This window comes from Lentisalinibacter sediminis, assembly GCF_040706615.1.
GTDB lineage: Bacteria > Pseudomonadota > Gammaproteobacteria > Steroidobacterales > Woeseiaceae > Lentisalinibacter > Lentisalinibacter sediminis.
The window spans coordinates 226,717-283,026 of sequence record NZ_JAPDRF010000003.1; the positions used below are offsets into that span (position 1 = coordinate 226,717).

56 protein-coding genes and 1 tRNA gene (2 of these 57 cut by a window edge) are annotated in these 56,310 nt (G+C 68.7%); 34 read left to right on the forward strand and 23 right to left on the reverse strand.

Going from position 1 to position 56,310, the window contains the following annotated elements; genetic code table 11:
- The 4 genes in view from panB to pcnB are tightly spaced (at most 57 nt apart) and all read right to left on the reverse strand, a layout consistent with a single transcriptional unit that may run on beyond the window.
- Positions 1–338 carry the 5' portion of a 3-methyl-2-oxobutanoate hydroxymethyltransferase gene (panB, locus tag ACJMKX_RS05925; protein ID WP_405222417.1) on the reverse strand. The gene continues 493 nt to the left of window position 1, outside the view, so only the first 338 of its 831 coding nucleotides appear in the window; the start codon lies at positions 336–338; the stop codon falls past the left edge of the window.
- A gap of 57 nt (positions 339–395) precedes the next feature.
- The gene (locus ACJMKX_RS05930) at positions 396–1,100 is read right to left on the reverse strand and encodes a deoxynucleoside kinase (RefSeq protein WP_405222420.1); all 705 of its coding nucleotides are present in this window, start codon (positions 1,098–1,100) and stop codon (positions 396–398) included.
- On the reverse strand, positions 1,097–1,642 hold the full coding sequence (gene folK, locus ACJMKX_RS05935; protein WP_405222421.1) for a 2-amino-4-hydroxy-6-hydroxymethyldihydropteridine diphosphokinase: 546 nt from the start codon (positions 1,640–1,642) through the stop codon (positions 1,097–1,099). Before folK ends, ACJMKX_RS05930 begins: the two co-directional genes overlap by 4 nt.
- Positions 1,639–3,054, reverse strand: a complete 1,416-nt coding sequence (gene pcnB, locus ACJMKX_RS05940) for a polynucleotide adenylyltransferase PcnB (RefSeq protein WP_405222424.1) — start codon at positions 3,052–3,054, stop codon at positions 1,639–1,641. The genes folK and pcnB overlap by 4 nt, the downstream gene beginning before the upstream one ends.
- A 78-nt stretch (positions 3,055–3,132) precedes the next feature.
- On the opposite strand from pcnB, the gene ACJMKX_RS05945 reads away from it, so the two are divergent.
- From ACJMKX_RS05945 to ACJMKX_RS05960, 4 genes are all read left to right on the forward strand, one after another.
- A tRNA-Glu gene (locus ACJMKX_RS05945) sits at positions 3,133–3,208 on the forward strand.
- A gap of 120 nt (positions 3,209–3,328) precedes the next feature.
- Positions 3,329–4,669: an NTP/NDP exchange transporter gene (locus ACJMKX_RS05950; RefSeq protein WP_405222427.1), complete on the forward strand. Its 1,341-nt coding sequence runs from the start codon at positions 3,329–3,331 to the stop codon at positions 4,667–4,669.
- Positions 4,666–5,589 (forward strand): aldo/keto reductase, encoded by a 924-nt coding sequence (locus tag ACJMKX_RS05955; RefSeq protein WP_405222430.1) that lies wholly within the window; start codon positions 4,666–4,668, stop codon positions 5,587–5,589. Before ACJMKX_RS05950 ends, ACJMKX_RS05955 begins: the two co-directional genes overlap by 4 nt.
- A complete protein-coding gene (locus tag ACJMKX_RS05960) occupies positions 5,586–6,026 on the forward strand; it encodes an RDD family protein (RefSeq protein WP_405222433.1) in 441 nt (146 codons plus the stop codon). The genes ACJMKX_RS05955 and ACJMKX_RS05960 overlap by 4 nt, the downstream gene beginning before the upstream one ends.
- Before the next feature lie 3 nt (positions 6,027–6,029).
- Here the strand turns inward: ACJMKX_RS05960 and lptG are convergent, their stop codons facing one another.
- On the reverse strand, positions 6,030–7,097 hold the full coding sequence (gene lptG, locus ACJMKX_RS05965; protein WP_405222436.1) for an LPS export ABC transporter permease LptG: 1,068 nt from the start codon (positions 7,095–7,097) through the stop codon (positions 6,030–6,032).
- The gene (lptF, locus tag ACJMKX_RS05970; protein WP_405222439.1) at positions 7,094–8,182 is read right to left on the reverse strand and encodes an LPS export ABC transporter permease LptF; all 1,089 of its coding nucleotides are present in this window, start codon (positions 8,180–8,182) and stop codon (positions 7,094–7,096) included. Before lptF ends, lptG begins: the two co-directional genes overlap by 4 nt.
- A 223-nt stretch (positions 8,183–8,405) precedes the next feature.
- On the opposite strand from lptF, the gene ACJMKX_RS05975 reads away from it, so the two are divergent.
- The 7 genes from ACJMKX_RS05975 (at position 8,406) to ACJMKX_RS06005 (ending at position 17,578) form a co-directional block, all read left to right on the forward strand.
- On the forward strand, positions 8,406–9,905 hold the full coding sequence (locus ACJMKX_RS05975) for a leucyl aminopeptidase (RefSeq protein WP_405222442.1): 1,500 nt from the start codon (positions 8,406–8,408) through the stop codon (positions 9,903–9,905).
- 8 nt (positions 9,906–9,913) lie between these two features.
- Positions 9,914–10,342: a DNA polymerase III subunit chi gene (locus ACJMKX_RS05980; RefSeq protein WP_405222445.1), complete on the forward strand. Its 429-nt coding sequence runs from the start codon at positions 9,914–9,916 to the stop codon at positions 10,340–10,342.
- A 70-nt stretch (positions 10,343–10,412) separates the two neighbouring features.
- Entirely contained in the window at positions 10,413–10,655 is a 243-nt protein-coding gene (locus ACJMKX_RS05985) for a hypothetical protein (protein ID WP_405222447.1), read from the forward strand.
- A 73-nt stretch (positions 10,656–10,728) separates the two neighbouring features.
- Positions 10,729–13,497: a valine--tRNA ligase gene (locus ACJMKX_RS05990; RefSeq protein WP_405223778.1), complete on the forward strand. Its 2,769-nt coding sequence runs from the start codon at positions 10,729–10,731 to the stop codon at positions 13,495–13,497.
- Positions 13,498–13,598: 101 nt separating this feature from the next.
- Positions 13,599–14,564, forward strand: coding sequence for an AAA family ATPase (locus ACJMKX_RS05995; protein WP_405222450.1), 966 nt, complete (start codon positions 13,599–13,601; stop codon positions 14,562–14,564).
- The gene (locus ACJMKX_RS06000) at positions 14,536–15,567 is read left to right on the forward strand and encodes a DUF58 domain-containing protein (RefSeq protein ID WP_405222453.1); all 1,032 of its coding nucleotides are present in this window, start codon (positions 14,536–14,538) and stop codon (positions 15,565–15,567) included. Before ACJMKX_RS05995 ends, ACJMKX_RS06000 begins: the two co-directional genes overlap by 29 nt.
- Positions 15,557–17,578 (forward strand): transglutaminase TgpA family protein, encoded by a 2,022-nt coding sequence (locus tag ACJMKX_RS06005; RefSeq protein WP_405222456.1) that lies wholly within the window; start codon positions 15,557–15,559, stop codon positions 17,576–17,578. The genes ACJMKX_RS06000 and ACJMKX_RS06005 overlap by 11 nt, the downstream gene beginning before the upstream one ends.
- Here the strand turns inward: ACJMKX_RS06005 and ACJMKX_RS06010 are convergent.
- From ACJMKX_RS06010 to ACJMKX_RS06035, 6 genes are all read right to left on the reverse strand, one after another.
- Entirely contained in the window at positions 17,505–18,950 is a 1,446-nt protein-coding gene (locus ACJMKX_RS06010; protein WP_405223780.1) for an MFS transporter, read from the reverse strand. The two genes, ACJMKX_RS06005 and ACJMKX_RS06010, sit on opposite strands and share 74 nt — an antisense overlap.
- Positions 18,911–20,491 carry a peptide chain release factor 3 gene (locus ACJMKX_RS06015; RefSeq protein WP_405222459.1) on the reverse strand — a complete coding sequence of 527 codons (1,581 nt, stop codon included), beginning with the start codon at positions 20,489–20,491 and terminating at the stop codon, positions 18,911–18,913. Before ACJMKX_RS06015 ends, ACJMKX_RS06010 begins: the two co-directional genes overlap by 40 nt.
- A gap of 78 nt (positions 20,492–20,569) precedes the next feature.
- Positions 20,570–21,046, reverse strand: coding sequence for a ribosomal protein S18-alanine N-acetyltransferase (gene rimI / locus ACJMKX_RS06020; RefSeq protein ID WP_405222462.1), 477 nt, complete (start codon positions 21,044–21,046; stop codon positions 20,570–20,572).
- Positions 21,043–21,765, reverse strand: a complete 723-nt coding sequence (locus ACJMKX_RS06025; RefSeq protein ID WP_405222464.1) for a uracil-DNA glycosylase — start codon at positions 21,763–21,765, stop codon at positions 21,043–21,045. The genes rimI and ACJMKX_RS06025 overlap by 4 nt, the downstream gene beginning before the upstream one ends.
- Positions 21,762–22,526, reverse strand: coding sequence for a CDP-diacylglycerol--serine O-phosphatidyltransferase (gene pssA, locus ACJMKX_RS06030; protein ID WP_405222466.1), 765 nt, complete (start codon positions 22,524–22,526; stop codon positions 21,762–21,764). Before pssA ends, ACJMKX_RS06025 begins: the two co-directional genes overlap by 4 nt.
- Before the next feature lie 34 nt (positions 22,527–22,560).
- Positions 22,561–23,199 (reverse strand): phosphatidylserine decarboxylase, encoded by a 639-nt coding sequence (locus ACJMKX_RS06035; RefSeq protein WP_405222469.1) that lies wholly within the window; start codon positions 23,197–23,199, stop codon positions 22,561–22,563.
- A gap of 152 nt (positions 23,200–23,351) precedes the next feature.
- Here ACJMKX_RS06035 and ACJMKX_RS06040 point away from each other — a divergent pair, with 152 nt between their 5' ends.
- Complete coding sequence (locus ACJMKX_RS06040) at positions 23,352–25,058, forward strand: proline--tRNA ligase (protein WP_405222472.1); 1,707 nt, start codon at positions 23,352–23,354, stop codon at positions 25,056–25,058.
- Between the two features lie 6 nt (positions 25,059–25,064).
- Entirely contained in the window at positions 25,065–25,670 is a 606-nt protein-coding gene (locus ACJMKX_RS06045) for a transglycosylase SLT domain-containing protein (RefSeq protein WP_405222475.1), read from the forward strand.
- An 11-nt stretch (positions 25,671–25,681) separates the two neighbouring features.
- Here ACJMKX_RS06045 and ACJMKX_RS06050 read toward each other — a convergent pair whose 3' ends face one another.
- Both ACJMKX_RS06050 and ACJMKX_RS06055 read right to left on the reverse strand, forming a co-directional pair.
- On the reverse strand, positions 25,682–25,969 hold the full coding sequence (locus ACJMKX_RS06050) for an acylphosphatase (protein ID WP_405222478.1): 288 nt from the start codon (positions 25,967–25,969) through the stop codon (positions 25,682–25,684).
- Positions 25,970–26,008: 39 nt separating this feature from the next.
- The gene (locus tag ACJMKX_RS06055; RefSeq protein ID WP_405222481.1) at positions 26,009–26,338 is read right to left on the reverse strand and encodes a DUF4398 domain-containing protein; all 330 of its coding nucleotides are present in this window, start codon (positions 26,336–26,338) and stop codon (positions 26,009–26,011) included.
- A 144-nt stretch (positions 26,339–26,482) separates the two neighbouring features.
- Here ACJMKX_RS06055 and ACJMKX_RS06060 point away from each other — a divergent pair, with 144 nt between their 5' ends.
- From ACJMKX_RS06060 to ACJMKX_RS06070, 3 genes are read left to right on the forward strand one after another with little or no spacing between them, the layout of a single operon-like run.
- Positions 26,483–26,737: a thioredoxin domain-containing protein gene (locus ACJMKX_RS06060; protein WP_405222484.1), complete on the forward strand. Its 255-nt coding sequence runs from the start codon at positions 26,483–26,485 to the stop codon at positions 26,735–26,737.
- The gene (gene wrbA, locus ACJMKX_RS06065) at positions 26,734–27,327 is read left to right on the forward strand and encodes an NAD(P)H:quinone oxidoreductase (RefSeq protein ID WP_405222487.1); all 594 of its coding nucleotides are present in this window, start codon (positions 26,734–26,736) and stop codon (positions 27,325–27,327) included. The genes ACJMKX_RS06060 and wrbA overlap by 4 nt, the downstream gene beginning before the upstream one ends.
- The gene (locus ACJMKX_RS06070) at positions 27,324–27,674 is read left to right on the forward strand and encodes a hypothetical protein (RefSeq protein ID WP_405222490.1); all 351 of its coding nucleotides are present in this window, start codon (positions 27,324–27,326) and stop codon (positions 27,672–27,674) included. Before wrbA ends, ACJMKX_RS06070 begins: the two co-directional genes overlap by 4 nt.
- Here the strand turns inward: ACJMKX_RS06070 and hda are convergent.
- Genes hda through ACJMKX_RS06090 form a run of 4 tightly spaced genes read right to left on the reverse strand, consistent with a single transcriptional unit; the run spans position 27,671 to position 31,212 of the window.
- Positions 27,671–28,354, reverse strand: coding sequence for a DnaA regulatory inactivator Hda (hda, locus tag ACJMKX_RS06075; protein ID WP_405222493.1), 684 nt, complete (start codon positions 28,352–28,354; stop codon positions 27,671–27,673). The genes ACJMKX_RS06070 and hda overlap by 4 nt on opposite strands.
- On the reverse strand, positions 28,347–29,417 hold the full coding sequence (locus tag ACJMKX_RS06080) for an AI-2E family transporter (RefSeq protein WP_405222496.1): 1,071 nt from the start codon (positions 29,415–29,417) through the stop codon (positions 28,347–28,349). Before ACJMKX_RS06080 ends, hda begins: the two co-directional genes overlap by 8 nt.
- A gap of 6 nt (positions 29,418–29,423) precedes the next feature.
- Positions 29,424–30,002 (reverse strand): CDP-alcohol phosphatidyltransferase family protein, encoded by a 579-nt coding sequence (locus ACJMKX_RS06085; RefSeq protein WP_405222498.1) that lies wholly within the window; start codon positions 30,000–30,002, stop codon positions 29,424–29,426.
- A gap of 16 nt (positions 30,003–30,018) precedes the next feature.
- Positions 30,019–31,212, reverse strand: a complete 1,194-nt coding sequence (locus ACJMKX_RS06090; RefSeq protein ID WP_405222501.1) for a DUF2066 domain-containing protein — start codon at positions 31,210–31,212, stop codon at positions 30,019–30,021.
- A gap of 85 nt (positions 31,213–31,297) precedes the next feature.
- On the opposite strand from ACJMKX_RS06090, the gene purM reads away from it, so the two are divergent.
- Genes purM through ACJMKX_RS06105 form a run of 3 tightly spaced genes read left to right on the forward strand, consistent with a single transcriptional unit; the run spans position 31,298 to position 33,888 of the window.
- The gene (gene purM, locus ACJMKX_RS06095) at positions 31,298–32,338 is read left to right on the forward strand and encodes a phosphoribosylformylglycinamidine cyclo-ligase (RefSeq protein ID WP_405222503.1); all 1,041 of its coding nucleotides are present in this window, start codon (positions 31,298–31,300) and stop codon (positions 32,336–32,338) included.
- A complete protein-coding gene (gene purN, locus ACJMKX_RS06100; protein ID WP_405222505.1) occupies positions 32,335–32,994 on the forward strand; it encodes a phosphoribosylglycinamide formyltransferase in 660 nt (219 codons plus the stop codon). Before purM ends, purN begins: the two co-directional genes overlap by 4 nt.
- A 54-nt stretch (positions 32,995–33,048) precedes the next feature.
- Positions 33,049–33,888 carry a DUF3108 domain-containing protein gene (locus ACJMKX_RS06105; RefSeq protein ID WP_405222508.1) on the forward strand — a complete coding sequence of 280 codons (840 nt, stop codon included), beginning with the start codon at positions 33,049–33,051 and terminating at the stop codon, positions 33,886–33,888.
- Here ACJMKX_RS06105 and dcd read toward each other — a convergent pair.
- Both dcd and apbC read right to left on the reverse strand, forming a co-directional pair.
- On the reverse strand, positions 33,852–34,418 hold the full coding sequence (dcd, locus tag ACJMKX_RS06110) for a dCTP deaminase (protein ID WP_405222511.1): 567 nt from the start codon (positions 34,416–34,418) through the stop codon (positions 33,852–33,854). The two genes, ACJMKX_RS06105 and dcd, sit on opposite strands and share 37 nt — an antisense overlap.
- A 3-nt stretch (positions 34,419–34,421) precedes the next feature.
- The gene (gene apbC, locus ACJMKX_RS06115) at positions 34,422–35,516 is read right to left on the reverse strand and encodes an iron-sulfur cluster carrier protein ApbC (RefSeq protein WP_405222514.1); all 1,095 of its coding nucleotides are present in this window, start codon (positions 35,514–35,516) and stop codon (positions 34,422–34,424) included.
- A 337-nt stretch (positions 35,517–35,853) separates the two neighbouring features.
- Here apbC and ACJMKX_RS06120 point away from each other — a divergent pair, with 337 nt between their 5' ends.
- From ACJMKX_RS06120 to ACJMKX_RS06190, 15 genes are all read left to right on the forward strand, one after another.
- Complete coding sequence (locus ACJMKX_RS06120; RefSeq protein WP_405222517.1) at positions 35,854–38,241, forward strand: HEAT repeat domain-containing protein; 2,388 nt, start codon at positions 35,854–35,856, stop codon at positions 38,239–38,241.
- Between the two features lie 90 nt (positions 38,242–38,331).
- Positions 38,332–39,426 (forward strand): type IV pilus twitching motility protein PilT, encoded by a 1,095-nt coding sequence (locus ACJMKX_RS06125; protein WP_405222520.1) that lies wholly within the window; start codon positions 38,332–38,334, stop codon positions 39,424–39,426.
- 7 nt (positions 39,427–39,433) lie between these two features.
- Positions 39,434–40,516, forward strand: a complete 1,083-nt coding sequence (locus tag ACJMKX_RS06130; protein WP_405222523.1) for a type IV pilus twitching motility protein PilT — start codon at positions 39,434–39,436, stop codon at positions 40,514–40,516.
- A gap of 69 nt (positions 40,517–40,585) precedes the next feature.
- Positions 40,586–42,628 (forward strand): methionine--tRNA ligase, encoded by a 2,043-nt coding sequence (gene metG / locus ACJMKX_RS06135; RefSeq protein ID WP_405222526.1) that lies wholly within the window; start codon positions 40,586–40,588, stop codon positions 42,626–42,628.
- Between the two features lie 63 nt (positions 42,629–42,691).
- Positions 42,692–43,273 carry an electron transport complex subunit RsxA gene (gene rsxA / locus ACJMKX_RS06140; RefSeq protein WP_405222529.1) on the forward strand — a complete coding sequence of 194 codons (582 nt, stop codon included), beginning with the start codon at positions 42,692–42,694 and terminating at the stop codon, positions 43,271–43,273.
- Between the two features lie 3 nt (positions 43,274–43,276).
- Complete coding sequence (rsxB, locus tag ACJMKX_RS06145; protein ID WP_405222532.1) at positions 43,277–43,792, forward strand: electron transport complex subunit RsxB; 516 nt, start codon at positions 43,277–43,279, stop codon at positions 43,790–43,792.
- Positions 43,789–45,306: an electron transport complex subunit RsxC gene (gene rsxC, locus ACJMKX_RS06150; protein WP_405222534.1), complete on the forward strand. Its 1,518-nt coding sequence runs from the start codon at positions 43,789–43,791 to the stop codon at positions 45,304–45,306. Before rsxB ends, rsxC begins: the two co-directional genes overlap by 4 nt.
- 2 nt (positions 45,307–45,308) lie before the next feature.
- Entirely contained in the window at positions 45,309–46,352 is a 1,044-nt protein-coding gene (locus ACJMKX_RS06155) for an RnfABCDGE type electron transport complex subunit D (RefSeq protein ID WP_405222537.1), read from the forward strand.
- On the forward strand, positions 46,349–46,990 hold the full coding sequence (locus ACJMKX_RS06160; RefSeq protein ID WP_405222540.1) for an RnfABCDGE type electron transport complex subunit G: 642 nt from the start codon (positions 46,349–46,351) through the stop codon (positions 46,988–46,990). The genes ACJMKX_RS06155 and ACJMKX_RS06160 overlap by 4 nt, the downstream gene beginning before the upstream one ends.
- The gene (gene rsxE, locus ACJMKX_RS06165) at positions 46,987–47,727 is read left to right on the forward strand and encodes an electron transport complex subunit RsxE (protein WP_405222543.1); all 741 of its coding nucleotides are present in this window, start codon (positions 46,987–46,989) and stop codon (positions 47,725–47,727) included. Before ACJMKX_RS06160 ends, rsxE begins: the two co-directional genes overlap by 4 nt.
- On the forward strand, positions 47,724–48,371 hold the full coding sequence (nth, locus tag ACJMKX_RS06170) for an endonuclease III (RefSeq protein WP_405222546.1): 648 nt from the start codon (positions 47,724–47,726) through the stop codon (positions 48,369–48,371). The genes rsxE and nth overlap by 4 nt, the downstream gene beginning before the upstream one ends.
- Positions 48,371–48,793 carry a DUF1841 family protein gene (locus tag ACJMKX_RS06175; RefSeq protein WP_405222549.1) on the forward strand — a complete coding sequence of 141 codons (423 nt, stop codon included), beginning with the start codon at positions 48,371–48,373 and terminating at the stop codon, positions 48,791–48,793. The genes nth and ACJMKX_RS06175 overlap by 1 nt, the downstream gene beginning before the upstream one ends.
- Positions 48,794–48,914: 121 nt before the next feature.
- Positions 48,915–49,817, forward strand: coding sequence for an HvfB family MNIO-type RiPP peptide maturase (locus ACJMKX_RS06180; RefSeq protein ID WP_405222551.1), 903 nt, complete (start codon positions 48,915–48,917; stop codon positions 49,815–49,817).
- A complete protein-coding gene (locus ACJMKX_RS06185) occupies positions 49,810–50,577 on the forward strand; it encodes an HvfC family RiPP maturation protein (RefSeq protein WP_405222554.1) in 768 nt (255 codons plus the stop codon). The genes ACJMKX_RS06180 and ACJMKX_RS06185 overlap by 8 nt, the downstream gene beginning before the upstream one ends.
- Positions 50,578–50,602: 25 nt before the next feature.
- Positions 50,603–51,220 carry an HvfX family Cu-binding RiPP maturation protein gene (locus ACJMKX_RS06190; protein ID WP_405222557.1) on the forward strand — a complete coding sequence of 206 codons (618 nt, stop codon included), beginning with the start codon at positions 50,603–50,605 and terminating at the stop codon, positions 51,218–51,220.
- Here ACJMKX_RS06190 and lpdA read toward each other — a convergent pair.
- The 3 genes in view from lpdA to aceE are tightly spaced (at most 55 nt apart) and all read right to left on the reverse strand, a layout consistent with a single transcriptional unit that may run on beyond the window.
- Positions 51,217–53,058, reverse strand: a complete 1,842-nt coding sequence (gene lpdA, locus ACJMKX_RS06195) for a dihydrolipoyl dehydrogenase (protein ID WP_405222560.1) — start codon at positions 53,056–53,058, stop codon at positions 51,217–51,219. The two genes, ACJMKX_RS06190 and lpdA, sit on opposite strands and share 4 nt — an antisense overlap.
- Before the next feature lie 55 nt (positions 53,059–53,113).
- Positions 53,114–54,973 (reverse strand): dihydrolipoyllysine-residue acetyltransferase, encoded by a 1,860-nt coding sequence (gene aceF / locus ACJMKX_RS06200; protein ID WP_405222563.1) that lies wholly within the window; start codon positions 54,971–54,973, stop codon positions 53,114–53,116.
- 10 nt (positions 54,974–54,983) lie between these two features.
- Positions 54,984–56,310, reverse strand: partial view of a pyruvate dehydrogenase (acetyl-transferring), homodimeric type gene (gene aceE, locus ACJMKX_RS06205; protein ID WP_405222566.1) — the 3' portion only. It continues 1,340 nt past the right edge of the window; only the last 1,327 of its 2,667 coding nucleotides appear in the window; its start codon lies off the right edge, out of view; the stop codon is at positions 54,984–54,986.

The window sequence follows — 56,310 nt, forward strand, 5'->3', positions numbered from 1 at the left end:
CGCACCGCGTTGTCCAGCGCCTGGGCCGGATCCGTATAGCTCATGAACGGCATGTCCGCCATCAGGAAGGCCCGCTGCAGCCCGCGGGCGACGTTGCGGGTGTGGTAGATGATGTCGTCCACCGTCACGGGCACCGTGGTGTCATGGCCCTGGATGACCATGCCGAGGGAATCGCCGACGAGCACCACGTCGGTTGCCGCGGCATCCACCAGCAGGGCATAACTCGCGTCGTACGCCGTCAGGCAGGCGATGGGCTCGTCCTCGGATTTCATCCGCATGAGGGTGCCCACGTTGACCGGCGGCTCGGCCATGTCGCGTTGCTGAAGCTGTGTGTACATCTCTCTTCTTGGTGGCTGGGGATGACGGCCGCCGTGCGACGCGCCCGGCTCGGGGCGTCAGGCGAATGCGACCGGATTGGGGTTGAAGAAATGGCGCCCGCTGCTGGTGCGACGAATCTGGTCGCACAGCAGGCGGAAATCGTCGTCATTATGGACCGGATCGATACCGGCCGCATTCACGATCAGCAGCGGCGCCTCGGCGTAGTCGTGGAAGAACCGCGCATACGCCTCGGCAAGCCGTTCCAGATAACCGGGGTCCATGTCGCGCTCGTACTCGAGGCCCCTGCGCGCGATGCGCTCCATGAGCACCTCCACCGGCGCCTGCAGGTACACCACCAGATCCGGCGTGGGAGCGTCGATATCGAGGCGATCGTAGATCTGTTCGTACAGGGAGAGCTCCTCCCGGTCCAGATTCAGCTCGGCGAACAGCCGGTCCTTCTCCAGCAGGAAATCCGCCACCAGCATCGGCCGGAACAGATCGTCCTGGCGCAGGCCCTCGAGCTGGCGGGCGCGCTGGAACAGGAAGTGTAGCTGGGTCGGTAGTGCCGCGGCCCTGCCCGTGCGGTAGAAGCGCTCGAGGAACGGATTCTCCTGAGTCTCCTCCAGCAGCAGTTCGCTGCCGAACGCCCGGGCCAGGCGCTTCGCGAGGCTGGTCTTGCCCACGCCGATGGGCCCTTCCACCACCAGGTAGCGGGGCGGCGACGGGTCCTTGCCGGCCTGGCGCCGCAGCGGCGTGACAGTGCTGTGGTCGGACGGGCTCATGCTCGGTCTTCGCCTCCTCGCTCCTCCATCCGCTGCTCCAGACGCTCAATACCCGTCCCGGCGATCCGCCGCGCCAGCGTCGCGACCCGACCGAGGCCCGGGATGACGAGATCCGGGGCCACCGAGGCCAGCGGCAACAATACAAAATTTCGCTCGCCGATGCCCGGGTGCGGCAGGGTCAGGCCCGGCTCGTCGCAGACCGTCTCGCCGTGGACGAGGAGGTCCAGGTCGAGGGTGCGCGGACCCCAGCGCCCGGACTCGCTGCGCCGACGCCCGTGAGCCTGCTCGATACGGTGCAGCGCCTGCAGCAGTTCGGGCGGGCCGAGTCGGGTCACCAGGCCCGCAACGGCATTGACGAAATCGGGCTGGTCGGTCGGACCCATGGGACGGGATCGATACAGCGGCGAGCGGGCCACCAGACGCACGTCCGGTAGACGGCCGATCTCGTCGAAGGCGCGGCGGACCTGCTCACGCGGTGCTTCCAGGTTGCTGCCGAGTGCGACCCAGGCGGGCCGCCACACGGGCCGCCCGGCCGGGTTCAATCGCCCGCTTCCCGGCGCTTGCGCCGGCGGGGACGCCGGCGGCGGCCGCCCTTCCTGCCCTCGCCCGTGCCACTCTCCTGGTCGCCGGCCCGGCCGCTGCCCTTGCCACCGCCCTGGCTACCGTCCTTGCCCCCGCCTGAGGAACCGCGCACCTCGAAGGCACCGGCCCGCTCCTCGCCGCTCATCTCCTGCACCTCGGTCCAGAACGCAGCTACGTCCGGATCGACCTCGCCGATACGCGAGCGCAGCAACATGAAGTCGTAGGCGGCCCGGAAACGCCGATGCTCGAGGAAGCTCATGGCCCGCTTGCCGCGGCGCCGCTCGAAGCGCGGCTGCAGCGCGAGCATCTCGCGCATGGGGATCGCGAAGCGCTTCGGTATGGAGATCAGGGACTGCTGTCTCGCCACTACCTCTCCCGCAGCGATGCCGAGCGCCTGGGGCTCGCCCATCTTTCGCTCCGCCAGCATCTCCGCCGCCCGCGCCCGTACCGGCGCCCACAGGAACACGCCCAGGAGGAACATCGGCGTCACCGCCTTGCCCTCCGCGACCCTCTGGTCCGTGTTGGCCAGCGCCAGCGCGATGAACTCGCGGAATTTCGCCGCGACCGGGCCGTCCAGCTCGCGCCGGGTCTCCGGGAACAGCCGGCCGAACAGACCGTGGTCGAGCAGCAGCTCGAAGGTGCGCCGGGCATGGCCCGCCTGGAACATCTTCACGAACTCGTCGAACAGCCGCGCCGCGGGCACGTGCCCCAGCAGCGCGCTGAGCTCGGGCATCAGTTCGGCCACCTCGTCGTGGATGGTGAAATCCAGCTTGGCCGCGAAACGCACCGCACGGAGCATGCGCACCGGGTCTTCGCGCAGCCGCTGCTCCGGGTCGCCGATCAGGCGCAGCACCCGCTCATCGATATCCCGGGCGCCGCCCACGTAGTCCCAGATGCTGAAGTCGGCGATGTTGTAGTAGAGCGCGTTGGCCGTGAAATCCCGCCGCCAGACGTCCTCGTCGATGCTGCCGTAGACGTTGTCCCGCAGGATGCGGCCGTGCTGGTCCAGCTCCACATCCGCGCGCTCGTCGGCCTCATCGGCGCTGGCGCGGAACGTGGCCACCTCGATGATGTCCCGGCCGAAGCGCACGTGGGCCAGGCGGAATCGCCGTCCGATCAGTCGCGAGTTGCGGAACAGGTCGCGCACCTGGTCCGGGTCGGCGTCCGTCGCCACGTCGAAGTCCTTGGGCCTCAGACCCAGCAGGAGATCGCGCACGGCACCGCCCACCAGGAAACCCTGAAAGCCGGCGTCCTTCAGCCGGTACAGGACTTTCAGTGCGTTCTTGGAGATGTTTGCGCGCGAGACGCTGTGGTCCGGGCGCGGTATGATTATCGGAGGCTCGCCGGAGCCCGCCGGAGCTGGTTTCGACAAATAGAGTTCGCTTGTAACTGCCAAAGTGGCCCGTATAATAACAGCCCCCGCAGGGTCGGGCAGGACAAAAAGAGCTGCGCTCCCTTCGTCTAGCGGTCCAGGACGCCGCCCTCTCACGGCGGAAACAGGGGTTCGATTCCCCTAGGGAGTGCCAACCTGCCCCACCCTCCGAGGCACCCGGTGCCTCACCGGTCGTGGCCTCACAGGATCAGTCGATGCGGCTCACCCACCCCGCCACGTTGCCGGAGCCACGCCTGCCCCGCGGAATCCGTCCGTGAGTCAGACTGACGAGAAACCGGATGACGAGGGCCGCGACGCCTCCCTGCTGAAGCGGCTGTTCGCGCTCGAGCCGCAGGAGCGGAGGGCGGTCGTCTGGTCTTTCCTGTATTTCTTCACACTGCTCTGCAGCTACTACCTGCTGCGGCCCATCCGCGACGAGATGGCCATCCTCGGCGGCACCGAGAATATTCGCTGGCTGTTCCTGGCCACTTTCCTCTCCATGCTGGCCGTGGTGCCCCTGTTCGGTTTCGTGACCGGACGCTGGCCGCGGGCGCGGTTTCTCCCCTGGGTGAATCTGTTCTGCGCGGCCAATCTGGTCCTGTTCTACCTGGCCTTCGCGAGCGCCGACGAAAACGGCGTCTGGGTGGCCCGGGCCTTCTTCGTCTGGCTGAGCGTATTCAACCTGTTCGTGGTCTCCGTGTTCTGGAGTTTCATGGCGGACCTCTACGACCGTGACCAGGCGAAGCGCCTGTTCGGCATCGTCGCCGCCGGCGGCAGCGTCGGTGCGCTTGCCGGCCCGGCACTCACCGCGCTGCTGGTTGCGCACATCGGTTACCAGCAGATGCTGCTCCTCTCGGCGGCACTGCTCACTTTCACCGTGGTGTGCATCCTGCGGCTGCGCAGCTGGGCCCATTCCCAGCCCCGGCACGAGAGGGCTCACACGGACGAGGCGCTGGGCGGCGGCGTGCTGGAGGGCATCTCGCTGACGCTGCGCCGCCCGTATCTCGCGGGCGTCTCTGCGATGATGCTGCTCGCGGTCTTCGCCGGCACCGCACTGTACATCTTCCAGGCCCAGTTCCTCGAGCAGGCATTCGCCGACTCCAACCAGCGCACCCGGGTGTTCGCTCTCGTCGACCTGAGCGTGAACGTGCTGGCACTGGTGGCGCAGGGCCTGGTGGTCGGCCGTGTGATGCGCCGCTTCGGTCTGGGCATCACCCTCGCACTGCTGCCGGCCGTCAGCATCGCCGGTTTCCTCGCGCTGGCGGTGACGCCGGTGCTCGGCGTCGTGCTGGCGCTGCAGGTGGTACGCCGGGCCATGAATTACGGCATCGCCGGCCCGGCGAAGGAGGTCCTGTTCACCGTCGTCTCCCGCACGGCAAAGTACAAGGCAAAGAATTTCATCGACACTGTCGTCTACCGGGGCGGAGACGCGATCTCCGCCCAGATCATCGGCGGCCTGCAGGCAGCCGGCGCCGGCCTGTCCGCGATCCTCGCCATCGTGATCGGCGTCTGCGTCGCCTGGCTCGGCGTCGCCTTCGGTCTCGGGCGCGGCTACCGCACGCGTTATGATCGGCGCCTGAGAGAAGAGAGACCAGTAACGGAGGCACCGTCATGAGCGAATGGACACTGAACCGCAGGGAATTGATGGCCATGGGCGCCGCCGCCGGCGGCGGCCTTATCGTGCCGGGCCTGCTCGCGGCCGACGAGGCGGTGATGCGGCGGAAGATCCCGGCCTCGGGCGAGCTGCTGCCTGTCGTGGGACTCGGCACCTCGGGCGTTTTCGACGTCGATCCGACGGCCGGGAATCTGGCCACCCGCCGGGAGATCGTGCGGCTGATGGTGGAGCGCGGGGCCTCCGTAATCGACACCTCGCCCATGTACGGCCAGGCGGAGGACGTGGTCGGCCGCGTGGTGGAGGACCTCGGCGTGCGCAACCGGCTCTTCTTCGCCACCAAGGTGTGGACCCGCGGCCGCGAAGCGGGGCTGGCGCAGATGGAGGAGTCATTCCGGCTGCTGCGCACCGAGACGATCGACCTGATGCAGGTCCACAACCTGGTGGACACCCGCACCCAGCTCCGGAGCATCCGCGAGTTGAGGGAGGCCGGCCGCATCCGCTATTCGGGGATCACCCATTACCGGGTGAGCGAGCATGACGACCTGGCCGACGTCATCGAGGCGGAGCATCCGGACTTCGTGCAGCTGAACTACTCCATCGTGACCCGCGCCGCCGAGGACACGCTCCTGCCGCTGGCCGCTGACCGGGGCGTGGCGGTGATCGTGAACCGCGCGTTCGAGGACGGCGATCTGTTCCGCGCCGTGCGCGGCCGCGACGTCCCGGAGTGGGCCATGGAGGCCGGCATCGACAGCTGGGGCCAGTTCTTCCTGAAGTACGTGCTGGCGCACCCGGCGGTGACCTGCGTCATCCCGGGCACCTCGAAGCCGAGGCACATGCGGGACAACCTGGGCGCCGGCACCGGCGCACTGCCCGACGCCGCCCTGCGCCGGCGCATGGTCTCGTTCGTCGAGTCGCTGTGACGCGTGCCGTGCCGGCCGGCGGCGAGCCCGTCGGCCTCCTCCTGCGCCTCGCCGCGATGCTCTACGATGGCCTGCTCGTGCTGGCTCTGGTCTTCCTGGGCACCCTGCCCCTGGTCGTACTGAACGCCGGCGAGGCGATACCGGCGCATACGGCCTGGTATCGGCTCTGGCTGCTGGCTATCGTCGGCGGGTATTTCGTCTTCTTCTGGACTCGCGGTGCCGAGACACTGGGAATGAAGTCCTGGCGCATCATGGTCGTGAGCCGCGACGGCGGGCCCGTGACGGTGCGTCGGGCGATGTTGCGCGCAGTCACCGCGGTGCTGTCCTGGCTGCCCTGCGGCGCCGGTTTCCTCTGGTCGCTCGTCGACAGGGAGGGTCTCGCCTGGCACGACCGCATCTCGGGCACGAAGCTCGTGCGCTCGGTGAAACGCCGCTAGGGCTCAGCGCACGCGGGAGAGCACGAATGCCGTGACCGCCAGCAGGGCCACCGTCGGCAGCCAGGCGAGTACGGCCGGATTGAGGTTGAACACCACACCGGTGTTGGCCAGCATGCGGCTGGCCAGGAAATAGGCGAGCCCGATCAGCACCCCCACCATCAGCCGCCCGCCGGCGCCGGCGCTGCGCAGGGAGCCGAAAACGAAGCCGATGGCGAGCACGGGCATCAGCGTGATGGTCAGCGTCGAGGCGATCCGGTTCCAGAGCTCGGTCTGATAGGTGGTCGCGTCGAGCTCGTTCTTCTTCAGGTAGCCGATGTAGCTCAGCAGGCCGCGCACGGACAGGCTGCCGGGTTTGACCACTGCGATGCCCAGCACCTCGGCGTCCACGTCGTAGTCCTCGACGGTGCGGGGCTGCCTGCTCGCCGTCGCTCCCTCATCGGTGAAGCGGGTGCGAGCGAAGTTCTCGAATACCCACCGCTCCTCGGCATCCAGGCCCGCGTTGTCGGCGTGGCTGACCGACGCGAGCCGCCGGTCCGGGCCCAGCTCGAACAGGTAGACGCCGCCGAATTCGAACTCGCTGCTGATGCGCTCCACGTTGAAGATGGTGCTGCCGTCGCGCACCCAGGTGCTGCGCCCGCCGGTCAGACCGGCCTCCTCGTTCTTCGCCACGCTGCGATACTTGCGCGCGAACTGATCGAGCGGCGGCGCGAGGTACTCGCCGAGCACGACCGTGCCCATCATGATCAGCGCGCCGGCCACCGCCACGGAGCCGGCCAGTCGGTAATGAGAGACACCGGAGGCGCGCATGACCACCAGCTCGCTGTGGCTGGCGAGTGTCCCGAGACCCAGCAAGGCACCCAGCAGGGTCGCCACCGGCAGCATCTGCACCGCCAGCAGCGGCAGGCGCAGCAGGGTATAGGCCGCCGCGTCCCAGGTGTCGTAGCGGCCCACCGAGGTATCGTCCAGCTGTGCGATGAACTCGAAGAACCCGGCCAGCGCGAGCAGTACGGCGACAACGATCAGGGTCGTCGAGACCACGGAGCGCACCAGATAGAGCGTGAATACCTTCATGCCCGCCGCCTCGGCACCAGCCGCCAGAACCACCCGTTCTGCGCCCCCAGCAATACGATGCCCAGCAGGAATATGAGCGCATGTACCCACCACATACCGAGGGCCGGTGCGAGTTCACCCTGCTCCACCCAGACCTGGGCGGCGCCGAGCAGGTTGAAATAGATGAAATAGACCAGGACGCCCGCGAGCATCTTGCCGTAGCGGCCCTGGCGGGGACGGCTCTTGGCCAGCGGCACAGCCAGGAAGGCGAGCAGCAGCGCCGAGATGGGCACCGAGACCCGCCACTGCAGCTCCGCCACGGCCTGCAGGTCTTGCGAGGCCAGCAGCTCCTGGGTGCTCCGCGCCTCGGCATCGAAATCCGGCTCGCGGGGTGCCGGAACCTTGTAGGGGATGCCGTGTTCGGCGAACTCCACGATACGGAACTGGTGCTCACCCGGCCTGCCCTCGTAGCGCCGGCCGTTCTCCAGCACGATGTAGCGCGTCCCCGGATCCGCCGAGGGGCGCTGACTGCCCTTTTCCGCCAGCACCACCTCCAGCGCGCCACCCGTCCGGCGCTGCAGGAAGACGTTGGCCAGCGAGCCGTCCCGGTCCACCCGCTCGGCGTAGATGACCGCGTCCCCCTGGCCGGCGCTGGTGAAGCGCCCCGGCTCGATGGCACTGAGATCCACCCGCTGCTCGGCGACGGTGGCGATGCGCTGCACCTCGCGCAGCGCGCTCGGCCCGAGATCCAGCGACAGCCAGCCCACGAGCAGCGCCAGCGGAACGGCAAGCCAGGCGAGCGGGCGGTACATCGCGCCGGGCCCCATGCGGCAGGCCATCATGGCCGGCATCTCGCTGTCCCGATACAGCCGCGCCAGCGCCAGCATGATGGCCAGGAACAGACCGAACGGGATCAGGATGGTCAGATACTGCAGCGCGGTCAGACCGATGACGCTGAAGACGGCATCCCGCGGCAACTTGTCCTTCGCCGCGTCGCCCAGAACCCGCGCGAACTGGTTGCTGAGCAGGATGAAAAGCAGCACGGCGGTGACCGCGGCCCAGGTGCGGGCCGCTTCGCGCAATACATAGCGATCGAGAATCTTCATCGCGCTGACATCCCGCCGACCCCTGCCCCGCTTAACTTCCCTGCCACAATTGGGCTAGAATCCCGCCTTTCCCGCAGAGCGCGCCGGCACGGCGACGTGCCCTAAGCTCCCGGCACACAAAAAGAAACTGCATAATCCGGTGCGCTGCACCACGGAGTCAAGCCAGGGCGAGGCCCCGCGGCTCCGGGAAGCGGGCGCACGGACGCTGCACCGAGGTTCATCCATGGAATATTTCACCACCAGCGGCGACGCCGCGAAACGCGCAACGGACTGCGCCATCGTCGGCCTGTATGCGAACGGCGCCTTCGACGTGGGCGCCGGCGAGATCGACGAGGGCAGCGGCGGGCTGCTGGCAAAGCTGAAGAAGTCGGGTGACATCTCCGGAAAGCTGGGTCAGGCCAGCCTCATCCCTGCGCCGGCGAAGGTAAAGTGCAAGCGCGTGCTCGTCGTCGGGCTCGGCAAGAAGAGCGAGTTCGGCGTCCGTCAGTATCGCAAGGCACTGGACGCCGCTTTCGGCGCACTGTCCTCCACCGGCGTGACAGAGGCCGTCTCCTATCTGCACCGGGACAAGATCGCCGACACCGACGCGTACTATCTCGCGCGCTACGCCGCCCAGACCCTCGGCGACCGTCTGTATCGCTTCACGAAGATGAAGTCGAGCAACCGCGACGGCGGCCTGAAGCTGAAGAAACTCGGCTTCGGCGTGGACTCGAAAGCCGATGGCGACGCTGCGCTGGACGGCGCCAGGCACGGCCAGGCAATCGTGCGCGGCATGGACCTGGCACGGGAGCTCGGCAATCTGCCCGCCAACGTCTGCACGCCGAGCTATCTGTCCGAGGAGGCCGGCCGGCTCGCCAAACAGTACCGCCCGCTGAGCGTCGAGGTGCTGGAGGAGAAGGACATGGAGCGCCTCGGCATGGGCGCGCTGCTGTCCGTCACGGCGGGCGCCGATGAGCCGGCGAAGCTCATCGTCATGAATTACCAGGGCGGCGCCGACGACGAGCCGCCCATCGTCCTGGTCGGCAAGGGCATCACCTTCGACACCGGCGGCATCTCGCTGAAGCCGGCACCCGCCATGGACGAGATGAAGTTCGACATGTGCGGGGCCGCCGCCGTGCTAGGCACCATGCAGAGCGTGGCCGCCATGAAGCTGCCGATCAATCTCATGGTGCTCGTCCCCACCTGCGAGAACATGCCGAGCGGCCGGGCGACGCGGCCGGGCGACATCGTCAAAAGTATGTCGGGCAAGACCATCGAGATACTGAACACCGACGCCGAGGGCCGGCTGATCCTCTGCGACGCGCTCACCTACGCCCAGCGCTACGAGCCCGCCGCGCTGATCGACGTGGCCACGCTGACCGGCGCCTGCGTCATCGCCCTCGGCAATCACAACAGCGGCCTGATGGCGAACGACGACAGCCTGGCGGAGGCACTGCTGGCAGCCGGCCGGCGCGCCGACGATACGGCCTGGCGCCTGCCCATGGGCGAGGACTACGAGAAACAGCTGAAGAGCAATTTCGCGGACTTCGCGAACGTGGGCGGCCGCGAGGGCGGCGCGATCACCGCCGCCTGCTTCCTGTCGAAATTCACCCGGGACGCCACCTGGGCGCACCTGGACATCGCCGGCACCGCGTGGCGCTCGGGCAACCGCAAGGGCGCGAGCGGGCGGCCCGTGCCGCTGCTGGTGGACTACCTCATCGAACGCGCCGGCGCCGGGCACTGACGGGCGCCGTGTCCGCGCCGCGGGTCGACTTCTACATCCTCGCTGCCGGCGGTGAAGACGCGCGCCGGCGCTTCGCCTGCCGCCTGGCGGAGAAGGCCTACCGTCTCGAGCACCGTGTGCACCTGCACGCAGACGGCCCGGCCGCGGCCGAGGCGCTCGACGAGCTGCTGTGGACCTTCCGGGAGGGCAGCTTTCTGCCCCACGAGACGCTGCCGAACGAGAGCGGCGCGCCGGTGACCATCGGTTACGGCGAAGCCGCGCCGAAGGCCGCCGACCTCCTGATCAACCTGTCCGCCGCCGTGCCCGGTTTCGCGCTGGACCTGCCCCGCATTGCCGAGCTGGTCGGTGGCGACGAGCAGACCCGCTCCGAAGCCCGGCGCCGATTTATCTTCTATCGCGAGAAAGGCTATCCTCTCGAGACCCACGAGATCGGCTGACAGCGCGGAGCGGATCATCAGCGAAGCGGACGACATCGACGGCCCGGAGGAGATTCCGACACTCACGTCGGTGGTCGGCGAGAGCGCGCCGGCCAGGCCGGCGGCCATCGACGACGCGGCGCTGGCGGAACTCGAGGTGCGGCTCGCCTCCGCCAGCCTCGACCTGACTGACCGGCTGCTGCACACCGCGTTCCAGGAGATGGAGGCGGCGATGTTCGAGCAGGTGTCGAACCGGCTGCGGGCCGAACTGCCGGAGCTGGTGGCACGGATAATTCGCGAGCATTTCGGCGAGCACTTCGAGGAGTCGTCCTGACAGGGACGCCCCACCCGGCAAGATGAACGACGAGAACAACCGGCGCGCGGGTGCCGGCGCAAGAGCAATGAGCATGGACAAGGCCTATCGCCCCGCCGATATCGAGATGAAGCATTACCGGCGCTGGCGGGAGAGCGGATGGTTCGAACCCGCCGGCGACGGCGATTCGTACTGCATCATGATCCCGCCGCCCAACGTCACCGGCACGCTGCACATGGGCCACGCGTTCCAGGACACGATCATGGACGCCCTGACCCGCTACCACCGCATGTGCGGGCGGCGCACCCTGTGGCAGCCCGGCATGGACCACGCCGGCATTGCCACCCAGATGGTGGTGGAACGCCAGCTGAACGCGGAGGGACTCACCCGCCACGACCTCGGCCGCGAGGCCTTCGTGGAGCGTGTCTGGCAATGGAAGGCGGAGTCCGGCGGTACCATCTCCGAGCAGCTCGCCCGCCTCGGCGCCTCCGTGGACTGGTCGCGGGAGCGCTTCACGATGGACGAGGGCCTGTCGGAGGCCGTCACCGAGGTGTTCGTGCGCCTCTACGACGAGGGGCTCATTTATCGTGGCAAGCGGCTCGTCAACTGGGACCCCGTGCTCCACACCGCGCTGTCCGACCTGGAGGTGCTGAGCGAGGAGGAGTCCGGACACCTGTGGCACTTCCGATACCCTCTGGCCGACGGCGACGGCCACGTGACCGTGGCCACCACCCGGCCCGAGACGATGCTCGGCGACACCGCGGTGGCGGTGCATCCGGAGGACGAGCGTTATCGCGACCTCGTGGGCAGGGAGGTCCTTCTGCCGCTGGCGGAGCGGCGCATCCCGGTAATCGCGGACGATTATGTGGATCCGGAATTCGGCTCCGGCTGCGTGAAGATCACGCCCGCCCACGACTTCAACGACTACGAGATCGGCCAGCGGCACGACCTCGAGATCATCAACGTGCTCACCGACGACGCCCGCATGAACGAGGCGGTGCCGGCGGCCTATCGTGACCTCGACCGCTTCGAGGCACGCGAGCGGGTGGTCGCAGACATGGAGGCCGCCGGGCTGCTCGCGAAGACCGCCGACCACAAGCTGATGGTGCCCCGCGGCGACCGCACCGGCGCGGTGGTGGAGCCCTATCTCACCGACCAGTGGTACGTCGCCATCGAGCCGCTCGCGACGCCGGCCATCCGCGCCGTCGAGCAGGGCGATATCCGCTTCGTCCCCGGCAACTGGGACAAGACCTACTACGACTGGATGCACAAGATCCAGGACTGGTGCATCAGCCGTCAGCTGTGGTGGGGCCACCGCATCCCGGCCTGGTACGACGCCGAGGGCAACCTCTACGTCGGCCGCAGCGAGAAGGAGGTGCGGAAGAAGCACGGCCTGGACGCCTCCCTGCCCCTTGCGCAGGACGAGGACGTACTCGATACCTGGTTCTCGTCGGGACTCTGGCCGTTCAGCACCCTCGGCTGGCCGGAAGACACGGAGGAACTGCGCACGTTCTACCCCACCTCCGTGCTGGTCACCGGCTTCGACATCATCTTCTTCTGGGTGGCGCGCATGATCATGCTGGGGCTTAAGTTCACCGGCGAAGTGCCGTTCCACGAGGTCTACATCCACGGCCTAATCCGCGACCAGGACGGGCAGAAGATGTCGAAGTCCAAGGGCAACGTGCTGGATCCCCTCGACCTCATCGACGGTGTGGATCTCGACACGCTGATCGCCAAGCGCACCCGTGGCCTGATGCAGCCCCATCTCGCGCCGAAGATCGAGAAGTCCACACGCCAGCAATTCCCGGACGGCATCCCGGAGTACGGGGCCGACGCGCTGCGTTTCACCTTCGCCGCCCTGGCCACCACGGGACGGGATATCCGCTTCGACCTGGGCCGCATCGAGGGCTACCGCAACTTCTGCAACAAGCTCTGGAATGCCTCGCGCTACGTGCTGATGGCCACGCAGGAACCGGATGACGGCCTGGATGACGGCGCAGCGGTGCTCTCCGCCGCCGATCACTGGATCCGTTCCCGGCTGGCGCGCACGATCACGACCGTCCACGAGCAGTTCGCCGCCTACCGGCTGGACCTGGCGGCCCAGGCCATCTACGAATTCACCTGGCACGAGTTCTGTGACTGGTACCTGGAGCTTTCCAAGCCTGTGCTGCAGTCCGACGACGCCGGCGGGGCCGAGAAGCGGGGCACGCGGCAGACGCTGATCGAGACGCTGGAGACGCTGCTCCGGCTCACTCACCCCCTGATGCCATTCATCACCGAAGAAATCTGGCTGCGGGTCGCGCCGCGCGCCGGGCAGGACGGCGAGACGGTGATGATACGGCCCTTCCCGCGCGCGGAGACCGACGACATCGATCCGGCAGCGGAGAGAGAGATGGAGTGGGTCCAGGGCTTCATCCTGGGCGTGAGGCGCATCCGCGGCGAGATGGACATCGCCCCTGGCCGCCGTCTGCCCGTGCTGCTGCAGGGCGCGGGCGAGCAGGACCGGCGCCTGCTCGAGCGCCACGGCCGGCTGGTGCGCGAGGTGGGGCGCATCGATTCCGTCGACTTCCTGGAGGACGAGGCAGAGGCGCCACCCTCCGCCACCGCGCTCCTCGGCGACATGAGAATCTTCGTCCCGATGGCCGGACTCATCGACGTAGACGCGGAGCGCGAACGCCTCGGCAAGCAGGCGAAGAAGGTGGAGGCCGAGCTCTCCCGCGCCGAGGCCAAGCTCGCCAATCCCCGCTTCGTTGACAATGCCCCGGCCGAGGTCGTCGCCAAAGAACGGGAGCGCCAGGCCGAGTTCCGCCGTCAGCTCGACCAGATCCGCGAGCAGCTCGACCGTCTGGACCGCCTCGGCTGACGGCGCAATCTGAGTATCCGGTCACATTCCGGCGGCCGGGCGGGTGCAATCCGCGCCGCGACGGGTCAACATAACGGCGGCGTCGTGAAGGAGAATGCCGGATGCACATCGGGAACGTGCTCGAGAAAGACAACGCGATAGACGACGGGATAGGCGATGCACTGACATCGGCGCTGGCGTCGCTCGACTCGATCATCCTGGGCAAGGGCCCGCAGCTCAGGCTGGCGCTGGCCTGCCTGATCGCCCGCGGCCATCTGCTGATCGAGGACCTGCCCGGCGTGGGCAAGACGACACTGGCTCACGCCCTGGCACGGGTGCTCGGCCTCACCTACCAGCGCATCCAGTTCACCAGCGACATGCTGCCGGCCGATATCGTCGGCGTGTCCATCTACCGCCCCGAAGACGGCCGCTTCGATTTCCATCCGGGACCCGTATTCTCCCAGCTGGTGCTGGCGGACGAGGTCAACCGGGCGACGCCGAAGGCCCAGAGCGCGCTGCTCGAGGCGATGCAGGAGGGTCAGGTCACGGTGGACGGCGCGAGCCACGCCCTGCCCGAGCCGTTCTTTGTGGTGGCCACCCAGAACCCGGGCAACCAGATCGGCACCTTCCCACTGCCGGAGTCCCAGCTCGACCGCTTCCTCATGCGCATCGAGCTCGGCTACCCGGACGAGGCAGCCGAAAGACGGCTCCTCGCCGGGCACGACACGCGGGTGGTGCTGGCCGGGCTGAAGCCGGCACTCGGCCCGGACGACGTCGTCCGGCTGCAACGGGCAGTGGACGCCGTCAAGGTCAGTGAGCCCCTGATCGACTACATCCAGGCGCTGGTGCGCTACACCCGCGAATCCGGCGACTTCCCGGCCGGGCTGTCGCCCCGCGGGGCGATCGCGCTTACCCGGGCCGCCCGCGCCATCGCGCTGGTGGAGGGCCGCGAGGCGGTGTTCCCGGACGATGTCCAGGCCGTGTTCACGGCCGTGGCGGCACACCGGCTGACGACGGATGAACTCGACCGCCGCCGCCGCCCGGAGGAGATCGGCCGCCATGTCCTCGAGTCCGTCGCTATCCCCTGACACGCTCCGGCGCGGCTGGCGCCGTCCCCGGGAGCTGGCCGCGGAGTGGGCCGCGGGCTGGGCGCGGCGCCGACAGGGCGCGGACCCGGTGCCGGTGCGGCTCGCCTCGAGGCGCATCTACATCCTGCCGACCGGCGTGGGCGTCACCTACGGCCTGATGACGTTCGCCATGCTGCTGGGCTCCATGAACTACAACAACAGCATGGCTTTCGCGCTGACCTTCCTGCTCGCGGCACTGGGTCTCGTGGCCATGCACCACTGCCATCGCAACCTGGCCGGACTCACCGTGGCCTTCGCCGGCGCGGAGCCGGTATTCGCCGGTGAGGAGGCCCGCCTGCGCTTCAACCTGTCCAACGACGGACAGGCGCCCCGCTACGAGCTCGGCGTCTACGCCGGCAAAGCCTCCTCGACCCGCGTGGACGTACCGGCGGGCGGACACGCCGTCGCCGAGGTGCGGGTCACGACCGAACGGCGTGGCCGCCTCCGCCTCGAGCGATACGGGGTGCGCACGACGCATCCGCTGACCCTGTTCCGGGCCTGGGTCTGGATCCATGCCGACGCCGGCTGCCTGGTGTGGCCGCAGCCGGCCGACGCGCCGCCGCCGCCGCCGTCCAGCGCGGCCAGCCGCGGTCGCCGGCGGGCCTCCGAGCAGGGCGACGACGACTTCGCCGGGCTGCGCGACTTCCACGCCGGCGATCCCCCCCGCCACGTCGCGTGGAAGACCTATGCGCGCACCGGCGAGCTGAAGTCGAAGCGATTCGCCGGCGCAACGGCCTCGCTCGCCTGGCTCGACCTCCGCGACGCGCCGGGCCGGGACCTGGAAGCGAGGCTCTCGGTGCTTTGTCGCTGGATACTGGACGCCGAGAACGGCGGGCGCCACTACGGCCTGCGTCTCGGCGGCGAGACCGTCGAGCCCTCCCGTGGCAGCAGTCACAGACGCCGCTGCCTCGACGCGCTGGCCCTGTACCGCGCCGACGAAGCGGAGACCGACCGTGAAGGCTGACCGGCGCAGCGACGGGCGGCTGCTCGATACGCTGCCGTGGACGCTGTCGGCGCTGCTGCTGGCCGTAATCCCCCATGCCGCCGCCCTGCCCGCCTGGGTCCTGCTGCCGGCCTTCGGCTGCGGGCTGTGGCGCTGGATCGTGGAAGTGCGCCGGTGGCCGCTACCGTGGCGGGGCTTCCGCATCGCGCTCGCCTTCGGTGGCTTCCTGGCCGTGTTGTTCGCCTATGGCGGCATCAACGGCGTCGGCCCGGGCACGGCGCTGCTGGCGCTCATGGCATCGCTGAAGCTGCTGGAGACACGCACGCGGCGGGACCAGTTCGTGCTCCTGTTCATCGCCTTCTTCCTGGTACTGGCCACGCTGCTGCGCGAACAGTTCCTGTGGACCCTGCCGTATCTGTTCGTTTCCGTGTTCGTTATCACGGCCGCCTGGCTGAATGCCGGGCGCTCGGGCGACGCGCTGGCGCCGCACCTCGCGACCCGCAGCGCCGGCCGGCTGTTGCTGCACGCGCTGCCGCTGATGCTCGTCTTCTGGGTGCTGTTCCCCCGGGTACCGGGACCGTTCTGGGCCATCCCCAACGAGCAGGGGAGCGCCGTGACGGGTCTGAGCGACCAGATGAGTCCCGGCGACATCACCAGCCTCGGCCGCTCCGATGCCCGCGCATTCCGGGTCTGGTTCGACGGCGAGGTGCCGCCGCCGTCGGAGCGCTACTGGCGCGGTATCGTCATGGACCAGGTACTGAACGGCCGCACCTGGAGCGCCCAGCAGGTTCTGAGGTATCCGCAGGCGGAGGCCCTGATCGAGCCGGCGGGCGATGCGCTGCGCTACCGCGTGCGGCTCGATGCCACCAGCCAGCGTTACCTGTTCCTCCTGGAGCGCCCCTACGACGTCGACGCGGAAGACGCGTACATGACCCGTCGCCACGAGGTGGCGCGCTCACGGCCCGTAGACCGGCAACTGGTCTACAGCGCCACGTCGCTGCCCGAGGCGGCCCTCGAGCCGGCGCTCGGCGAGGGCTACCGGAACTTCATGACGCGCCTGCCGGAAGGGACCAACCCGCGCACACGCGCCTTCGCGACGGACCTCAGGGCCCGTGCAGAGAGCGAGCGGGACTATGTCCGCCGCGTGCTCGCCTGGTTCCGCGAGCAGCCGTTCTACTACACGCTGTCCCCGCCGGCGCTCGGTCGGGACGCCGCCGACGAGTTCCTGTTCTCCAGCCGGCGCGGCTTCTGCGAACACTACGCGACCTCGTTCGCCACGCTCATGCGCGCCGCCGGCATACCCGCCCGCGTCGTCGCCGGCTACCAGGGCGGCGAGCTGAATCCCCTGCAGACAGAAGACCCCTACTACATCGTCCGCCAGTCCGACGCCCATGCCTGGGCGGAAGTCTGGTTCGAGGGCGAGGGCTGGGTGCGGGTGGACCCCACCGCCGCCGTGGCCCCGCAGCGCATCGAGTCCGGGCTCTACGATGCGCTGGACGCGAACGAGTTCGGCGTGACTGACCGTTTCTGGCGCGCCGACTTCGTGGAGACGATGCGCTTCTACTGGGACCTCACCAACGCGCGCTGGGACGAGTGGGTGCTCGGCTACGGGCCCTCCACCCAGGAGGACTTCCTGCGCTGGCTCGGCATGGAGCGTCCGGACTGGCGGCGGATGGTCGTGTGGCTGGTCGCGATCATGGCCTTGCTGCTCGCCGGGCTCGCCGGCTGGCTCGCCTGGCAGCAGCGCCGGCCCGGGCCGGACCGGGCGGAACGGCTGTACCGGCGCTTCGTCCGGGCGACGGGCATCCCCCGCGGAGCCGGCGAACCGCCGCTGGGCTATGCCGAGCGGGCCTCGGCCGCGCTGCCCGGGCTCGCGGCGGACATACGCCGGGTGACCGCCCTCTACCTCGACACCCGCTACGCCGGGCACCCGCGGACGGACGAGCTGGCCGCCGCCGTCAGACCACACTGGTCTCCACTTCGCGGCGCCTGGGCGGATGTACGCGCGAGAGCAGCGCGGCGCCGACGATGAACAGCGGCACGATGGCGAGGATCACCGCCTTGGGGCTGTCGCTGATGCTGCTCATGACGGCCACCAGAAACGGCCCCAGCACCGCGGCGAACTTGCCGATCATATTGTAGAAGCCGAAGAACTCCGCGGCCTTGTCGGACGGCACCATCCCCGCATAGTAGGCACGGCTCATGCTCTGCACGCCGCCCTGCACCGTGCCGATCATGATGGCCATGGCATAGAACTGCCAGACGTGCTCCAGGTACAACGCCCACACGCTCACGCCGATGTAGACGGTCAGGGCGATGTAGATGCCGCGCTTCGCACCGATCTTCTCGCCGAGCCAGCCATAGAAGAGCGTCGCCGGGAAGCCGACGAAATTGGTGACCAGCAGCGCGGTGATCAGATCCGCGTTCGAGAAGCCGAGCCGCTGACCGAAGTTCGTGGCCATCTGGATCATGGTGTGCACGCCGTCGATGTAGAGCCAGAAGGCGATCAGGAACAGGAACACATGGCGGTAGCGGCGGATCTCGCGGAAGGTGTCGACGAGCTGGCGATAACCCTCGTGCACGGCCCCCGCCATCGGCTTCTCGGGCAGTTTCCGCTCTTCCACGTAGAGCAGAAGCGGGATGGTGAATACCGCCCACCACACGGCCACCAGCAGGAAGGCCACCCGTACCGCGACGTCCGGACCGGCCAGGCCGAAGGTGGCCGGATCGCGCACCATCCAGGTATTCAGCGCGAGCAGCATCGCGCTGCCGAAATAACCGAGCGCGAAGCCGAAAGCCGACACCGACTCGAATTCGCCGGGTTTTGCGACGTTGTGGATGAGGGAGTCGTAGAACGAATTGGCGCTGTAGAAACCGACCGAGGCCAGCAGGTAGAGGCCGATCGCCACCGGCCAGGCGCCCTCTGCGACGAAATACAGCCCGCCGGTCATGACGATGCCGAGCAAGGCGAAGCCCATGAGGAACTTCTTGCGCGTGCCGCCCCGGTCGGAGATGGCGCCGAGCACCGGCGCCAGCACGGCGACGATAAGGCTCGCGGCGCCGCTGGTCACGGCGAGACGGAAGGTAACGTCCGCGCCCACTTCGCCGGAGCTCCAGTATTCGCCCAGGAAGATCGGAAAAAGCACCGCCAGCACGGTGAGTGCGAAAGCGGAATTCGCCCAGTCGTAGAAGGCCCAGGCGAGCACCGGTTTGCGTAAGAGGCGATGCGTCACGGGCCGATTCCCGCCCGGCTGCGGACCGGCGCCGTCGTCATCCCCTTCGTACTTCTCATCGTCATCCCCGTCGTCATGCCAGGCTCCGCAGGCTCGCCGCGACGGGCCGACTATAGCAGGGGCACGGTGGTTTACAGCTCCCGGGTAGCGTGGAAGCGGACATCGGGCCAGCGTTCCTCGGCGAGCTGGAGATTGACGCGGGTGGGCGCGATGTAGACCAGCGCCTCCGCGTGGTCGAGGGCCAGGTTGTCGTGATTGCGGCGGGTGAAGTCCTCGCGCTTCTTCTCGTCCGGGAACTCGAGCCAGCGGGCGGTGTGCACGTTGATGGTGTCGAAGGTGCATTCCACGCCGTACTCGTCACGCAGGCGGGCGGCGACCACGTCGAACTGCAGGATGCCGACGGCGCCGAGGATCAGCTCGTTGCTGCGCAGCGGCCGGAACAGCTGGGTGGCGCCCTCCTCGCACAGCTGATCCAGCCCTTTCTGCAGCGCCTTCAGCCGCAGCGGGTCGCGCAGTACGGCACGACGGAAGATCTCGGGCGCGAAACTGGGGATGCCGCTGAAGACGAGTTCCTCGCCCTCCGAGAAGCTGTCGCCGATGTTGATGGTGCCGTGGTTATGGATGCCGATGATGTCGCCCGCCCAGGCCTCCTCCGCCGACTGACGGTCCGCCGCCATGAACGTGATGGCCTCGGCCACCTTCACCGACTTGCCGAGGCGCACGTGGTGCACCTTCATACCTTTCGCGAAACGCCCCGAGCACAGACGCATGAAGGCGATGCGATCCCGGTGCGCCGGATCCATGTTCGCCTGGATCTTGAAGACGAAGCCGGTCAGGGCCTTCTCCGTCGGCTCGACCACGCGGCCGCCGGCCTCCCGCGGCCGGGGCGCCGGGGCGAGTTCGACGAAGCCGTCCAGCAGCTCGCGGACGCCGAAGTTGTTAACCGCCGAGCCGAAGAACACCGGCGTCTGCTGGGCCGCCAGATAGGCCTCCGGGTCCAGCTCCGGGCAGGCGCCGCGCACGAGCTCGATCTCTTCGTCGAAGGCGGCCGCCCGCTCGCCGAGGAATGCCCTCGCTTCGTCGGAGGCCAGGCCCTCGATGACGCGGGTGCCGCCCGCTTTCTCACGACCCGCGCTCTCGTAGACGTAGATGCGGTCGTCCTGCAGGTGATAGACACCCCTGAGGTCCCGGCCCATGCCGATGGGCCAGGTCACCGGCGCGCACTGTATGCCCAGCACAGACTCGATCTCGTCCAGCAGCTCGATGGGCTCGCGGCCCTCCCGGTCCAGTTTGTTGATGAAGGTGAGGATGGGCGTATCGCGCAGCCGGCAGACCTCCATCAGCTTCACCGTGCGCTCCTCGACGCCCTTCGCGCAGTCGATGACCATCATGGCGGAGTCGACGGCGGTCAGCGTGCGGTAGGTATCCTCAGAGAAGTCCTCATGACCGGGCGTGTCCAGCAGGTTGACGATGCGGTCCCGATACGGGAACTGCATCACCGAGGAAGTCACGGAGATCCCCCGCTCCTGCTCGAGCTTCATCCAGTCGGACGTGGCATGGCGGCGCGCCTTGCGGCCCTTGACGGTACCGGCGAGCTGGATGGCACCGCCGAACAGCAGCAGCTTCTCGGTCAGCGTGGTCTTGCCGGCGTCGGGATGCGAGATGATCGCGAAGGTGCGCCGGCGCTGCACCTCCTGTTCCAGAGTAGCCATGGGTCAACCCGGGGGTCGGGAAAAAGGCGGCGAGTCTACCCGATGGGCCGCGGACCTGCCAGACGGGCTCGAGCCGCGCTACGCGTCCGGGATGAGCCGGAGGGCGAGCACCATGGCGTCTTCGCGGCCGTCGTCGGCGCGGTAGTAGCCGCGGCGGCGCCCGATCGGACGGAAACCGTACTTGCGATAGAGGCGCAGCGCCGCCTCGTTGGAGGGGCGCACCTCGAGCAGAATCTGGCGCACCGTGGCGTTACGCGCCCGGCTGATTACCTCGGCCAGCAGCAGCTCGCCGAAGCCGTAGCGGCGCCAGTGCCGGTCCACGCAGAGATTCAGCAGGTGCGCCTCGCCGGCGGCCACCGACAGGATGCCGTAACCGCGCGGCTCGCCCTCGGCCTCGATGACCAGACAGGTATAGCCGGCCAGCAGGCAGTCGCGGAATATGCCGCGGCTCCACGGAAACTCGTAGCTGCGGCGCTCGATGTCGGCCACCAGCGCCAGGTCGCCGGGCAGCATGGCGCGCATCTGCGGCGCCGGTTCGCGGACGACGGAGTTCATGCACCCTCCCCGGCCAGCAGCCGCCGGGCCCGGCACAGATCCTGCCAGGCTTTGCGTTTCTGGCTCGGACTGCGCAGCAGATAGGCCGGATGATAGGTCACGACCACGGGGATTGCGGCCTCCGGGAAGCGATGCGGCCGGGTCCGCAGGCGCCCGATCGGCTCGTCGCTCTCCAGCAGGTCCTGGGCGGCGATGCGGCCGACGGCCAGGATGACCCGCGGGCGTACCAGGGCGATCTGGCGGCGCAGATAGGGCCGGCACTCCGCCGACTCCTCGGGCCGCGGATCCCGGTTGCCCGGCGGCCGGCACTTCAGGATGTTGGCGATGAAGACGTCGTCGCGTCCCAGCCCCAGCGAGCGCAGCATCTCGTCCAGCAGCTTGCCGGCACGGCCGACGAAGGGCTCGCCCCGGCGGTCCTCCTCGGCACCGGGCGCCTCGCCGATGATCATGAGGTCGGCCTCCGGATTGCCGACGCCGAACACGGTCTGGGTGCGGCCCTCGTGCAGCGCGCAGCGGATGCACCCGCTCACCCGGGCCCGCAGCGCCTCCCAGTCGTCGGCGGACGGGTCGGCCTGAAACTCCTCCCCCGTGACGCGGTCTTCCCCGCCATCCTCCACCGGGGCCGCGACTTCGCCGGCGGTCTCCTCGCCGCGCAGCACCCAGACGTCGATGCCAAGCGCGCGCAGATAGGCCAGCCGTTCGCCCTCGCTGCCGGTCATGTCTCGTCCGCCTCCTTGCGGCGCCCCCGCCGCCGGCGCCAGAGCCAGAACGCCGGCCCGGACAGCGCGTAGCCGGTGAACATGGAGAACAGCACCACCGGCGGCTCCAGCGAGATCAGTATCAGCACCAGCGGGATGATGAGCAGGTACGGGAACGAGATGCGGCTGCCGAGATTGAGTTCCTTGAAGCTGTAGTAGCGCAGGTTGCTCACCATCAGCGCGCCGGCCATGGCGGTGATCACGAAGGCGAGCGCAAGACCGCCGAGGCCGGCGATGCCGTGCCGGGCGCTGAGCCAGACGAACCCGGCCACCATACCGGCCGCCGAGGGGCTGGCCAGCCCGACGAAAAAGCGCTTGTCCTGGGAGCCCGGCGAGGTGTTGAAGCGGGCCAGCCGCATGGCGGCCGCCACGGCGAACAGGAAAGCCACCAGCCAGCCCACCCGTCCCCAGGCGACGCTGTACTCGGCCAGCCTCGCCACGCCCCACTGGTAGACCACGACTGCCGGCGCCAGGCCGAAGCAGACCATGTCCGAGAGGCTGTCGAACTCCTTGCCGAAGTCGCTCTCGGTGGCCGTCAGACGCGCCACCCGGCCGTCGAGGCCGTCCAGCACCATAGCCACGAATATCGCCACTCCGGCCGCCTCGAAGTTGCCGTCCACGGCCGCCACGATGGCGTAGAAGCCCGCGAACAGCGCCGTGGTGGTCAGCAGGTTCGGCAGCAGATAGATGCCGCGGCGCGGTTTTTCGTCGGATGCACCCACGGCGCAATCATACAAGATGGGCGGACGCGGCTCGCTATCGGTGTCTCAGTTCCGCCAGGGAGTCGGTTCCCGCGCGCACCTTCTGCCCCGTCTTCACGCGCACGTGGGCGTCCGCCGGCAGGTACACCTCGGCGGTCCTGGCCAGGCGCATGTACGCGAAGCGCTGGCCCTGGCCGACCCGCTCCCCGTAGCCGAGGAAGGCCCGCGGCGCGCCGAACCACTTCGGACCGTGTTTCGGACCATGGACGAGCACCACCACGTCGTCGTCCTCGTCGCTGCGCACCCACATGCCGTGCACGTCCAGCCAGCGGCTGTGGTCGGAGAGGTTGTCGCGAGGGTCGAGGACCTTGCCCTCGATGGGGCTGCGGGCCGTGTAGGCGCCGAAATTGTGGATGCGCATCGTAACCCGCACGGCCTCACGGTCCAGGATGCCCGGACCGGCGCCGGTGATCTCCGTGACCACGCCGTCCACCGGCGCCAGCACGCCGAGAGGCGCCGCGGGGATGTCGCGCCACGGGTCCCGGAACAACAGGACGAGTGCCGCTACCAGCGCGCCCAGAGGCACGCCGGCCCACCAGCCGACGAGAGCCACGCCTGTCGCAAGTGCGGCCAGGGCCGTCAGTATCCAGGGCATGCCTTCCGGTGCTATGCGTGGATAATCCGTTCTCGGCATCGGTTCCCGGTCGGTCAGGAAGATGCGCGGATCATGCGCTGAATGGCGGCGAGATGCCACCCCGCCGGCGGCCCGTGCTGCGGGCGATCCCGTGTGTGCGCCGGCCATTCGGGCTAGAATCCGGGGCCCGTCCATAACCCCGGGGACACCCGATGCGATCCTCCGAACTGAATCTCACCACACTGAAGGAAGTGCCGGCGGAAGCCGAGATCCCGAGCCACCAGCTCATGCTCCGGGCGGGGCTGATCCGGCGGCTCGCCTCCGGGCTGTTCACCTGGATGCCGATCGGCCTGAGGGTAGTGAAGAAGATCGAGGCGGTGGTGCGCGAGGAGATGGACCGGGCTGGCGCGCTGGAACTGCTCATGCCGGCGGTGCAGCCGGCCGAGCTATGGCAGGAATCCGGCCGCTGGGAGAAGTACGGCCCGCTGCTGCTGCGCATGCGGGACCGCCACGAGCGGGACTTCTGCTTCGGGCCCACCCACGAGGAGGTCATCACGGACATCGCCCGGCGCGAGCTCAGGAGCTACCGTCAGCTGCCGGTGAACTACTATCAGATCCAGACCAAGTTCCGCGACGAGATCCGGCCCCGCTTCGGCGTGATGCGCGCCCGCGAATTCATCATGAAGGACGCCTATTCCTTCGACCTGGACGAGGCCGGCATGGCGGCGGCCTACGAGCGCATGGCGCGGGCCTACGAGGCGATCTTCACCCGGCTGGGCCTGAAGTTCCGTGCGGTCGAGGCGGACAGCGGCGAGATCGGCGGCAGCCGCTCCCAGGAGTTCCACGTGCTAGCCGATTCCGGCGAGGATGCCATCGCCTACTGCGACGAGGACGGTTACGCCGCCAACGTGGAAATGGCGCGCACGGAACCGCCGGCGGAGCCCCGTCCGGCGGCGACCGCAACGCTGGAGAAGGTCCGCACCCCCGGCGCGCGCAGCATCGAGGCGGTCACGGCCGCGCTCGACCTGCCGGCCGCGCGCCTGGTGAAGACGCTGGTGGTCGCCGGCGACGACGGCCCCGTGGCCCTGGTGCTGCGCGGCGACCACGAACTGAATGCGGTCAAGGCCCAGGCCCTGCCCGGCGTGGCCGATCCGCTGCGCATGGCCGAGGCGGACGAGGTGCTGGCAGCCACCGGCTGTGCACCGGGTTTCGTGGGTCCGACCGGCCTGAATATCCCGGTCTACGTCGATCATGCGGCGGCGCAGCTCGCCGATTTCGCCTGCGGTGCGAACGAGGCCGACCATCACCTGACCGGCGTGAACTGGGGCCGGGACCTGCCGGAGCCGGACACCGTCGATCTGCGCAACGTGGTGGCAGGCGACCCTACGCCCGGCGGGCGCGGCACGCTCAGCATCGCCCGCGGCATCGAGGTGGGCCACATCTTCCAGCTCGGCACCAAGTACTCGGAGGCCATGGGCGCCACCGTGCAGGACCAGGACGGCGACGACCGCCCCATGCAGATGGGCTGCTACGGCATCGGCGTCACGCGCATCGTGGGCGCCGCCATCGAGCAGAATCACGACGACAACGGCATCATCTGGCCGGAACCGATAGCGCCCTGGCGGGTCGTGATCGTGCCGATCAACGCACACCGCTCCGAGCGTGTGCGCGAGGCGGCCGAGGCGCTGTACGCCGAGCTGGGCGGACTGGGCGTCGACGTGCTGCTGGACGACCGCGACGCGCGGCCCGGCGTGAAGTTCGCCGATGCCGAACTGATCGGCGTTCCCCATCGCATCGTGATCGGCGAGCGGGGCCTCGACGCCGGCGAACTGGAGTACCGCCATCGCCGCGACACCGAGTCGAGGAACCTGAAGCGTGATGCCGTTCTCGCCCTGCTGCGGGAGCCGGCGGTAAGCTGATCGCCCATGGACAGGCCTGCGGCAACCGACAGCGGTCTGCGCCGGCGCTCCCTGGGGCTGCTGGCGGCCGGCCTGCTGTTCGCGGCGACCGCCCCGTCAGTCGCCGATCAGGAGGGACCGGACCCGGTCCTGCGAGAGCTGCTGCGCACAGCCGCGACCGAAGCCGACAGCTTCGACGACCGCTTCCACGCCCAGGTATGGCTCGTCGATATGTCCCAGCGGCTCGGCAACCGGATCGACGACCCGGTAGAGCGCGTCCGCATCCTCAAGCGCGTCCACTACGAGGCCAGACGGGTCGATCTGCCGCCGGAGCTGGTACTGGCCGTGATCGACGTAGAGAGCAATTTCGATCGCTTCGCGGTATCGAGGGCCGGAGCCCGGGGGCTGATGCAGGTGATGCCCTTCTGGCTGGACGAGATCGGCCGGCCCGACGACAACCTGTTCCATATCGACACCAACCTGCGACTGGGCTGCACCATCCTGCGCTACTACTACGACATGGAGGATGGCGACCTGCAGCGCGCCCTTGCCCGCTACAACGGCAGCCTGGGCAAGTCCTGGTATTCGAACCGGGTGCTGGACAAACTGCGGCTGACCTGGCGCCGGATCTGACGGCCGGCAAGCTAGCCGGTGCTGAAATCCCCGGGGGGCGTCACCGGCGCCGCCTCCCGCGCCACGTCGGTGACGCGCGCTGCATCCGGTCCCTGCCACAGCCACGTCTCGAGACGGCCGAGCGCCTCGGGGTCACCGCAGGCGAGCACTTCCACGCGCCCGTCGGGCAGGTTGCGGGCGTGGCCGGTGATGCCATGCCGCCGTGCCTGCTCCCGCGTGCTGGCACGGAACCAGACGCCCTGCACCTGGCCGCTGACGAAAAAGCGCAGGCACTGACGATCTGTCATCTCATCGGACATCGGGGAACCTCCCGGCGGGAGCGCGTCTCAGGGCAGCCGTTACTCGGGTTCGTCACCGGCCGTGCGTGCCGCCTCGGCGACCGCGCGCGCATGCACCGCCAGGTCGCGTGCGGCCAGCGCGTCGCGCCGCGCCGCGCGGAAGCTGCGTTCCTTCAGGTGGCTCTCGGCGCTGATCAGCCTGGAGTGCGCCGAACGGAACTCGCCGGCTGCCAGATCCTCGGCGCCGGCCTCCCGCGCGGCCTCGATGGCCTGGCGCGCATCGCTCATCTCCTGCACCGGCGGGCCGCCCGAGGCGCAGCCGGCCGAAAACAGCAGCGTGACCGCCGCTATCCAGGCGGCGAGACGCGCTCCGGAGAATGAGGAGTTCAAGATCACAACGGAACGCTAGCAGCAGCCACGGGGACCGTCAAGCAGGCAAAATCCGACCAGAAACGGCGGTTTATGGTCGGGATAGGGACTGACGGGAGGCCGCCCTGCTGGTACATTACGCGCCGGCCAGGGCCGACGAGAGGAATGCGAACAGGAACGATGAACTACCGCATCAACCACAATCCCCGCTGCTCCAGGTCCCGGGCGACACTCGCCCTCCTCGAAGAAGCCGGTGTTTCCGTCACGGTCACGGAATACCCGGAGGAACCGCCGGATACGGCCACGCTGCTCCGGAGCACGGAACTGCTCCGCTGCCGCCCCCGGGATCTGATCCGCCGCAACGATGCGGCGGCCAGCGGCAGACCGCCCGAGAACATGCACGGGAACCTGCGCTCGTGAGCGACATCCTGGTGGTCTACTACTCGCGGACCGGCGCCACCGAAGCCCTGGCCCGCGAAGTCGCCAGGGGCGTGGACGGCGTGGAAGGCGCCGCGGCGCGGCTGCGCACGGTGCCGGCGGTCTCGGCCGAGACGCAGGCGAGCGCGCCTGCGGTGCCCGGCGAAGGTCCGCCCTACGCCACGACGGAGGATCTGGTGGAATGCGCCGGTCTGGTGCTCGGCAGCCCTACCCGTTTCGGTAACATGTCCGCGGCGATGAAGTATTTCCTGGACGGCACTTCGGCGCAGTGGCTTGCCGGCAAGCTGATCGGCAAGCCCGCCGGCCTGTTCACCTCCACCGGCAGCCTGCACGGGGGCCAGGAGGCCACGCTGCTCACCATGGCGGTACCGCTGCTGCATCACGGCATGCTGATCGTCGGCCTGCCCTACAGCGAAGCGGCGCTGACCGAGACGACCAGCGGCGGCACGCCCTACGGCGCCAGTCACGTGGCGGGCCCCGACGCCAATCCGCGTCTCACCGGCCACGAGATCACGCTGGCACGGGCCCTCGGCCGGCGTGTGGCCGTGACCGCTCTCAGGCTGGCGCCTTGAGCAGCCCGGGATTGCCCATCGCGCTGTGGTTACCGGCCACCGCGGCCTGGCTCGCGGCGGGCGTGCTGTCGATGGCGCTGCTTGCGACGGGCCCCGGCACCGCCCCGGTATGGGCCTGGGTCATCACCGCCCTGCCGGTGGGACTCACTCTGCCGTTCATGCTGCTGCGCCGGCCGGATTCATTCCTGCTGGCACTGCTGGGCAGCGCGGGCTACGCCGGCTTCGGTCTGATGGAATCGATCGCGAACCCGCCGGCGCGCCTGCTGGCCGCCACGGTGGCGGCCGTCTCGCTGCTGGCGTTCTTCCTCCTGGTGCCGGTCGTGAGGATCAGCCGCAGCCGCAACTAGGTGCCGAGCACCTCGCGCACGAAGGGGATGGTCAGCCGGCGGGAGGCGGCCAGCGACGCGGTGTCCAGCCGGTCCAGCAGAGCGGTCAGCCGCCCCATGTCCCGGGGCACCCGGCGCAGCAGATAGCGCGCGGTGTCGGCCGGCAAATCGAAGCCGCGGAATCTGGCCCGGGCCCGCAGCGCCTCGAGGCGCTCCTCGTCGTCCAGATAACGCAGGCGGAATAGCGCCAGGGCCTGGCAGCGGCTGACGAGGTCCGGCAGCCGGGCCCCCAGTTCCGCCGGCGGGCCGGCAGCGGCGACGACCAGCCGGCCGCCCGCAAGCGAGAGCCCGTTCACCAGCCGGAACAGGGCCCGCTCCCAGCGCTCCTCGCCGACGACCCGGTCGAAATCGTCCAGGCAGACCAGATCCAGCGCCTCGAGCCCCTCGAGCATCTCCGGTGACGGCGCGCTGCCGAGCGGCACGTAGGCGCAGCGGCGCTCGGCCCGATCGGCGCAGATGGCCTGCAGCAGGTGGCTCTTGCCGCTGCCCGGCGGGCCGGCTATCCAGAGGCCCGGCGGCGCGGGATCCCTGGCGGCTGCGACCAGCGCCCCGTCCCCCGGCGCACGGAACGTCTCGAACACCGCATGGTCCTGCAGCGCGAGCGCGAGCGCCAGCTGCCCCCCGGCCGGGTCCTCAGCCATCCCCGCTCCCGTCCGAGTCGGGACCCGCGTCTTCCGCCAGATAACTGCGATAGGCGAACCGGGCGAGCACCGACAGCACCGCCGCCGCCGGCAGCGCCAGCAGGATGCCGAAGAACCCGAACAGCTGGCCGAAGGCCATCACGGCGAAGATCACGACGACGGGATGCAGACCGATACGGTCGCCGACAAGTTTCGGCGTGAGCACGCTGCCCTCGATGAACTGGCCCACCGAGAACACGGCGACCACGCCCAGCAGCATCAGCAGGGCGTTCGGCTCGTTTACCGCCGTCAGACCAGCCAGCGCGATGCCGAAGATGAAACCCAGATAGGGCACGAAGCTCACCAGGCCGGACACGACACCAATAGCCAGCGCGAACTGCAGCCCGAGGAGTGTCAGGCCCACGGTGTAGATGAACGCGAGCCCGGCCATCACCAGCAGCTGGCCGCGCAGGAAGGCGCCCAGCACCTCGTCGGTCTCGCGGAACAGGCGGAACACGGTCTCCCGCCGGGACGACGGCACCAGGCTGCCGAGCCGGGCGACGATCAGGTCCCAGTCGCGCAGGAGATAAAACGTGAGAATCGGTATCAGGAACAGCGACAGCAGCGCAGCCACCAGCGCACCGCCCGAGCGGCCGAGCGAGGCCAGCACGCGGCTTCCCCACTGCCCCGCCATGCTGCCGTAGTCGGAGAGGAACGCGGCCAGGCCGATGCCCTGCCCCGTACCCTCGCCGTCGATGAATTGCCGGACGAGCGGCAGCAGCCGCTCCTCGACGTATTGCATGTAGCGCGGCAGCGCCTCGAGCAGGGCGCCGATCTGCGCCTGGACGAGCGGCACCACCAGCAGCACGATCGCACCGATGACGAGGAACGTCAGCAGGAACACCGCCAGCACGGCCAGCGAGCGGGGCAGCTTCAGCTTCTGCAGCCGATCCGCCATGGGATCGCCCACGTAGGCCAGCAGGGCCGCCGCCACGAACGGTGTCAGCACTGGCGCCAGCAGGTAGAGCAGCCATGCGGTGATGGCCGCACCGACCAGCCAGAAGATGCGATTCTCGGCACTCATGCTCGGTTATCCCCCCCTGGCCGCGTCATGGGCCGCCTCCCGGGCCGCCTCCCTGGCCCGGCGGGCCCAGGACAATACGTAGTCGATACCGCTCACCACCGCCGTCACGAGCACGCCGGCCCCGAGCACCAGCAGGGTGATGTCGGGCGGCCAGGCGAAACCGGCTTGACCCAGCACGCTCAGAACGTAGAGCAGTTCGATCGCGGTATTCAACTTGCTGATCCTCGTCGGCTGGCCGGTCACCGGCGCGATGAGGAAATTGTAGGCGAGTGCGCCCGCCACGATGACCAGGTCGCGGACGATGACCACCGCCGCCAGCCAGACCGGCACCAACCCGACGGCCGCGAGGGTGAGAAACACCCCTGCCATGAGCAACTTGTCGGCCGCCGGGTCCAGCAGCGCGCCCAGCCGGCTCTGCCAGGCGAAACGCTTGGCGAGAAACCCGTCCACGCCGTCGGAGAAACCGGCGAAGAAGAACAGGCCGAGTGCCAGCGGATAGGCCCCTGCGGCGATGGCATAGAGCGTCGGCGGTATCAGCAGGATGCGGACCACCGAGATGAGATTTGGCAGCCAGCTCAGGTTCATGGGGCGCGCCGGCGACTCAGGGTCGGTAGGCCACGGTCAGGTCCGACACTTGGCCCAGTTCGCCTGCTTCGACTGTGCCGGTCGGGTCCACCACCTCCTCCAGGGTGCCGAATCGCCCGCTCAGCCGCAGCACGCGTCCGAGCCGATCGGGCGCACCGAGCAATTCGAGCCGGTAGGTGAGCGCATTGTCGGCGAGCTGCTCCAGGCGCAGGTCCCGGACCACGCTCACCGAGGCCAGGTAGCGATTGACGTCGGCGTACGCGGCCAGATCCTCGACGCCGGTTACCGTGAGGCGCACCGAGTTCGCCCGCTCGTCGCCCATGGCTGCGAGCTGTCCCGCCATCAGATCGGCGACCCGGTGCACCGCATCCTCGATCGAGGCGCGCCACTGGCGCTGCTCGCCACCGAAATACCAGGTCCATCGCGGCAGCTGGCGTCCGTCCGCGTCGATGCGGCCGAGCAGGATGCTGTTCGCGCCGTAGCGGGAGGACGCCTCGAGCACCGGCTGCTCGAAACCGCCCCACACGTCGCTGAACGCCACGCTGCCCCGGTCCTCGGCGTCGAGCAGGGGCCACACGAGGGGCAGTCCCCTCGCCCGTGCCACGTCCTCGACGCGCTGGCGCAGGAAACGGTCGGGATCGGCGCCGTCGGGCGGCTGCGTGGTGCGTCCCGGAAGTGCCGCCGGCGCCGGCTCGTCTTCGGCGGCGATGAGATCGCGTTCACCGCCCCCGCGGTCGACGGCGAGCCAGAGGAGCGTCACCGGCCGCTCACTGCCCCATACGGCGCGGCCGGCCTCCCGCAGCCGCGCCGCGATGGCCCGGCCGTCGAAACTCACCCATAGCGTCTCGTCCGCGCCCCGCCGATAACCCTGCACCAGCCGGGCGGGATCCTCGAACAACGCGTCCAGCCCCGCATCCCCGGCCGCCCCGCGCTGTCCGGTCACGCGTACCAGGATCTGGGACAGCGCGCGCCGGTAGGCCTGCTCGCGCCAGTCCGGCTCGCCCCGATCCACCGGCACCCGGATGGTGTAGAGGTCCGCCACCTCCGCCGCCCGGGCCGGCGCGGCCGCCGACAGGACGACGGCCGCGACCACTGCCGTGACAATTGCCGTGACAATGGCGGCGGCGACGCGGGCCGGGAGGGCAGCGAGGCGGAGCGGACGACCCGCTGCGCGAGGCACGCCGGCGGTGCTTCGTGCGATTGGATGCATGAGACGCGGTTTCCGAGCAGGACTTCAGACTCTATTATATCGTTCTCCCCCCGGCCTGAGGCCACCGCCCGGAACACATCGGCCGATGAGCGACAAACAACTGACATACAAGGACGCCGGCGTCGACATCGACGCGGGCAACGCGCTGGTAGAGCGCATCGGCGAAGCCGTAGAGAGCACGCGCCGCCCGGAGGTGCTGGCCGGGCTGGGCGGCTTCGGCGGCCTGTTTGCGCTGGACCTGGAGCGCTACCCGCGACCGGTCCTGGTGGCGGGCACGGACGGCGTCGGCACGAAGCTGAAACTGGCGAGCATGCTCGACCGGCACGACACGATCGGCATCGATCTCGTGGCGATGTGCGTGAACGACGTGATCGTGCAGGGCGCGGAGCCCCTGTTCTTCCTCGATTACTACGCCTGTGGCGCCCTCGACGTGGAGCAGGCCGCCGCGGTGGTCAGTGGCGTCGCCGAAGGCTGCCGGCGTGCCGGCTGCGCACTGATCGGCGGCGAGACCGCCGAGATGCCGGGCATGTACCCCCGCGGCGACTACGATCTGGCCGGTTTCAGCGTGGGCGTGGTAAACCGGGAAGACCTGATCGACGGCAGCCGCATCGCCCCCGGTGACGCGGTGCTGGGCATCTCGTCTTCCGGTCCCCATTCCAACGGCTACTCGCTCATCCGCCGCATCCTGGAGACCAGCGGCACCGCCGTCGGCACCGGCAGCAGCGAGTCCGTGGGCGGGCAGCCGCTGGGCGAAGCGCTGCTCGCCCCTACCCGCATCTACGCCAAGCCTCTGCTGGCATTGCTGCGCGCCCTGCCCGTGCATGGCCTGGTCCACGTGACCGGCGGCGGCCTGCCGGAGAACCTGCCGCGCGTGCTGCCGTCCGGCACCGAGGCCCGCATCGACCGCGGCGCCTGGACGGCCCCGCCCGTCTTCGACTGGCTGGCCGTCGCGGGCAACATCGCCCCGGCGGAGATGCTGCGCACCTTCAACTGCGGCATCGGCATGGCGGTCGTCCTGCCGCGGGAGCGCGCCGACGAGGCGCTGGCCCTGCTGGCGGAGCAGGGGGAGCAGGCCTGGCCCATCGGCGAGATCGCCGCCGGCGACGGCGGCGCCATTATCTCTTGAGCGCGGGGGGCGAGAGCACCGTCCGGGCCGTGGTGCTGATCTCCGGCGAAGGCACCAACCTGCAGGCTTTCATCGACGCCATCGCGGCCGGAGACCTGTCACTCGGCCTCGCCGCCGTGATCGCCAGCCGCGCGGACGCGCCGGGGCTCGCCCGCGCGCGGATGGCCGGCATCCCGGTGGCCGCCGTGCTGGCGGACGACGCCCCGGACCGGGAGGCCTACGACGCGGTGCTGGCGGCCGAGATCCGCCACCACGATCCCCACCTGGTGCTGCTGGCCGGCTTCATGCGCATCCTGGGCACCGCCTTCGTACAGGAGTTCGCCGGCCGCATGCTGAATGTACATCCGTCACTGCTGCCCGCCTACCGCGGGCTGCACACTCACCGGCGGGTCCTGGCGGCCGGCGATCCGGTACACGGCTGCACGGTGCATTTCGTCAGCGACGAACTCGACGGCGGTCCCGCTGTCATACAGGCCCGTGTACCGGTGCTTCCCGGCGACGACGAGGCCTCGCTTTCAGCCCGCGTTCAGGCGGCCGAGCACATCATCTATCCACGGGCCGCCGGCTGGTTCGCCAGCGGCAGGCTGCGCCTGACGGACGGCGTCCCCGAACTGGACGGACGCACACTGCCCGAACCCGTAGTCGTGGACCCGTAGTCGTGAGTCCGTAATCTCGAACGCCCGATCGTCTATACCAAGGACCGAACCGTCATGACCCCCACCGCCCGATTGTTGCTCGTCTTCCTCGCCGCGGCCGCTGCCGTCGCGCCGGCGCGCAGCGAGCCTTCAGAGAAGCCGGAGACGGCGGAGACGACGCCGCCCGGGCTGCGGCCTTTCGTCGCGGTGTACGAGGCGAAGGCAACGGTGCTCGGCCTCGGCGGCAACGTGACCATGCAGCTGGCGGAGGCGGAGGAACCGGGGGTCTACATCTTCAGAAATACCAGCGACCCGAAGGGTCTCGCGAACCTGGTGGCCGGCGAGGAGGTGGAGTGCAGCCGCTTCCGCTACGACGAAGACGGCTTCCAGCCGCTGCATTACCACGAGGACGCCGGTGACGATTCCAGCACCGTGCGCTTCCGCCCGACGGCAGGCGCGGCGGTCGCCACCTACAAGGGCCGGGAAGCCACCCTGGAGCTTCGGCCCGGCACCCTCGACCGGGCCACCGAGCAGATGGTGGTGCGCCACGAACTCGCCACCGCCACGGCCGAACTCGGGCCCTACACGACCATCGAGCGCAACGAGTACCGGACCATCGAATACCGGCCGGAGGGCACGCGGGTCGTGGACTCTCCCGCCGGCAGCTACCACACCGTCGCGTTCCGTCGCCAGCGGGTGGGCTCGAGCCGAAGCGTGCTGATCCACTATGCCCCGAAGCTGGACTGGATGCCGGTGATGATCGAGCAGTTCAAGGGCGACAAAAAGCAGGTCACGGCCCGGCTTAAGAACTACCGCCCACTGGACCCGTCTCCCGTGGACCCGGCCGCGTCATCCGGGCCCGGCGCACCGTCAGATCCTCAGGCGCGGGGCAGTGTCACGCCCCGTTGCCCCTGATACTTGCCCTGGCGATCCTTGTAAGAGACCTCGCAGGGCTCGTCCGACTCGAAAAACAGCATCTGCGCCACGCCTTCGCCCGCATAGATTTTCGCCGGCAACGGCGTGGTGTTGCTGAACTCGAGCGTGACGTGGCCCTCCCACTCGGGCTCCAGCGGCGTCACGTTCACGATGATCCCGCAGCGCGCGTACGTGGATTTACCGAGACAGATCGTGAGCACCGTGCGCGGGATACGGAAGTACTCGACGGTGCTCGCCAGCGCGAACGAGTTGGGCGGGATGATGCACACGTCCGAGGTCACGTCGACAAAGCTGTTCTCGTCGAAGGCCTTCGGGTCGACGATCGCCGAGTTGATGTTCGTGAATATCTTGAATTCCCTTGAGCAACGCACGTCGTAGCCGTAGCTGGAGGTGCCGTAGGAGACCATCGGCCGGTCTCCCGACGCGCGGACCTGTCCGGACTCGAAGGGCTCGATCATGCCCTGTTCCTCGGCCATGCGGCGGATCCAGCGGTCGGACTTGATGCTCATCGGTCAGGAATCCTCCACGACGATCTTGGGGAACGCACGGCTGTAGTCCTTGCCGGCCGCGGCCAGGATAGCGGCTGCGCGCAACGCCACCGCCCGGTAGGCTTCGGCGATCGAACCGTCGGGATCGGCCATCACCGAGGGCATGCCGCCGTCGGCGTTCTGCCGGATGCTCGCATCGAGGGGCAGTTCGCCGAGCAGCTCGATATCCGTCTCGGCTGCGAGCCGCCGCCCGCCCTCTGCACCGAAAATCCGTTCCTCGTGCCCGCATTGGCTGCAGATGTGCGTGCTCATGTTCTCGACAATGCCGAGCACGTTGACAGAGACCTTGCGGAACATCTCCAGGCCCTTGCGCGCATCGGCCAGCGCGATGTCCTGGGGCGTGGTGACGACGATGGCGCCCGCCACCGGCACCTGCTGCGCCAGGGTGAGCTGGATGTCCCCGGTGCCGGGTGGCATATCCACGATGAGATAGTCCAGATCCCGCCAGCGGGTCTGGTTGAGAAGCTGGTTCAACGCCTGGGTCACGATCGGGCCGCGCCAGACAGTGGGCTGGGAGGCATCCACCAGGAAACCGATGGACATGGCCTGCAACCCGTGAGCCTCCAGTGGCTCCATGTTCTTGCCGTCCTCGGTAACCGGGTTCTCGCCCTCGAGGCCGAGCATCAGCGGGATGCTCGGACCGTAGATATCGGCGTCGAGGATACCGACACGCGCGCCGGCCGCAGCCAGCGCCAGAGCGATATTGACGGCGGTCGTGGACTTGCCGACTCCCCCCTTGCCGGAGGCGACGGCGATGATATTGGCAACACCCGACAACGGCTTCAGGTTTTGCTGCACGGACTGGGCCCGGACCTTCGAGGTCAGCTCGATCTCGACCTGGTCGATTCCCTCGAGCGCTGCCACCGCAGCCTCGAGCGCCCGGGTGACGGAGCTGCGGATGCCTTCCACCGGCAGTCTCAGCGTCACACGGACGCGCGCCGTGGCGCCATCCCTGACGGCGCGGTCAACACTCCCCACCCGGCCCAGGGTCATCTCGATGACGGGGAGTCGAACGGCTTCGGCGGCGGCGGCGATTTCCGGGTCTTTGTCTGCGGTCACAGCTCTCTGCCTCTCTTGCGGATGTGTCACGAAGCGCGTCATTGTAACGGAGAATGCCCGACCGGGCGGACGCCGGCGCCGCCGGGCCTCGCCGGGCACACGCCTTCCGGAGACGTGACCGACGTCACGATCGAGACCGGAAATCGCGGGTTGCAGGCCCGCTTGTGGCATAATCTCGCCATCAGAGGGGACGACCCGGAATGTCGACATCCCGCAATCCCGAGTCCGCGGATCGCCCGCCCGCCGACGGCGAGCGGCAGCGCGGCTGAAGGGATTCGTTCGGCACGGAATCGTGCCGTCGGCGCGCCGGGAAGCCCGAGGTTGACAGCGAGGCAGGATGGCTCTACTCAGCGGATTCAAGACCGATCGCCTGATCGCCGAGATCGTCGGCGCGGGCGATACGAATTCGCCGGCTGCCCAGAAGGCGGCCAGCAAGCTTAAGGCCATGGGCCCGTCCGCCGTGCCCCGGGTGATCGATGCGCTGGCCAACAGCACGAAGCAGCAGACCATCCTGTTCGTCGAGGTCCTCGCCGAGCTGGCCGGCCCGAAGAGTCTCAAGCACTTCATCGAAGGCCTCTCCGACGGCAACCAGCGGGTCGTCTCCGGCACGGCCTGGGCGCTCTCCAGCACCCGCAACCTGAACCCGAACGATCTCGTCGCCCTGCTGGACGACGACGAGGTCTCCAAATCGGCGGTGATCGAGATCCTGAACGTGCACAAGCGCAAGCTGAACGTGCGCGACCTTCTGACCAAGTCCTACGAACTCGAACACAACGACAAGGCGGCGGTCTTCAAGATCATCGACGACGTCGTCGACGACGACATGGTGCCGGAACTCATCGCCCGGCTCGAAGGCAAGGACCCCTTCGTCCGCATGCATCTCATCAACATCCTGGGCAAGTTCGGCCGGCCCGACGTTGCCGCGGCGCTTGAGAGGCAGCTGAAGAGCAACAACAAGATGATCCGGCAGGCTGCCCTGACGGCGCTGGCCCGCATGGACGGCGCGCAGAACGTCGAACTGATCGCCACGCTGCTGCTGGACCCGGACTACGACGTGCAGACGAAGGCCGTCGACCTGCTGATCCGAATCAACGACCCGACCACCGTGCGCCACCTCATCCCGGCGCTGAAGGACGAGTCGGAATATCCCCGCCGCGCGGCGGTGGAAGTGCTCAACGAGATCGGCACGACGGATTCGGTGAAGGACCTGCTGCAGGCGCTGCAGGACGACGATTGGTGGGTGCGCGCGCGAGCCACCGACGCGCTGGCCAAGATCGGCGGGCCGAAAGTAATGAACGCGGCGCTGGCGCTGATTCGGGACGAGGATCAGGAGATCCGCCGCGCCGCCATCGAGATCCTGAACGCCACCAAGGACGACAGTGCGGTCAAGCATCTGATCGAGGCCACGAAGGACTCTGACTGGTGGGTGCGAGAGCGCGCCGTGGACGCCCTGGCCGGCATCGGCAGCACGAAGGCGCTGCCGGCGCTCACCAAGATGCTGGGCCAGCACCCGAAGTCGGACGCCTCGGTGGTACGCGCACTGTCGAAGATCGGCAATGCGACGGTGATCGAGAAGCTGCTGCCCATGCTGAACCGCCAGGAGCGCGAGATCCGGGTGGAGGCCATCAAGGCGATTGCCCATCTCGCGGACGAATCCAAGGCCGAGCCCATCCGCAATTATCTGGAGAAGATGAAGCAGCTGGACGACTCGGTCATCGTCAACACGGCGGACAAGGCCATCAAGGAACTCGAGGCCCGCTTCTCGTCGGACGTGCGCTACCAGAACGTGAAGGCGGAGAAACTGGCCGCCGAACCGGCAAAGACGCTGCTGATCGAGAACGAAGACATCCAGAGCATCATCGAGGAAGTCGGCGGCAAGCAGCCCCTCGACATCTCCACGCTGGAGCCGGGCGACGTCATCGACGATCGCTATATCTTCGTCGAGAAGATCGGCAAGGGCGCCTTCGGCACGGTGCTGCTGATGCAGGACAAGGTCGTCGACGAGCGGCTCATCCTGAAGTTCCTTAACCCGAACGTCTCCTCGGACGAGGAGATGATGAAGCGCTTCGTCCACGAGCTCAGGTTCTCGCGCAAGATCACCCATCCGAACGTCATCCGCATCTACGACTTCCTGAGCGTGCAGGGCCTCTACGCCATCTCCATGGAGTATTTCCCGTCCCACACACTGGGGGCCGAGATCGCCGCGCAGAAACCGATGCCGTTCGCGAAGGCGCTGCAGTTCGCCAAGGACATCGCGACCGGCATGATGGTGGCCCACGAGGCCGGCGTCATCCACCGCGACCTGAAGCCCGCCAATATCCTCATCAACGAGGAAGGCGTCCTGAAGATCGTGGACTTCGGCGTGGCGGCGGCGGCCACCGCGGGAGACACCCAGCTCACCAAGACCGGCTACGTGATCGGCTCGCCGAAGTACATGGCTCCGGAGCAGATCCTCGGCAAGCGGGTGGACGAGAAGGCGGACATCTACAGCCTCGGCGTCATGATCTACGAGATGTTGACCGGCACGCCGCCGTACACCCGCGGCGACCACATGTCGGTGATGTACCAGCACGTCCAGGGCAAGGCCCGCAAGTGCCAGGAGGTCAACCCGAAGATCCCCGACGACCTGGCGGCGCTGGTCAATCGCACCATGTCCGTGGACAAGAACAAGCGCCACCCCACCATGGCCGAGCTGAAGGACGAGCTCGACGCCATCGAGCTCTGACACCGCCGCCGCACTGGTCATCCGTGCCATTAGGCCCTAGCATAGGGCTGCGCGGGTGAATGCACCCGCGTGATACGAGCAGGCGCAGACATGGCACGCATAGACGCATTCCTGAAACTCGGCCTGGCCCAGGGCTGCTCAGACGTCCACCTGGCGGTGGGCGTGCCGCCGATGCTTCGCATGCACGGCGATCTCATGCCCATCAAGTTCCGCGAACTCTCGGACACCGAGCTCGACACCTACGTGGCCGAGATCCTTACCAAGTCCCAGCAGGACAAGTTCGAGAGCGGCCGGGACCTCGACTTCTCCTACGTGAGCGAGGACGGCGGGCGTTTCCGGGTGAACCTGTTCCGCAAGGACACGGGCATCGGCGCGACCTTCCGCCACATTCCCACCGACATCCCCACCATGGAGTCGCTGGACCTGCCGCCGGTGATCGAGAAGTTCTGCGACTATCACCAGGGCATGGTGCTGGTGACCGGCTCCACCGGCACGGGCAAGTCGACCACGCTGGCCTCCATGATCGATCACCTGAACCGGCACCGGAACCTGAACATCATCAGCCTGGAAGACCCCATCGAGTTCGTGCACCCGAGCAAGAACTGCCAGGTCATCCAGCGGGAGCTGGGCACTCATCTGACGAGCTTCGCCGACGGCGTCCGCTCGGCCATGCGCGAGGACCCGGACGTGATCCTGGTGGGCGAACTGAGAGATGCCGAGACCATCAGTATGGCCATGACGGCGGCCGAGACCGGTCACCTCGTGCTGGGCACGCTGCATACCACGGGCGCGGTGAAGACCATCGACCGCATGATCGATGCGCTGCCCGGCGAACTGCGGGAGCAGACCAAGAGCTTCCTGGCCCAGAGTCTGAACGCCGTCGTCACCCAGGTGCTGGTGAAGACGCCGGACGGGCGGGGACGCAAGGCCGTGCTCGAGATTCTGATCAACACCAAGGCCATCTCCAACCTGATCATGAGCGACCAGACCCACCAGATCCCGGCCCAGCTGCAGACCGGCCGCGATCTCGGCATGCAGACCATGGACCAGGCACTGCTGGAAGCCATCGAGGCGAAGAGCATCGATCCGGACGATGCATTCCGTTTTGCCCACGACAAGAAGCGCTTCCAGCGATTCGTGACCAACACGGACGTGCTGCCGAAGCTGGATATCGCGACCTCGTGAGCAGCCGATGAGCACGGAGAGCGCAAGCACGAACCTGATCGACCCCTATCTGCGGGAGGCGCTGGAGCGGGACGGCTCGGACCTGCACTTCCTGGCCATGGACCCGCCGCGTGTGCGCGTCTACGGCAATCTCAAGGAACTGCGGGACGAGCGGCTGGACGCCGCGCACGTGCAGGAGGCGCTTTACCAGATCATGAGCGGCGTCGCCCAGAAGCACTTCGAGGCCGAGGATGCAGTGGACTTCGCCTACGAGGTGCCGGGGCTCGCCCGCTTCCGGGTCAATGCCTTCCGCCACCTGAACGGCATCGGCGCCGTATTGCGCGCCATCCCTACCGAGGCGAAGACGCTGGACGACCTTGCCATGCCGGACGTGGTGAAGAACCTCTGCCGCCAGACCCAGGGCATGATCCTCGTGACGGGCAAGACCGGTTCGGGCAAGTCCACCACGCTGGCGGCGATGATCGACGCGATCAACCTGCGCCTGAAGGGCCACATCCTCACCATCGAGGACCCGATCGAGTTCGTGCACCAGCGCAAGGGCTGCCTGATCAGCCAGCGCGAAGTCGGAGTGCACAGCCCTTCGTTCGCCGATGCCCTGCACTCCGCCCTGCGCGAGGATCCCGACGTGATCCTCGTCGGCGAGCTCCGCGACCTGGAGACCATCAGTATCGCGGTGACGGCGGCGGAGATGGGCATCCTGGTCATGGGCACGCTGCACACCAACGGCGCCGCCCAGACCATAGACCGTATGATCAACGCCTTCCCCCACGACAAGCAGGCCCACATCCGCACGATGCTCTCGACCTCGCTGCGCGGCGTGATCTCCCAGCAGCTCGTGCCCACGAAAGGCAAACCGGGCCGGGTGGCGGCGCTCGAGATCATGGTCAACACGCCCGCCATCAGCAACCTCATCCGTCAGGGCAAGATCGATCAGCTCGAGAACGCGATGCAGAGCGGCGGAGCCATGGGCATGAAGACCATGGACACCGCCCTGCGCGAACTCTACGAACGACGCTTCATCAGCGGCAAGGAGGCCTACCAGAAGGCCATCAACAAGACGAAGTTCGAGCCGATGAAGGGCGAGAACTGAGCAGACCCGCTGCCCGCCAAGCGCCGCGCCTCTGGCATAATCCCCGCCTGCCCGAACAGACACTCCGAAATGGCCGAACAACGCCGCAAGATACTCGTCACCAGCGCCCTGCCCTACGCCAACGGCTCCATCCACCTGGGCCATCTGGTGGAGTACCTGCAGACCGACATCTGGGTGCGCTTCCAGAAGTCCCGCGGGCACGAATGCCGCTACGTCTGCGCCACCGATGCGCATGGCACGCCCACCATGATCCGCGCCCGCCGGGACGGCATCAGCCCCGAGACGCTAGTGGAACGCATGACCGCGGAGCACGAGCGCGACTTCGGCGACTTCCAGATCGAGTTCGACAACTACTACTCGACCCACACGCCGGAGAACGAGGCGATCGTCACCGGCATGTACGAGCGGCTGCAGGAGGCCGGCTACATCTACACCGAGGTGGTCAACCAGGCCTATGACGAAAAGGAGGGCATGTTCCTCCCGGACCGCTTCGTGCGCGGCGAATGCCCGGTGTGCGGCGCGCCCGACCAGCACGGCGACAACTGCGAGGCTTGCGGCAGCACCTACACGCCCCGGGACCTGAAGCATCCGGTCTCGATCCTCTCGAACACCGCCCCGGTCTACCGGGACAGCGAACACTATTTCTTCCGACTCTCCCGCTTCGAGGACTTCCTGCGCCGCTGGATGACGGCCTCCCAGCTGGATGCGGGGGTCGTGCGCAAGCTGGAGGAATGGTTCGATACGGGCCTGCAGGACTGGGACATCTCCCGCGACGCGCCCTACTTCGGCTTCCGCATCCCGGGTACCGAGGACAAGTACTTCTACGTCTGGCTGGACGCGCCCGTGGGCTACATGGCGAGCTTCCGCAACCTGGCCGACCGGGAAGGACTGGATTTCGACGCCTGGTGGGGCGCGGATGCCGACGGCGAGCTCTACCACTTCATCGGCAAGGACATCGTCTACTTCCACGCGCTGTTCTGGCCGGCCGTGCTGCACGGCTCGGGCTACCGCACGCCGGACGGCGTGTTCGCCCACGGCTTCCTCACCGTCAACGGCGAGAAGATGTCGAAGTCCCGTGGCACGTTCGTGAACGCCCGCACCTATCTCGCACACCTGGCACCGGAATACCTGCGCTACTACTACGCAGCGAAACTCGGCCCGGGCACCGACGATATCGACCTCAGCCTGGACGACTTCGTGGCCCGGGTGAACTCCGACCTGGTGGGCAAGCTGGTGAACATCGCCAGCCGCTGCTCGGGCTTCGTCACGAAACACTTCGACGGCGAGCTGGCCGCCGAGCTGCCGGACCCGGCGCTCTACGCCGAGTTCGCCGCCCGCGGCGAAGAGATTGCCGCCCGCTACGAGGCCCGGGAGTTCGGCCATGCCATGCGCGAGATCATGGCGCTGGCGGACAGGGCCAACCAGTACATCGACACCCACAAACCCTGGATACTGGCCAGGGACGCGGAGCGGCTGTCCGAGGTCCGGGGCATCTGCACCCAGGGCCTGAACCTGTTCCGCATGCTGATGGTCTGGCTGCAGCCGGTGCTGCCACAGCTGGCGGCCAGAGCCGCGGAGCAGTTCCGCGAGGACGAATGGTCCTGGGACGACGCGGTCCGGCCGCGGCTCGGCACGGCCATCGAACGCTACGAACCCCTGATCACACGCATCGATCCCAAACAGGTGGACGCCATGATCGACGACTCCCGGCAAGGCGGCAACGGCAGCAGTAGCGGAAACGCCGGCGGCGGCGCGACGAAGCAGGCGTCCGCCACGTCCGGGGCGGACGAGATCACCATCGACGACTTCATGAAGGTGGACCTGCGCGTGGCGCGGATTCTGAAGGCCGAACCCGTGGAGGGCGCCGACAAGCTGCTGCGCCTGACACTCGATACCGGCAGCGGCGAGAAGACGGTGTTCGCGGGTATCAAGTCGGCCTACGACGCCGCGGCGCTGGAGGGGCGGCTGACGGTGCTGGTCGCCAACCTGAAGCCGCGCAAGATGCGCTTCGGCACCTCCGAGGGCATGGTGCTGGCCGCCGGGCCGGGCGGCGGGGATATCTTCCTGCTCTCGCCGGACGACGGCGCCGAGCCGGGCATGCGCGTCAAGTAGCGCCGGCCGCCTGAAGGCGCCGGTGCGAGCCTCTACAATAGCGGGACACGCGGGGTCCCGGACATGACCGATCTTTTCCTGATCATCGTCGCCACAGTACTGGTCAACAACTTCGTTCTCGTGAAGTTCCTCGGCCTGTGCCCGTTCATGGGTGTCTCCACGCGCGTGGAGCCCGCCGCCGGCATGGCGCTCGCCACCGGCTTCGTGCTCACGCTGTCGTCGGCGGTCAGCTACCTGGCCGAGACCTGGATACTCGTGCCCTTCGGCCTGGAATATCTGCGCACCCTGGCCTTCATCCTGGTCATCGCCTGCATGGTGCAGTTCACCGAAATCATGGTGCGACGCCTGAGCCCGCTGCTGCACCGGGTACTCGGCATCTATCTGCCGCTGATCACTACCAACTGCGCGGTGCTGGGCGTGGCCCTCCTGAATACCCGTCAGGCGGAGAGTTTCGCCCAGTCCGTCGCCTACGGGCTGGGCGCCGCGGCCGGATTCGCCCTGGTGCTGGTGCTGTTCGCGGAGATCCGCGCACGTCTGGCGACGGCGCCGGTCCCCGACGCCTTCCGCGGCGCGGCCATCGGGCTGGTCACGGCGGGCATCATGTCGCTGGCCTTCATGGGCTTCTCCGGTTTCGCGGGACTCTGACGCATGCTGGGCGCTGTCCTCACGCTCGCTCTGCCGGCCTTCGCCGCCGGTTTCGGCCTGGCCTGGGCGGCGCAGCGCCTGCCGGCAGACGAGGAGCCGCTGGTCGAGCGCATCGACGCGCTGTTGCCACAGACCCAGTGCGCCCAGTGCGGCTTCCCGGGCTGCCGCCCCTATGCGAGGGCCATCGCGGACGGCAGCGCCGAAATCAACCAGTGCCCGCCCGGCGGCGAGCAGACCATCCATGCACTCGCGGAGCTTCTGGGGCGCGAGGCCCTGCCCCTGGACCCGGCGCGTGGAAGCGAGCCGGAACCTCGGGCGGCGGTCATCCGGGAAGCCGAGTGCATCGGCTGCGCCCGGTGCCTGCCGGCCTGCCCGGTGGATGCCATCGTCGGCGCGCCCCAGTATCTGCATACCGTGATCGAGCGCGAATGCACCGGTTGCGAGCTGTGCCTGGATCCCTGTCCGGTGGACTGCATCGACCTGGTGCCCGTGCGCCCGGCGCCGGGCGGCGGGCAATGACCGCGCCGACGGAAGGCCTGTCGCGCCTGCACGGCGGGCTCCGCCTGCCGGCGCAGAAGGCGCGCTCCACCGGCGCGCCGATCCGGGAGGTGGCGGTGCCGCCGCGGCTGATCATGCCGCTCGGCCGCAAGCCCGCCGCCGCCGCCCGACCGCTGGTCGCAGTGGGAGACCGGGTGGCCCGGGGCCAGCGCATCGCCGAAGGCCTCCCGCCGGACAGCGCCAACGTGCATGCGGGCTCATCGGGGACCGTCGCCGCGATCGAGGATCGGCCGGTGCCGGCGCGGGACGGCGGCACCCCCGTGCCCTGCATCCTGATCGATACGGACGGCGACGACCGCCTCCACCCGGACTGCCGCCCACTACCGGACTCCATCACCCGCGACCCGGCCGCGCTGGCCGGCGCCGTCGAGGCCGCAGGCATCCTCGGACTCGGGGGCGCAGCCTATCCGACGGCGCCCAAGCTCGCCGAGGGGTTGGGACAGGACCTGGAGGCGCTGATACTCAACGGCGCCGAATGCGAGCCTTACATCAGCTGCGACGACCGACTGATGCGCGAGCAGGCAGCAGACATCGTTGCAGGTGCCCGCCTGATGCTGACCGTAATCGGCATCCGCAAATGCATCGTGGCCATCGAGAGCGACAAGCCCGAGGCCTGGCAGGCCATGAAGGCCGCCGTGGCAGAGGCGCCGGAGGGCATCCGGCTGGTCCAGCTGCCCACGGTCTACCCCTCCGGCGGCGAAGATCAGCTGGTCAGGCTGCTGACCGGTCGGGAGGTGCCGAGCGGCGGCCTGCCCACCGACGTCGGCTACCTGGTGCACAACGTGGGCACCGCCGAGGCGGTGGCCCGCCTCGCCACCAGCGGAGAACCCCTCGTCAGCCGCGTGGTCACCGTCACCGGCGAGGGCATCGCCGAGCCGGGCAACTACCGGGTGCGGCTCGGGACCCCCATCGCCGACCTGGCGCGCGCCGCCGGCAGCTACACGGAGCGCGCCGCCTGCCTGATCATGGGCGGTCCCATGACCGGCGTTTCGCTGCCACACGACGACTTCCCGGTGGTCGGCGCGACCAACTGCCTCCTGTTCACCCGCGAGCCCCCTGCCCTGGCCGGAGAACCGGAACGCCCCTGCATACGCTGTGGCGAGTGCGCCCGGGTCTGCCCGGTGCGGCTGCAGCCCCAGCACCTCCACCGCCACGCCGCCCCCGCCGACGAACAGGCCCTCGCCCTGTTCGGACTCGACGACTGCATCGAATGCGGCTGCTGCGACCTGGTGTGCCCGAGCCACATCCCGCTCACCCGGAGCTTCCGCGAGGCCAAGGCGGCGCTGCGCCTGAAGGCCCACGAGCGGCGCAAGGCCGAACGGGCCCGGCACCGCTTCGAGGCCCGGGAGCAGCGGCTGCTCGAGCGCGAGCAGGCCGCACGGGAACGCCAGGAAGACGTCCGGCGTGAGGCCGGCGCCGAGGCGATACGGGAGATCCTGAAACGCCGCCGCGGCCGCAGCGACGACGAGGGCTGACGGTGCGTTTCCGCACGGTCCGTCTGCCGCTGCTCCGTCCGAGGACCGGCGTCGGCGCCGTCATGCGCCAGGTCCTGTATGCACTCGCACCCGCGGCCGCGGCCTACGTCTGGTTCTTCGGCCCCGGCCTGCTATTCAACGTGCTGGTCGCCGCGGTCTTCTGCCTGGGCAGCGAGGCGCTGATCCTGCGCCTGCGCGGCATGCCGGTCGCCCCGGCGCTGGAAGACTGCAGCGCGGTGCTGACCGCGGTGCTGCTGGCCTTCGCCCTGCCGCCGCTCACGCCCTGGTGGGTCACGGCCACCGGCTCGATATTCGCGATGGTATTCGCCAAGCATCTGTACGGCGGCCTGGGCTACAACGTCTTCAACCCGGCGATGGCCGGCTACGTCGCCGTGCTGCTGTCCTTCCCCGTCGCAATGACCGCCTGGCTGCCGCCTCGCATGGGCGACCTCGACTACGAGGGCCTCTCGCTGCTGGAGTCCCTCGGCTACGTGCTGGCGGGGCACCTGCCGGAAGGCGTCACGCTGGACGCGATCACCCGGGCAACGCCCCTGGACTCGGTGCGCGAGGGCCTGAGGGAGATGCAGATCTTTGCCGAGATCCGCACCAATCCCCTGTTCGGCGACTTCGGCGGCCGCGGCTGGGAGTGGATCGACAACTTCATCGCCCTCGGCGGATTCTGGCTGCTGTACCGGGGGATCATCCGCTGGCATATCCCGGTGGCGGTGCTCACCGGCGTGCTGGTTCCCGCGACCATCGCCTCGATCCTGCAGCCCGGCCTCGCTCCCACTCCCGGCTTCCATCTGTTCAGCGGCGCCACCCTGCTCTGCGCCTTCTTCATCGCCACCGACCCGGTCTCGGCGGCCACCAGCCCCGCCGGCCGGCTGCTGTACGGCTTCGGCATCGGTCTCATCACCTGGGCGATCAGGACCTGGGGCGGCTACCCGGATGGCGTGGCTTTCGCCGTGCTGCTCATGAACATGGCCGTCCCCGCCATCGACCGCTACACCCGTCCGCGGATCGCGGGCCACGGGCGCTCGCCGTGAGCGACCGGCCGGCCAGCCTGCCACCCTGGCGCACGGGCCTGGTGCTGGCCGTGTTCGCCGCCGTCTGCGCCGGCGCGGTCTCGCTGACCTGGGAGCTTACCCGTGAGCGCATCGCGGAGAACCGCAGCGCCCTGCGCCAGCAGCGCTTCGCACCCCTGCTCGAGAGTGTGGCCTGGGATCGCATCACCCTGGACGACCCACTGCGCTTCGACCCGCCCCACGAACTGCCCGGGCGGCAGGCCGCGCTGGTCTACCGGGCACTGGACGGCGGGCGGACCAGCGCCTGGATTTTCGAGGTGTCGGCCGACGGTTATTCCGGCCCCATCCGGCTACTGATCGGCCTTCGTCCCGATGGCACCATCACGGCGGTGCGCGTGCTCGAGCACCGCGAGACGCCCGGCCTGGGCGACGGCATCGAGGCCTCCCGCTCCGACTGGATCCGTCGTTTCGCAGGGCTCTCCCTCGGCGATCCGCCCGCCGACGAATGGGCGCTCCGGCGTTCCGGCGGCCGTTTCGAGCAATTCACCGGGGCCACCATCACGCCCCGCGCGGTCGTCCGGGCGGTGAAATCCACCTTGATATACTTCGCCGCTCACCGGGAAGATCTCGAAAAACGCGCGCAGGAGGACGCCGGATGAGCCAGACCGACGCCACCACCGTCGGCCAGGAAAGCAACCCCACCGGGGAGACCGCCGCAGTGCCCGCCGCCGGCCGCGGCAGGTGGCTGCGCAACGGGCTCTGGGACAACAATCCGGGGCTGGTGCAGCTGCTCGGCCTCTGCCCGCTGCTGGCGGTGACCACCGGCGCCGTGCATGGACTCGGCCTCGGACTGGCCACCGTGTTCGTCATGACCGCGACCAACGCGCTCGTCTCCCTGCTGCGCCGCTCGCTCACCCGCGAGATCCGCATCGCGGTCTATGTTCTGATCATCGCCTCGCTGGTGACCTGTGTGGAGATGATCTTCGAGGCCTGGTTCCCGGCGCTGGATCGGGCACTCGGCATCTTCATCGCGCTGATCGTAACCAACTGCGCCATCGTCGCGAGGGCGGAGGCCGTAGCGTCGCGTCAGCCGCCGCTGCCCGCTGCCGCCGACGGCCTGGTGATGGGCCTCGGTTTCGCCTGGGTGCTGGTCGTCGTCGGCGGCATCCGCGAGCTGGTCGGCCGCGGCACCCTGTTCGCCGACTGGCACCTGCTGACCGGCGCGGTGGCCGCGCCGGCCGACCAGGCAGGCGCCGGTGGCGGTTTCCTGCTGGCCATACTGCCTCCGGGCGCGTTCCTGACCCTCGCCCTGCTGATCGCCGGCAAGAACCTGCTGGACAGCCGTCGGCAACAGCCCGCCGCGTCGGCACTGAGATCCGCGGACGGCGTGGAATGAACCGGGACAAGCGCACGGCCATCTACCGGCGGCTGCGGGATGCCAACCCCCACCCCGCCACCGAGCTCGAGTATTCGACACCCTTCGAACTCCTGGTCGCGGTCATACTCTCCGCCCAGGCGACCGACGTGGGCGTGAACAAGGCCACCCGGAAGCTGTTCCCGGCGGCCAACACGCCGGCGGCTATCCTCGCGCTGGGCGTCGACGGACTGTCCCGCTACATCCGCACCATCGGCCTCTACAACAGCAAGGCGAAGAACGTCATCGAGACCTGCCGGATCCTGCTCGAGGAGCACGAGGGCGAGGTGCCCCGGGACCGGGCGGCGCTGGAAGCCCTGCCCGGGGTCGGCCGCAAGACCGCGAACGTGATCCTGAATACGGCCTTCGGCGAGCCTGTGATCGCGGTGGATACCCACATCTTCCGCGTGGCCAATCGCACGGGTCTCGCCAAGGGCAAGACGCCGCTGGAAGTCGAGAAGCGGCTGAGCCGGCTGACACCGGAGGAGTTTCTGAAGGACGCCCATCACTGGCTGATCCTGCACGGGCGCTACGTCTGCAAGGCGCGCAAGCCTGACTGCCCGAACTGCATCATCGCCGACCTCTGCGAGTACCGCCGCAAGACCGAGTCGCCGGAGGCGGCCTGATGCTGTTCGGCCAGGATCGCGACGAACTGAGGCGTATGTATGCCGAGGCCTGGCAAAAGGCCACGGCATCCCGGCCGATGAGCGCGCTGGAAGCTCAGATCGCCGATGTGGTCGCCGCGCACCCGGAGTATCACGACGCGCTGGCGGAGCCGCGGCTCGCGCGGGATTACACCGGCGCGGACGGCGCCGCCAACCCCTTCCTGCACATGGGGCTGCACATGGCCCTGCGCGAGCAGGTGGCCACCGACCGGCCGGCCGGCGTACGGGCCGTATTCGAGGGCCTCGCCGCAAGGCTCGGCGACGCCCACGAGGCCGAACATCGCATGATCGAGTGTCTGGCGGAATCGCTGTGGGAAGCCCAGCGCGCCGGCACGGCCCCGGACGAGAGCGCCTATCTCGAGCGCCTGCGCCGGCTGACCTGATCGCCCGCGGCGATGAAATATGCGACCGGCCCGGCCGGTCTTCTCTGATGACCACGGACCGGAACACGGGAAACCGGTACACCACGAGACCGGCCCGACAGGCAAGAAGACGTAGAGGACGATGACGAAAACAGCACAACAGGAAACCGGTAAACCGAACGGCCGCGCGCAGCGCGATATCCCCGCAGGCGCCGGCCTCGGCCTGCGGCGGGGCCTCATGCAGTCGCTGCGGGAGGCGCAGCCCGAGGAGATCGACTTCCTGGAGGTGGCGCCGGAGAACTGGATCGGTGTCGGCGGCCGGCAGGGGCGGCGCTTCCGCGAATTCACCGAACGCTATCCCGTGACCCTGCACGGCCTGTCCCTCTCGCTGGGCGCGCCGTCGCCCCTGGACGAGGAACTGCTGCGGCGCATCCGTCGTTTCATGGACGAGCACGGCATCACCTTCTATTCCGAACACCTGAGTTACTGCGGTGATGACGGCCACCTCTACGACCTGATGCCCATCCCCTTCACCGAGGAGGCCGTGCACTACGTCGCCGGGCGCATCCGTCGTGCCCAGGAGATCCTGGGCCAGCGCATCGCGGTGGAGAACGTCTCCTACTACGCCACCCCGGACCGCTCGCTCACCGAGGCGGAGTTCGTGCGCGCGGTGCTGGAGGAAGCCGACTGCGATCTGCTGCTGGACGTGAACAACATCGTGGTGAACGCCATCAACCACGGCTACGACGCGGAGGACTTCCTGGCGGCCATGCCGGACGAGCGGGTCGCCTACCTGCACGTGGCAGGGCACTACGTGGAGGCCGAAGACCTGCGCGTGGACACCCATGGCGCGGCGGTCAGCGACCCCGTCTGGCGGCTGCTGGCGCAGACCTACGAGCGGCTGGGTCCGTTGCCGACGCTGCTGGAACGGGACTTCAATTTCCCGCCCCTGGACGAGCTGCTGGGCGAGCTGCGTCTGGTGCGCACCCTGCAGCACGAACCCGGGGCCCTGGCCGGCATCGAGGCGGAGGCCGCCCGTGTCTGAGCGCCCGTCGTTCCAGCGCAAGCAGTACGAGTTCGCGGCCCACATCCGCGACCCGAAGGCGAATCCGGCGCCGGCGGGAATCGAGGACCGTCGCCTCGCGATCTATCGCGACCTTTTCTTCGGCAATATCTCCGGGCTGCTCGCTGCCACCTTCCGGGTGACGAAACGCATCCTGGACGGCGAGCAGTGGGACGCCCTGGTACGCGACTTCATCGCCCGCCACGAGTCCCACACACCGTTGTTCCTGCACATGCCGCAGGAGTTCGTCGATTTCCTGGAACACGAGCGCGACGAGCCGACCGACCCCCCCTTCCTGCATGCGCTGGCGCACTACGAGTGGGTGGGTCTGGCGCTCTCCATCGAGGAGGAGGACCCGGACCTGGCCGACGTGGACCGGGAGGCGGACCTTCTGGCCGGCGTGCCCGTCGTCTCGCCGCTCGCGTGGCTCTGCGGTTACCCATTCCCGGTGCACCGCATCAGCACGGAGTTCCGACCGGAGGAGCCCGATCCGCAGCCGACCTGGCTGGTGGTCTATCGCCGGCTCGACGACCGCATGGGCTTCCTGGAACTGAACGCCGCCACCGCGCGCCTGTTCGAACTCGCGCGGGACAACCAGGCCGGCCGCACCGGACGCGAACTCGCCGAGACCGTCGCCGCGGAGATCGGCCACCCGCAACCGGAGGCCGTCGTCGCCGGCGCCCGCGACACGCTCGAGGAGATGGGACGCCTGGATATCATTATCGGCGTCCGCCGCGACTGAACCGTCACACGAGAGGGAGAGACTCATGACCGGATTCCTGAACCGGCTGCAGGACCTGCTGGACGCCACGAAGGCCGTGGACTTCCTCGGTCCGCTGGCGCTGCGCCTGTACCTGGTGCCCGTGTTCTGGGTGGCCGGCACCAACAAGCTGTCCGGCATGGACAACATCATCAGCTGGTTCGGCAACCCGGACTGGGGACTCGGCCTGCCGTTCCCCGCGCTCATGGCCTGGCTGGCCACCGGTGCGGAGGTGGCCGGCGCCGTCCTGCTGCTGATCGGCTTCGCCGTGCGCTGGATCTCCATCCCGCTGATGGTGACCATGCTGGTGGCCGCCTTCGGCGTGCACTGGAAGAACGGCTGGCAGGCCGTGCACGACCCGATGAGCCCGTTCCCGGCAGAGAACATCGAGGGCGCCGTGCAGCGGCTGGACAAGGCGAAGGAACTGCTGCGCGAGCACGGCAATTACGACTGGCTGACGGAGACCGGCGGCCTGGTGATCTCGAACAACGGCATCGAGTGGGCGGCGACCTACTTCGTGATGCTGCTGGCTCTGTTCTTCACCGGCGCGGGCCGCTACGCCAGTGTCGACTACTGGATCGCGAGACGATTCCGGCCACAGCGGGCGGCCGTGACTTCTGCCTAGCGGTCCTTCCTGCGCGGCAGGTAGAGATCCGTCAGCGTCCCCTCCCAGGCCTCCGCCGCCATGGCCACGGTCTCCGACAGGGTCGGGTGGGGATGGACGGTCAGGCCGATGTCGGCCGCGTCGGCGCCCATCTCGATGGCCAGCGCAGTCTCTGAGATCAGGTCGCCGGCGTTGGTGCCGACGATGCCGGCACCCAGCAGGCGGTTGGTCGACTTGTCGAACAGGAGCTTTGTGAGGCCCTCGTCGCGCCCCATGGCCAGTGAGCGCCCGCTGGCGGCCCAGGGGAACTGGGACTTGCCGTAGTCGACCCCCTGCTCTCTCGCCTCGGTCTCGGTGAGTCCCACCCAGGCCACCTCGGGGTCGGTATAGGCCACCGACGGGATCACCCGGGCGTCGAAGGCGCTCTTCTCGCCGGCCGCCGCCTCGGCCGCCACCTTGCCCTCGTGGGTGGCCTTATGGGCCAGCATGGGCTGGCCGACGATATCGCCGATGGCGTAGATGTGCGGCACGTTCGTGCGCATCTGTTTGTCCACCAGGATGATGCCGCGCTGGTCCACCTCGACGCCCGCCTTGTCCGCGTCCAGCTTGTCGCCGTTCGCCCGCCGGCCGACGGCCACCAGCACCCGGTCCCACAGGCCCGGCTCCGGCGCGCCCTCGCCCTTGAAGCTCACCCGGACGCCCTCCTCCCGGCTCTCCATGCCGGACACGCTCACGCCCAGCAGGATGTCCTCGTAGCGGTTCTTCATGCGCTTCGCGAGCGGCCGCACCAGGTCCGGGTCGGCGCCGGGCATCAGCTGCTTCATCAGCTCCACGACGGTGACCTTCACGCCCAGCGCATCGTAGACGCAGGCCATCTCCAGTCCGATGATGCCGCCGCCCACCACCAGCAGGCGGTCCGGCAGGGGCGCCAGCTCCAGCGCGCCGGTCGAATCGACGATGCGCTCGTCGTCCGGCAGGCCGGGTATGCGGCTGGGCTCCGAGCCCGCGGCGATGACGCACTGCTCGAATGCGATCACCCGACGCCCGTCGTCGTTCTCGACGGCCAGCCGGTGCGGCGACAGGAAGCGGCCGCTGCCGTGAACCACCTGCACCTTGCGCTGCTTCGCGAGGCCGGTGAGCCCGTCGGTGAGCCGTTTGACGACCCCCGACTTCCATTCACCGAGCCGCGTGGCGTCGATCTCCGGCTCACCGAAGCGAATGCCGTGCTCGCCCATCCCGGCCGCTTCCTCGATGACCCGGGCGGCGTGCAGCAGCGCCTTGGAGGGGATGCAGCCCACATTCAGGCAGACGCCGCCCAGGACAGGCCAGCGCTCGACCAGCGTCACCCGCAGGCCCAGGTCGGCCGCCCGGAACGCGGCGGCGTAGCCGCCCGGCCCCGCGCCCAGCACCACGAGTTCCGTCTCCAGGTCCGCGTCGGCCTCGTCGCGGGCCGCCCGTGGCGCTTCGCCCCGAGCGGACGAACGCTCTGCCCGACCGGACGCCTGTCCGGCCCGGTCTCCTTCCTCGGTCCCGCCCTCGGCCACGGCGGCCTCGGCCTCGCCGGTGTCGGCCTCTCCGTTGTCGCCGGAGGCACTTGCGTCTTCAGTCTCGTCACCGGACCCGGCCAGGCGCAGGAGCTCGCTGCCCTCGGAGACCTTGTCACCGGTCTTCACCAGCACGGACTCGACCCGTCCGGCCCGGGGCGCTGGCAGGTCCATGCTCGCCTTGTCCGTCTCCAGCGTGACGATGGGGTCCTCGGCGGCGATCTCGTCGCCCTCGGCCACGTGCACCTCGATGACGTCGACCTCGTCGAAGTCGCCAATATCGGGCACGCGGATGATATGGCCGTCTTCGCTCATGGCGCCGGGACCGTCATCATGGTGATCATGGCAATGGTGATCATGGCAATTATGCTCAGGGGATGGCCTCGAGCAGGCCGCCGACGTCGCCCAGGGCGCCGGACAGCCAGGTGGTGAAGCGGGCCGCGTCCGCGCCGTCGATCACGCGGTGATCGTACGACAGCGACAGCGGCAGCATCAGGCGCGGCTTGAACTCCCGGCCGTTCCAGACCGGCTGCATGCTCGAGCGGGAAACGCCGAGTATGGCGACCTCCGGGGCGTTGATGATCGGCGTGAAAGCCGTGCCGCCGATGCCGCCGAGGCTCGAGACCGTGAAGGTGCCGCCCTGCATCTGCTCGGCGCTGAGCTTGCCTTCCCGCGCCGCGGCGGACAGCTCGGCCAGATCACCGGCCAGTTCGTAGACGTCCTTGCGGTCGGCGTCCCGAATGACGGGCACCACCAGGCCGTTCGGCGTATCGGCAGCGAAACCGATATGGAAGTAATGCTTCAGCACCAGGTGCTCGCCATCCGGATGCAGCGAGCTGTTGAAGCGCGGGAACTCCTTCAGCGCCTGCACGCAGGCCTTGATGATGAACGCGAGCGGCGTCAGCTTGATGCCGCGCTCTGCCGCGGTGCCCTTCAGCTCCTGGCGCCTCTCCTCCATCTCCGTGATGTCGGCGAGGTCGTGCTGGGTGACATGGGGCAGGTTTAGCCACGACGCCTGCAGCCGGCGTGCGGAGATCTTGCGGACGCGGCCCAGCGGCTGGGTCGCCACGTCGCCGTACTTCGCGAAATCCACTTCCGGTACCCGCGGCAGCGCGGCGCCCGGCGCGGCCTTGCCGCCGCCCTGCAGCGTCTCCTTGACCCACGACTTCACGTCCTCGGCCAGGATGCGGCCCTTGCGCCCGGTGCCGCCCACCTTCACCAGGTCGACGCCGAGCTCCCGTGCCAGCTTGCGGACGGACGGGCTGGCATGGGCCCGTGAGAACCCTGCCTCGTCGATGGCCGGGAATCCGGAGGGCATGTCCCGGCGCTCTTCGGCGGAGTCGGCCCGCTCGCGGCGGCCGCTGCCGACCTGCGGTCGGGATGGCGGCTCCGACTCCGTCTCTCGGCGCTCCGTGCCGGCCTCGGCGCCGCTTTCGCGATCAGCCGCCTTGCGGTCCGCCCCCGCTTCCGCGCCGGTGTCGTCGGCCTCCCCCGCCTCCGCGGTCTCGCCGCCGTCGCCGCCACGCTCTGCGGTCAGCAGGGTCAGTATCTCGTCGCCGGAATTGACCTTGTCGCCGACGCTCACCACGACCTCGGCCACGCGGCCCGCCACCGGTGACGGCACGTCCATGGACGCCTTGTCCGTCTCTAGCGTCAGCAGCGGATCCTCTTCGGCCACCTCGTCGCCCTCGGCGACGTGGACCTCGATCACGTCCACTTCGTCGAAGTCACCGAGGTCCGGCACCTCGACCTTGCGCCGGCCGGGCTCTGCCACCGTATCGCCATCCGGCTTGCTGCCCGACTCGCGGCGTGGCTCGCCGCCGCCGGAGCGATCATCGTCGGCACCGGCCTTGCCGTCTCCGGCATCGGCATCGGTATCGGTATCGGTATCGGTGTCGGTATCAGTGTCAGTGTCGTCACGGTCGGCACTGCCCTCGTCATCCCCGGCGCCCTTTTCGCCGTCGCCGGAGGCATCCTCTTTTCCGCTTCCGCCGGTCTCGACCACGGCGATGAGGTCGCCCTCGTTCACCGTGTCGCCCGACGACACGCTGACCTCAACTACCTTGCCCGCCGCAGTGCTCGGCACGTCCATGGAGGCCTTGTCGGTTTCCAGCACGATCAGGCCGTCCTCCACCTCGACCGTATCGCCGGCGGAGACCAGCACCTCGATGACGTCGACGTCGGAGAAGTCGCCGAGATCGGGGACGCGTATTTCCCTGCGTTCAGCCATCGCCACCTCCTCAGAGGGTCACCGGATCCGGCTTGTCCGGATCGATGTCGTAGCGCCGGATGGCATCGGAGACGGTCTCCATGTCGAGCGCGCCCTCGTCGGCCAGCGCTTTCAGCGCCGTCACCGCGATGTAGCGCCGGTCCACCTCGAAGTGCTGGCGCAGCGCGGAGCGGCGGTCGCTGCGGCCGTAGCCGTCGGTGCCGAGCGTCACGTACTGGCCCGGCACCCAGCGCTGGATCTGGTCCGGCACGATCTTCATGTAGTCCGTCGCCGCGATGAAGGGGCCGTCCTTGTCCGCCAGGCACTGGTCGAGGTAGCTCCGTCTCGGCTCCTCGGCCGGATGGAGCTGATTCCAGCGTTCCACCTCCAGGCAGTCGCGGCGCAACTGGTTGAAGCTGGTGGCGCTCCAGATGTCCGCCGGAATGGAATAGTCATCCTCCAGCAGTTCGGCGGCGGCGATGACCTCGCGCAGGATCGTGCCCGCGCCCATCAGCTGCACGCGGACCTTGCCCCGGCCGCCGATCTTCAGCAGGTAGAGGCCCTTCAGGATGCCGTCCTCCACGCCCTTCGGCATGGGCGGGTGGACGTAGTTCTCGTTCATGCAGGTGATGTAGTAGAAGACGTTCTCCTGTTCGTGCAGCATGCGCCGCAGCCCGTCCTGGACGATCACCGCCAGCTCGTAGGCATAGGTGGGGTCGTAGGACAGGCAGTTCGGCACGGTGGAGGACAGCACCAGGCTGTGTCCGTCCTGGTGCTGCAGGCCCTCGCCGGCCAGCGTCGTGCGCCCGGCCGTGCCACCCATCAGGAAGCCCCGCGACTGCATGTCGCCGCCCGCCCAGATGAAATCGCCGATGCGCTGGAAGCCGAACATCGAGTAGAAGATGTAGAACGGGATCATCGGCCGGTCGTGATTGCTGTAGGCAGTGCCCGCGGCCGCCCAGGAACAGAAGGAGCCGGCCTCGTTGATGCCCTCCTCCAGAATCTGCCCCTTCTTGTCCTCCTTGTAGTACATCAGCTGGTCGGCGTCCTGGGGCGTGTACAGCTGACCCTTGGAGGCATAGATGCCCACCTGCCGGAACATGCCTTCCATGCCGAAGGTGCGCGCCTCGTCGGGCACGATGGGCACGACGTACTTGCCGATGCTCTTGTCGCGGATGAGTGTCGTCAGCAGGCGGATGAACGCCATGGTGGTCGACGCCTCGCGCTCGCCGGTGCCCTCCAGCTGGCTCGAGAAGGTCTCCAGCTGCGGCACCTGCAACGATTCGGAGCGGCTCCGTCGCTGCGGCAGGTAGCCGCCCAGCTTGCGCCGCCGCTCGTGCAGGTACTCGATCTCGTCG

Bases quoted from the DNA above. Each gene is read 5' to 3' on its own strand.
- ACJMKX_RS06085 (WP_405222498.1), bottom strand. From the start codon at position 30,002: ATGAACCTGAGCTGGCTGCCAAATCTCATCTCGGTGGTCCGCATCCTG.
- ACJMKX_RS06180 (WP_405222551.1), top strand. From the start codon at position 48,915: ATGACGAAAACAGCACAACAGGAAACCGGTAAACCGAACGGCCGCGCG.
- ACJMKX_RS05930 (WP_405222420.1), bottom strand. From the start codon at position 1,100: ATGAGCCCGTCCGACCACAGCACTGTCACGCCGCTGCGGCGCCAGGCC.
- aceF (WP_405222563.1), bottom strand. From the start codon at position 54,973: ATGGCTGAACGCAGGGAAATACGCGTCCCCGATCTCGGCGACTTCTCC.
- ACJMKX_RS06080 (WP_405222496.1), bottom strand. From the start codon at position 29,417: ATGAGTGCCGAGAATCGCATCTTCTGGCTGGTCGGTGCGGCCATCACC.
- ACJMKX_RS06090 (WP_405222501.1), bottom strand. From the start codon at position 31,212: ATGCATCCAATCGCACGAAGCACCGCCGGCGTGCCTCGCGCAGCGGGT.
- ACJMKX_RS05995 (WP_405222450.1), top strand. From the start codon at position 13,599: ATGCACATCGGGAACGTGCTCGAGAAAGACAACGCGATAGACGACGGG.
- ACJMKX_RS06040 (WP_405222472.1), top strand. From the start codon at position 23,352: ATGCGATCCTCCGAACTGAATCTCACCACACTGAAGGAAGTGCCGGCG.
- ACJMKX_RS06105 (WP_405222508.1), top strand. From the start codon at position 33,049: ATGACCCCCACCGCCCGATTGTTGCTCGTCTTCCTCGCCGCGGCCGCT.
- ACJMKX_RS06035 (WP_405222469.1), bottom strand. From the start codon at position 23,199: ATGCCGAGAACGGATTATCCACGCATAGCACCGGAAGGCATGCCCTGG.
- ACJMKX_RS05990 (WP_405223778.1), top strand. From the start codon at position 10,729: ATGGACAAGGCCTATCGCCCCGCCGATATCGAGATGAAGCATTACCGG.
- lptG (WP_405222436.1), bottom strand. From the start codon at position 7,097: ATGAAGGTATTCACGCTCTATCTGGTGCGCTCCGTGGTCTCGACGACC.
- rimI (WP_405222462.1), bottom strand. From the start codon at position 21,046: ATGAACTCCGTCGTCCGCGAACCGGCGCCGCAGATGCGCGCCATGCTG.
- nth (WP_405222546.1), top strand. From the start codon at position 47,724: ATGAACCGGGACAAGCGCACGGCCATCTACCGGCGGCTGCGGGATGCC.
- ACJMKX_RS06120 (WP_405222517.1), top strand. From the start codon at position 35,854: ATGGCTCTACTCAGCGGATTCAAGACCGATCGCCTGATCGCCGAGATC.
- rsxA (WP_405222529.1), top strand. From the start codon at position 42,692: ATGACCGATCTTTTCCTGATCATCGTCGCCACAGTACTGGTCAACAAC.
- lptF (WP_405222439.1), bottom strand. From the start codon at position 8,182: ATGAAGATTCTCGATCGCTATGTATTGCGCGAAGCGGCCCGCACCTGG.
- dcd (WP_405222511.1), bottom strand. From the start codon at position 34,418: ATGAGCATCAAGTCCGACCGCTGGATCCGCCGCATGGCCGAGGAACAG.
- metG (WP_405222526.1), top strand. From the start codon at position 40,586: ATGGCCGAACAACGCCGCAAGATACTCGTCACCAGCGCCCTGCCCTAC.
- ACJMKX_RS06015 (WP_405222459.1), bottom strand. From the start codon at position 20,491: ATGGCTACTCTGGAACAGGAGGTGCAGCGCCGGCGCACCTTCGCGATC.
- rsxE (WP_405222543.1), top strand. From the start codon at position 46,987: ATGAGCCAGACCGACGCCACCACCGTCGGCCAGGAAAGCAACCCCACC.
- ACJMKX_RS06050 (WP_405222478.1), bottom strand. From the start codon at position 25,969: ATGTCCGATGAGATGACAGATCGTCAGTGCCTGCGCTTTTTCGTCAGC.
- ACJMKX_RS06130 (WP_405222523.1), top strand. From the start codon at position 39,434: ATGAGCACGGAGAGCGCAAGCACGAACCTGATCGACCCCTATCTGCGG.
- rsxB (WP_405222532.1), top strand. From the start codon at position 43,277: ATGCTGGGCGCTGTCCTCACGCTCGCTCTGCCGGCCTTCGCCGCCGGT.
- ACJMKX_RS06175 (WP_405222549.1), top strand. From the start codon at position 48,371: ATGCTGTTCGGCCAGGATCGCGACGAACTGAGGCGTATGTATGCCGAG.
- ACJMKX_RS06045 (WP_405222475.1), top strand. From the start codon at position 25,065: ATGGACAGGCCTGCGGCAACCGACAGCGGTCTGCGCCGGCGCTCCCTG.
- ACJMKX_RS06190 (WP_405222557.1), top strand. From the start codon at position 50,603: ATGACCGGATTCCTGAACCGGCTGCAGGACCTGCTGGACGCCACGAAG.
- ACJMKX_RS06000 (WP_405222453.1), top strand. From the start codon at position 14,536: ATGTCCTCGAGTCCGTCGCTATCCCCTGACACGCTCCGGCGCGGCTGG.
- hda (WP_405222493.1), bottom strand. From the start codon at position 28,354: ATGGCTGAGGACCCGGCCGGGGGGCAGCTGGCGCTCGCGCTCGCGCTG.
- ACJMKX_RS06060 (WP_405222484.1), top strand. From the start codon at position 26,483: ATGCGAACAGGAACGATGAACTACCGCATCAACCACAATCCCCGCTGC.
- lpdA (WP_405222560.1), bottom strand. From the start codon at position 53,058: ATGAGCGAAGACGGCCATATCATCCGCGTGCCCGATATTGGCGACTTC.
- rsxC (WP_405222534.1), top strand. From the start codon at position 43,789: ATGACCGCGCCGACGGAAGGCCTGTCGCGCCTGCACGGCGGGCTCCGC.
- ACJMKX_RS05955 (WP_405222430.1), top strand. From the start codon at position 4,666: ATGAGCGAATGGACACTGAACCGCAGGGAATTGATGGCCATGGGCGCC.
- ACJMKX_RS06125 (WP_405222520.1), top strand. From the start codon at position 38,332: ATGGCACGCATAGACGCATTCCTGAAACTCGGCCTGGCCCAGGGCTGC.
- ACJMKX_RS05975 (WP_405222442.1), top strand. From the start codon at position 8,406: ATGGAATATTTCACCACCAGCGGCGACGCCGCGAAACGCGCAACGGAC.
- ACJMKX_RS06025 (WP_405222464.1), bottom strand. From the start codon at position 21,765: ATGACCGGCAGCGAGGGCGAACGGCTGGCCTATCTGCGCGCGCTTGGC.
- purM (WP_405222503.1), top strand. From the start codon at position 31,298: ATGAGCGACAAACAACTGACATACAAGGACGCCGGCGTCGACATCGAC.